The sequence below is a fragment of the Streptomyces sp. NPDC001920 genome (assembly GCF_053594495.1).
Map to the genome: position 1 here is coordinate 56,660 of NZ_JBSFEP010000016.1, position 57,671 is coordinate 114,330.

The 57,671-nt window shown below is 71.0% G+C and carries 48 protein-coding genes, 1 tRNA gene and 1 riboswitch (2 of these 50 running past the window's edge); of the genes, 30 read left to right on the forward strand and 19 right to left on the reverse strand.

From position 1 onward, the window contains the following. On the forward strand, positions 1-150 hold the 3' portion of the coding sequence (locus ACWCPI_RS26635; protein WP_451040508.1) for a cellulose-binding protein. Its footprint begins 735 nt before the window's first position; the window shows 150 of its 885 coding nt (coding positions 736-885); its start codon lies beyond the left edge, outside the window; its stop codon occupies positions 148-150. 115 nt (positions 151-265) lie between these two features. Here the strand turns inward: ACWCPI_RS26635 and ACWCPI_RS26640 are convergent, their stop codons facing one another. Together ACWCPI_RS26640 and ACWCPI_RS26645 are read right to left on the reverse strand one after the other, a co-directional pair. Then, positions 266-1,876, reverse strand: coding sequence for a sodium/solute symporter (locus tag ACWCPI_RS26640; RefSeq protein ID WP_451040509.1), 1,611 nt, complete (start codon positions 1,874-1,876; stop codon positions 266-268). Beyond that, entirely contained in the window at positions 1,873-2,337 is a 465-nt protein-coding gene (locus tag ACWCPI_RS26645) for a DUF485 domain-containing protein (protein ID WP_451040510.1), read from the reverse strand. The genes ACWCPI_RS26640 and ACWCPI_RS26645 overlap by 4 nt, the downstream gene beginning before the upstream one ends. A gap of 491 nt (positions 2,338-2,828) precedes the next feature. On the opposite strand from ACWCPI_RS26645, the gene ACWCPI_RS26650 reads away from it, so the two are divergent. The 4 genes from ACWCPI_RS26650 to ACWCPI_RS26665 are packed head-to-tail and all read left to right on the forward strand — an operon-like array spanning position 2,829 to position 10,187. Then, positions 2,829-3,761 (forward strand): SEFIR domain-containing protein, encoded by a 933-nt coding sequence (locus tag ACWCPI_RS26650; RefSeq protein WP_451040511.1) that lies wholly within the window; start codon positions 2,829-2,831, stop codon positions 3,759-3,761. Continuing rightward, complete coding sequence (locus ACWCPI_RS26655) at positions 3,762-5,396, forward strand: VMAP-C domain-containing protein (protein WP_451040512.1); 1,635 nt, start codon at positions 3,762-3,764, stop codon at positions 5,394-5,396. Then, positions 5,393-6,448 carry an AAA family ATPase gene (locus ACWCPI_RS26660; RefSeq protein WP_451040513.1) on the forward strand — a complete coding sequence of 352 codons (1,056 nt, stop codon included), beginning with the start codon at positions 5,393-5,395 and terminating at the stop codon, positions 6,446-6,448. The genes ACWCPI_RS26655 and ACWCPI_RS26660 overlap by 4 nt, the downstream gene beginning before the upstream one ends. A 28-nt stretch (positions 6,449-6,476) precedes the next feature. Further along, positions 6,477-10,187: a TIR-like protein FxsC gene (locus tag ACWCPI_RS26665; RefSeq protein ID WP_451040514.1), complete on the forward strand. Its 3,711-nt coding sequence runs from the start codon at positions 6,477-6,479 to the stop codon at positions 10,185-10,187. Here the strand turns inward: ACWCPI_RS26665 and ACWCPI_RS26670 are convergent. The 3 genes from ACWCPI_RS26670 to ACWCPI_RS26680 form a co-directional block, all read right to left on the reverse strand. Continuing rightward, entirely contained in the window at positions 10,184-10,399 is a 216-nt protein-coding gene (locus tag ACWCPI_RS26670; RefSeq protein WP_451040515.1) for a DUF397 domain-containing protein, read from the reverse strand. The genes ACWCPI_RS26665 and ACWCPI_RS26670 overlap by 4 nt on opposite strands. After that, entirely contained in the window at positions 10,371-11,276 is a 906-nt protein-coding gene (locus ACWCPI_RS26675) for a helix-turn-helix domain-containing protein (RefSeq protein ID WP_451040516.1), read from the reverse strand. Before ACWCPI_RS26675 ends, ACWCPI_RS26670 begins: the two co-directional genes overlap by 29 nt. Positions 11,277-11,487: 211 nt before the next feature. Further along, positions 11,488-11,976: a GNAT family N-acetyltransferase gene (locus tag ACWCPI_RS26680; protein WP_451040517.1), complete on the reverse strand. Its 489-nt coding sequence runs from the start codon at positions 11,974-11,976 to the stop codon at positions 11,488-11,490. Between the two features lie 80 nt (positions 11,977-12,056). Here ACWCPI_RS26680 and ACWCPI_RS26685 point away from each other — a divergent pair, with 80 nt between their 5' ends. Next, complete coding sequence (locus ACWCPI_RS26685) at positions 12,057-12,992, forward strand: endonuclease/exonuclease/phosphatase family protein (RefSeq protein ID WP_451040602.1); 936 nt, start codon at positions 12,057-12,059, stop codon at positions 12,990-12,992. Here the strand turns inward: ACWCPI_RS26685 and ACWCPI_RS26690 are convergent. Next, positions 12,976-14,493, reverse strand: coding sequence for an MFS transporter (locus tag ACWCPI_RS26690; RefSeq protein ID WP_451040518.1), 1,518 nt, complete (start codon positions 14,491-14,493; stop codon positions 12,976-12,978). The genes ACWCPI_RS26685 and ACWCPI_RS26690 overlap by 17 nt on opposite strands. A 396-nt stretch (positions 14,494-14,889) precedes the next feature. On the opposite strand from ACWCPI_RS26690, the gene ACWCPI_RS26695 reads away from it, so the two are divergent. Together ACWCPI_RS26695 and ACWCPI_RS26700 are read left to right on the forward strand one after the other, a co-directional pair. Further along, positions 14,890-15,678 (forward strand): ABC transporter ATP-binding protein, encoded by a 789-nt coding sequence (locus tag ACWCPI_RS26695; RefSeq protein WP_451040519.1) that lies wholly within the window; start codon positions 14,890-14,892, stop codon positions 15,676-15,678. Continuing rightward, positions 15,675-18,245, forward strand: coding sequence for an ABC transporter permease (locus ACWCPI_RS26700; RefSeq protein ID WP_451040520.1), 2,571 nt, complete (start codon positions 15,675-15,677; stop codon positions 18,243-18,245). The genes ACWCPI_RS26695 and ACWCPI_RS26700 overlap by 4 nt, the downstream gene beginning before the upstream one ends. Before the next feature lie 121 nt (positions 18,246-18,366). On the opposite strand, the gene ACWCPI_RS26705 is transcribed toward ACWCPI_RS26700, so the two are convergent. Further along, positions 18,367-19,815, reverse strand: coding sequence for a DUF2079 domain-containing protein (locus tag ACWCPI_RS26705; RefSeq protein WP_451040521.1), 1,449 nt, complete (start codon positions 19,813-19,815; stop codon positions 18,367-18,369). Between the two features lie 474 nt (positions 19,816-20,289). Here ACWCPI_RS26705 and mfd point away from each other — a divergent pair, with 474 nt between their 5' ends. Further along, positions 20,290-23,820, forward strand: coding sequence for a transcription-repair coupling factor (gene mfd / locus ACWCPI_RS26710; RefSeq protein ID WP_451040522.1), 3,531 nt, complete (start codon positions 20,290-20,292; stop codon positions 23,818-23,820). 141 nt (positions 23,821-23,961) lie between these two features. On the opposite strand, the gene ACWCPI_RS26715 is transcribed toward mfd, so the two are convergent. The 3 genes from ACWCPI_RS26715 to ACWCPI_RS26725 form a co-directional block, all read right to left on the reverse strand. Further along, the gene (locus tag ACWCPI_RS26715; RefSeq protein ID WP_451040523.1) at positions 23,962-24,321 is read right to left on the reverse strand and encodes a MerR family transcriptional regulator; all 360 of its coding nucleotides are present in this window, start codon (positions 24,319-24,321) and stop codon (positions 23,962-23,964) included. 87 nt (positions 24,322-24,408) lie between these two features. After that, complete coding sequence (locus tag ACWCPI_RS26720; RefSeq protein ID WP_451040524.1) at positions 24,409-24,828, reverse strand: SgcJ/EcaC family oxidoreductase; 420 nt, start codon at positions 24,826-24,828, stop codon at positions 24,409-24,411. 70 nt (positions 24,829-24,898) lie between these two features. Next, positions 24,899-25,570 (reverse strand): TetR/AcrR family transcriptional regulator, encoded by a 672-nt coding sequence (locus ACWCPI_RS26725; protein ID WP_451040525.1) that lies wholly within the window; start codon positions 25,568-25,570, stop codon positions 24,899-24,901. A 120-nt stretch (positions 25,571-25,690) separates the two neighbouring features. Here ACWCPI_RS26725 and ACWCPI_RS26730 point away from each other — a divergent pair, with 120 nt between their 5' ends. Then, positions 25,691-26,572 carry an SCO6745 family protein gene (locus ACWCPI_RS26730; protein WP_451040526.1) on the forward strand — a complete coding sequence of 294 codons (882 nt, stop codon included), beginning with the start codon at positions 25,691-25,693 and terminating at the stop codon, positions 26,570-26,572. Between the two features lie 84 nt (positions 26,573-26,656). Here ACWCPI_RS26730 and ACWCPI_RS26735 read toward each other — a convergent pair whose 3' ends face one another. Then, positions 26,657-26,839 carry an Rv0909 family putative TA system antitoxin gene (locus ACWCPI_RS26735; protein ID WP_451040527.1) on the reverse strand — a complete coding sequence of 61 codons (183 nt, stop codon included), beginning with the start codon at positions 26,837-26,839 and terminating at the stop codon, positions 26,657-26,659. A 191-nt stretch (positions 26,840-27,030) separates the two neighbouring features. Here ACWCPI_RS26735 and ACWCPI_RS26740 point away from each other — a divergent pair, with 191 nt between their 5' ends. The 13 genes from ACWCPI_RS26740 to ACWCPI_RS26800 all read left to right on the forward strand — a co-directional run bounded on the left by ACWCPI_RS26740 (position 27,031) and on the right by ACWCPI_RS26800 (position 40,891). After that, entirely contained in the window at positions 27,031-27,798 is a 768-nt protein-coding gene (locus ACWCPI_RS26740; protein ID WP_451040603.1) for an HNH endonuclease family protein, read from the forward strand. Positions 27,799-27,880: 82 nt separating this feature from the next. Further along, positions 27,881-28,624 (forward strand): N-acetyltransferase, encoded by a 744-nt coding sequence (locus tag ACWCPI_RS26745; protein WP_451040528.1) that lies wholly within the window; start codon positions 27,881-27,883, stop codon positions 28,622-28,624. 191 nt (positions 28,625-28,815) lie between these two features. Continuing rightward, entirely contained in the window at positions 28,816-29,478 is a 663-nt protein-coding gene (locus ACWCPI_RS26750; RefSeq protein ID WP_451040529.1) for a hypothetical protein, read from the forward strand. A 38-nt stretch (positions 29,479-29,516) separates the two neighbouring features. Next, complete coding sequence (locus tag ACWCPI_RS26755) at positions 29,517-31,013, forward strand: protein kinase domain-containing protein (protein ID WP_451040604.1); 1,497 nt, start codon at positions 29,517-29,519, stop codon at positions 31,011-31,013. Positions 31,014-31,191: 178 nt separating this feature from the next. Continuing rightward, entirely contained in the window at positions 31,192-31,836 is a 645-nt protein-coding gene (locus ACWCPI_RS26760; RefSeq protein ID WP_388807851.1) for a SurA N-terminal domain-containing protein, read from the forward strand. Positions 31,837-32,002: 166 nt separating this feature from the next. Then, positions 32,003-32,983 carry a nucleoside triphosphate pyrophosphohydrolase gene (locus ACWCPI_RS26765; RefSeq protein ID WP_451040530.1) on the forward strand — a complete coding sequence of 327 codons (981 nt, stop codon included), beginning with the start codon at positions 32,003-32,005 and terminating at the stop codon, positions 32,981-32,983. A 453-nt stretch (positions 32,984-33,436) separates the two neighbouring features. Beyond that, positions 33,437-34,717, forward strand: coding sequence for a cytochrome P450 family protein (locus tag ACWCPI_RS26770; RefSeq protein ID WP_451040531.1), 1,281 nt, complete (start codon positions 33,437-33,439; stop codon positions 34,715-34,717). Positions 34,718-34,884: 167 nt separating this feature from the next. After that, positions 34,885-35,934, forward strand: a complete 1,050-nt coding sequence (locus tag ACWCPI_RS26775; protein WP_451040532.1) for a transglycosylase family protein — start codon at positions 34,885-34,887, stop codon at positions 35,932-35,934. A gap of 209 nt (positions 35,935-36,143) precedes the next feature. Next, a riboswitch (cyclic di-AMP (ydaO/yuaA leader) is annotated at positions 36,144-36,343 on the forward strand. Between the two features lie 4 nt (positions 36,344-36,347). Continuing rightward, the gene (locus ACWCPI_RS26780; protein ID WP_451040533.1) at positions 36,348-37,034 is read left to right on the forward strand and encodes a transglycosylase family protein; all 687 of its coding nucleotides are present in this window, start codon (positions 36,348-36,350) and stop codon (positions 37,032-37,034) included. Positions 37,035-37,417: 383 nt separating this feature from the next. Beyond that, the gene (gene eno / locus ACWCPI_RS26785) at positions 37,418-38,698 is read left to right on the forward strand and encodes a phosphopyruvate hydratase (RefSeq protein WP_388807858.1); all 1,281 of its coding nucleotides are present in this window, start codon (positions 37,418-37,420) and stop codon (positions 38,696-38,698) included. Between the two features lie 97 nt (positions 38,699-38,795). After that, positions 38,796-39,272 carry an FtsB family cell division protein gene (locus tag ACWCPI_RS26790; protein ID WP_451040534.1) on the forward strand — a complete coding sequence of 159 codons (477 nt, stop codon included), beginning with the start codon at positions 38,796-38,798 and terminating at the stop codon, positions 39,270-39,272. Positions 39,273-39,383: 111 nt separating this feature from the next. Further along, positions 39,384-39,923 carry a DUF501 domain-containing protein gene (locus ACWCPI_RS26795; protein ID WP_451040535.1) on the forward strand — a complete coding sequence of 180 codons (540 nt, stop codon included), beginning with the start codon at positions 39,384-39,386 and terminating at the stop codon, positions 39,921-39,923. Next, on the forward strand, positions 39,920-40,891 hold the full coding sequence (locus ACWCPI_RS26800; protein WP_451040536.1) for a Ppx/GppA phosphatase family protein: 972 nt from the start codon (positions 39,920-39,922) through the stop codon (positions 40,889-40,891). The genes ACWCPI_RS26795 and ACWCPI_RS26800 overlap by 4 nt, the downstream gene beginning before the upstream one ends. Before the next feature lie 84 nt (positions 40,892-40,975). On the opposite strand, the gene ACWCPI_RS26805 is transcribed toward ACWCPI_RS26800, so the two are convergent. After that, positions 40,976-41,218 (reverse strand): hypothetical protein, encoded by a 243-nt coding sequence (locus tag ACWCPI_RS26805; protein ID WP_451040537.1) that lies wholly within the window; start codon positions 41,216-41,218, stop codon positions 40,976-40,978. Between the two features lie 552 nt (positions 41,219-41,770). Here ACWCPI_RS26805 and ACWCPI_RS26810 point away from each other — a divergent pair. Beyond that, positions 41,771-43,162: an NAD(P)/FAD-dependent oxidoreductase gene (locus ACWCPI_RS26810; protein ID WP_388807868.1), complete on the forward strand. Its 1,392-nt coding sequence runs from the start codon at positions 41,771-41,773 to the stop codon at positions 43,160-43,162. Between the two features lie 182 nt (positions 43,163-43,344). After that, on the forward strand, positions 43,345-44,658 hold the full coding sequence (locus tag ACWCPI_RS26815) for a class I SAM-dependent methyltransferase (protein ID WP_451040538.1): 1,314 nt from the start codon (positions 43,345-43,347) through the stop codon (positions 44,656-44,658). 72 nt (positions 44,659-44,730) lie between these two features. Here ACWCPI_RS26815 and ACWCPI_RS26820 read toward each other — a convergent pair whose 3' ends face one another. Together ACWCPI_RS26820 and ACWCPI_RS26825 are read right to left on the reverse strand one after the other, a co-directional pair. Then, entirely contained in the window at positions 44,731-47,265 is a 2,535-nt protein-coding gene (locus ACWCPI_RS26820; RefSeq protein WP_451040539.1) for an ABC transporter permease, read from the reverse strand. Then, positions 47,265-48,035 carry an ABC transporter ATP-binding protein gene (locus tag ACWCPI_RS26825; protein ID WP_388807874.1) on the reverse strand — a complete coding sequence of 257 codons (771 nt, stop codon included), beginning with the start codon at positions 48,033-48,035 and terminating at the stop codon, positions 47,265-47,267. The genes ACWCPI_RS26820 and ACWCPI_RS26825 overlap by 1 nt, the downstream gene beginning before the upstream one ends. A 413-nt stretch (positions 48,036-48,448) precedes the next feature. Here ACWCPI_RS26825 and ACWCPI_RS26830 point away from each other — a divergent pair. The 3 genes from ACWCPI_RS26830 (at position 48,449) to ACWCPI_RS26840 (ending at position 50,998) form a co-directional block, all read left to right on the forward strand. Further along, a tRNA-Leu gene (locus ACWCPI_RS26830) sits at positions 48,449-48,532 on the forward strand. 179 nt (positions 48,533-48,711) lie between these two features. Then, positions 48,712-49,887, forward strand: a complete 1,176-nt coding sequence (locus ACWCPI_RS26835; RefSeq protein WP_451040540.1) for a 4-hydroxybenzoate 3-monooxygenase — start codon at positions 48,712-48,714, stop codon at positions 49,885-49,887. A gap of 214 nt (positions 49,888-50,101) precedes the next feature. Beyond that, positions 50,102-50,998 carry a Bax inhibitor-1/YccA family protein gene (locus ACWCPI_RS26840; protein ID WP_451040541.1) on the forward strand — a complete coding sequence of 299 codons (897 nt, stop codon included), beginning with the start codon at positions 50,102-50,104 and terminating at the stop codon, positions 50,996-50,998. A gap of 81 nt (positions 50,999-51,079) precedes the next feature. Here the strand turns inward: ACWCPI_RS26840 and ACWCPI_RS26845 are convergent, their stop codons facing one another. Then, positions 51,080-51,310 (reverse strand): DUF4287 domain-containing protein, encoded by a 231-nt coding sequence (locus ACWCPI_RS26845; protein ID WP_030049879.1) that lies wholly within the window; start codon positions 51,308-51,310, stop codon positions 51,080-51,082. A gap of 94 nt (positions 51,311-51,404) precedes the next feature. On the opposite strand from ACWCPI_RS26845, the gene ACWCPI_RS26850 reads away from it, so the two are divergent. After that, positions 51,405-51,716, forward strand: a complete 312-nt coding sequence (locus ACWCPI_RS26850; RefSeq protein ID WP_451040542.1) for a hypothetical protein — start codon at positions 51,405-51,407, stop codon at positions 51,714-51,716. Positions 51,717-51,802: 86 nt separating this feature from the next. On the opposite strand, the gene ACWCPI_RS26855 is transcribed toward ACWCPI_RS26850, so the two are convergent. From ACWCPI_RS26855 to ACWCPI_RS26865, 3 genes are all read right to left on the reverse strand, one after another. Further along, the gene (locus ACWCPI_RS26855) at positions 51,803-52,624 is read right to left on the reverse strand and encodes a hypothetical protein (protein WP_451040543.1); all 822 of its coding nucleotides are present in this window, start codon (positions 52,622-52,624) and stop codon (positions 51,803-51,805) included. Between the two features lie 284 nt (positions 52,625-52,908). Then, the gene (locus ACWCPI_RS26860; protein ID WP_451040544.1) at positions 52,909-54,129 is read right to left on the reverse strand and encodes an acetyl-CoA C-acetyltransferase; all 1,221 of its coding nucleotides are present in this window, start codon (positions 54,127-54,129) and stop codon (positions 52,909-52,911) included. 212 nt (positions 54,130-54,341) lie between these two features. Beyond that, the gene (locus ACWCPI_RS26865; protein ID WP_451040545.1) at positions 54,342-55,394 is read right to left on the reverse strand and encodes an SGNH/GDSL hydrolase family protein; all 1,053 of its coding nucleotides are present in this window, start codon (positions 55,392-55,394) and stop codon (positions 54,342-54,344) included. A gap of 159 nt (positions 55,395-55,553) precedes the next feature. On the opposite strand from ACWCPI_RS26865, the gene ACWCPI_RS26870 reads away from it, so the two are divergent. Next, the gene (locus ACWCPI_RS26870) at positions 55,554-56,942 is read left to right on the forward strand and encodes a cystathionine beta-synthase (protein WP_388807885.1); all 1,389 of its coding nucleotides are present in this window, start codon (positions 55,554-55,556) and stop codon (positions 56,940-56,942) included. Positions 56,943-57,403: 461 nt separating this feature from the next. Here the strand turns inward: ACWCPI_RS26870 and ACWCPI_RS26875 are convergent, their stop codons facing one another. Further along, a protein-coding gene (locus ACWCPI_RS26875) for a hypothetical protein (protein ID WP_451040546.1) crosses the window boundary here: on the reverse strand, positions 57,404-57,671 show its 3' portion. It continues 173 nt past the right edge of the window; only the last 268 of its 441 coding nucleotides appear in the window; the start codon falls outside the window, past its right edge; it ends in the stop codon at positions 57,404-57,406.

Here is a 57,671-nt window from a genome sequence, read left to right on the forward strand (position 1 = left end):
CTCGCCGAGGCCCGGCAGCAGGCGGACCAGATCGCCCGGGAGACGGAGCAGGTGCTGCGCGAGCACCAGACGATGTGGGACGAGGTGCGGGCGCACATCGGGCAGATGCGCAACAGCCTGACGGCGCTGACGGGGCAGGTCCGGGAGTGACCACCGCCAGCGAACGCCGCCCCGCGGGCCGGGGGCCGCAGTCTTCGGTCGCCGTTGCCCGTCGCCCCGCGGGGCGGGTGCCGTAGTCGCCGTCGCCGGCCCCCTCTCCAGGCCGTCAGCTGCTCCTGCGCACCGCCCCCGCCAGGATCCACCCCTCCACTGCCTCGTACTCCCGCCGCTGCTCCTCCGTCTTCTGCCGGCCGGAGAGGACCGTGCCCAGCCACCCGAGGGCGAATCCGGCCGGAATCGACACCAGCCCCGGTGTCGTGAACGGGAACCAGTTGAAGTCGGCGTGGGGGAAGGCCGAGATCGGGGACCCGGAGACCAGGTTGGTCCCCGGCATCAGCGCCAGCACCACCACCGAGCCGCCGATCAGCGTCCACAGCAGCCCGGTCCGGGTGTACCGGCGCCAGAAGAGGCTGTAGACGAGGGCCGGGGCGATGGCGGAGGCGCCCAGGGTGAAGGACAGGGTCACCAGGGGCTGGAGGCTGCGGTGCTGGACCATCGTCGCCAGGATGATCGCCGGGACGCCCACCGCCAGCGCCGACAGCCGTGCCAGCGTCATCTCACGGCGCCCGGACAGCTCCCGCAGCCGGGGGGCGAACACGTCGTGGGCGAGCGAGTTCGCGCAGGCCAGGATCATGCCCGCGACCGAGGCGAGCACGGTCAGGAAGATGGCCGTGGTGACCGCCGTGAACAGGAGGGTCTCCGCGGTCGAGACCTCGGCGCCGAACGCGGCCCTGGAGCCCAGCAGATAGGCCGTGTTGCCCTGCGGGTCCGCCCCGGCGATCACCTGACGGCCGATCAGCGCGGTCGCGCCGAAGCCGACCACCGTGATCATCAGCACGAACACCGCCACGCTCGACACCGCCCACGACATCGAACGCCGTACCTGACGCGCACCGCTCGCGGTGTACATGCGCATCGTGATGTGCGGCAGGCAGGCACCGCCGAGCACGACCGCGAGCTGGGAGCTGATCATGTCGAGGCGGGGGTACGGGCCGCCCGCGAACTGCAGTCCCGACTCCAGGAACGCCGAGCCGACGCCGCTCTGCCGCGCCGCCGCGTCGAACAGCGCGGTCGGGTCCCAGTCGAAGCGGTCCAGCACCAGGACGGCGACCACGGCGCCCGAGCCGAGCAGCATCACGATCTTCAGGATCTGGATGAGGGCCGTGCCCTTCATCCCGCCGATCGCCGCGTAGCTGATCATCAGCACGCCCAGGCCGATGATGCAGCCGGTCTGGAAGGACTCGCCCGTGAAGCCCAGGATGAACGCCAGCAGCTGCCCGGTGCCGGCCAGCTGCACCAGCATCAGCGGCACCAGCGCGGCCAGGGTCACCGCGCATGCCGCGATGCGCACGCCCCGGCCGGGCATACGGCGTGCCAGCGCGTCGCCCATCGTGAACCGGCCCGCGTTGCGCAGGGGCTCGGCCAGCAGGAACATCAGCAGCATCAGCGACAGGGCGGTGCTCAGCGCGAGCACGATGCCGTCGTAGCCGCACAGCGCGATCACGCCGGTCGTGCCCAGGACGGTGGCCGCGCTGATGTAGTCGCCCGCGATCGCCAGGCCGTTGCGCATGGGCGACAGGGAGCTGTAGCCGGTGTAGAACTCGTCGAGGTCGTCCCGGTCGGGGCCCGTCATCACGCACAGCAGCAAGGTGATCGTGGCCACGGCGCAGAACGCGACCAGTGACATCGCCTGCGCGTCTCCGGTGAAGTTCGTCATCGCCGCGTCCCCCTCGTGCCGGCCTCGCGCTTGGCTTCCAGCGCGGCCTCCTTGCGGATGCGGTCCGCGAGCGGGTCGACGTGACGGCGGGCGGTGTGCTCGTACAGCCAGATCGCCAGCCAGGTCACCGGCAGTTGGATCAGCGCGAGCAGCAGCCCGACGGGCAGTCCGTCGGTGATCGTGCTCGACATGAACCCGGGCGCGGCGGCGGACAGGATCAGGAACAGCGTGAAGTAGCCGAGCGCGGTGAGCGTCGCCACGCGCCGCTGCCACCGGTAGGCGGTGCGCAGGATCCTCAGGTCGCTGTGGTGGCCCAGGCGCGGGTGGTCGGGGGTCCGGTGCCGTGGGGGTGAGGGGGGCTCCGGCGGGACGGGGGGCTGCCAGGGGTAGGTGGGGTACGTCGGTGCGGGGTCACCCGGCCCGAAGGGGTGCGGTGGTGACGGGTCGTAGGACGGGGACATCCCGTGCTCCTTGCGTGGTGCGGGTCCGGTGCGGCGGACCGCAGGGAGGTGGGGGGAGGGCGAGCCACGCACGTTACTTCGGGGTAAACGAAAAGGCGAGGGTTTCATCGAACTGAGTGGTCGGTATGCGCTTTCTCCATCAAGTTGTGTCTGACCTGCAGTGTTACCCCCGTTAACTTCGACTTTTGCACTGCGCGGGACGGTCACGGGAGGCGATCGGTGCGCTACGTCCGGTGACCTGCCGTGGGTGGACCAGAGGCGTCCGGCCCCGCCGCCATCGCGATACGCCTGTCGAGGTCCATGACCGCGGCAGACGCCCGGGGACGGTCCCGGGGCGCGCTGCCGGAGGCGGGCTCGGCCCCTGGAGTCGTATGAGGGAGGGCCCTGGGTGACGGCGTGCGGCCACCTCCTCGAACGCGCCCCCCTGCAGCTCCTGGTGAGTCATCATGGACCCACTCGTCGTGGTGCGCGAGAGGCAAGGGGGAGGCCACATGAGTGACGGGCCGGCAGCGGGGCGGGTGTTCATCTCGTACGCCCATGACGACGACAAGCACATCGAACACGTCCGGGACTTCTACCACTTCCTGCGTGGCTGCGGGATCGACGCCGACCTCGACCTCCCCGCAGGGGAGCGCCGTCAGGACTGGGCGCTGTGGATGCTGCGCGGCATCAGGGACAGCCGGCACGTGATCGTCGTCGCCTCACCCGAGTACAAGAGGCGCGCGGAGGGCGACGCCGGGGCCGGTGAGGGCGCCGGGGTGCAGTGGGAGGCGCGGCTGCTGCGGAACCTGGTGTACGAGGACCCCGACGCCGCGCTGGACAAGATCGTCCCCGTCGTCCTGCCCGGCGGGTCCCCCGCCGACCTGCCGGCGTGGCTGGGCGGCAGCACCCACACCCGCTACGCCGTGGACGAGCTGACGGTCCCGGGCACGGAGGCGCTGCTGCGGCTGCTGACGAACCAGCCGTACGAGACGGTGCCCGAGCTGGGACCGGTGCCCCGGCTCCCCCCGCGTGAACCGGCCAATACCGCCCCGCCGCTGCGGCTGCCCGCGCCGGTCGTCGCACCCGCGCCGGTGCCGGCCACCCAGCCACCGCCCGCGACCTTCGTGCTCCCCGAGCGGAGGGACCTGGTCGACGCCCTCCTGGGGTGCCCCGCGCTGCACCGGCTCGACAACCGGTACGAACTCCTGGAGATCATGGGCGAGTCCCTGGGACTCGAAGGCCCCTTCGCCGTCCCCGAGTCCGCGGACCCCCGCACACACCTGCGCGCACTGGAACGCCGTATCCGACGGACCACCCTGACCGCCGACGCCGCCCTGAAGGCCATGTACGTCGCCCTGGAGGAGATCGCGCCGGACGACATCGGCACCCAGCGGGTACGGGACCTGCTCGTCGCGTCCGGACTGGCGCTCGGGGGGTCGTGAGTGCGCCCCTGGCGCCGGCGGTTCACCGGTCTCGGCGGGGCGTACCGGGTCCGCCGCTCGAACGCAGACCGGCAGCTGGTGGAGATCCTGCTCGCCACCGACGGACTGCACCAGCTCGGCGTACGGCAGGAACTGCTGCTCATCACGGGTGGACACATGGGCCTCGATCACGCCATGCCCGTGCCCGAGTCCTCGGAGCCCCGCACACACGTGCGCGCCATCGTGCGTGCCGCCCGTCGTACCGGGAAGCTGAGGGAGTTGCGGGACGCGTTGCTGGAGCTGCGGCCGGACGACATCGGCGCCGCCTGGTTCAACCTCGCCGCCACCGCGCTGATCCGGCCGGACGGACCCGTGCCCGGCGACCTCATGCTGCGTCTCGTCGAGGAACTGCGCGCCCACGCGTACGACTTCGGGCAGGCCGCGGCGATCCGGTACGTCGGCGCCCGGCGGACAGCCGGGCGTCCGCTGGACTGCGGCCCGGCCCTCCCGCAGGTGCTGTTCCGGCTCTACGACGCGCGCGAGCCGGTCTCCGCCTCCGTCCCCGACCCGCGGCGTGCGGATCTTCTCGGATTCCTGCGCCTGCTCGACGCCGAGCCGGGCCGCAGCGACCGACTCGGCGCACTGATCGCCGCAGCCCCGCGCGGCGGTCACGACGACCACTGCCCGCCGGGCGACGGCCTGCGGTCGACGGGCGAGCGGCAGGTCGTCATCCAGATACGGGTCGAGGAGGAGGACGCCCCGAGCGACCTGCCGTACACCCAGCGCCGGTACTCGCTGCGCGGCTTCCACTACGAGGGCGTCACGGGAGACAAACCGGCCTTCCACTGCTCATGGCCCTCGCCCGGCCCCTTCACCGGTGACGAGCTCCAGGCGCACGGGCACGCGTTCCTGGCCGCCTGGCGTGCTCAGGAGCAGGCCGACTGGGACGTGAACCGGCGCGTGGAGTTCCTGCTGCCGGACTCGTTGCTCGGCCATCCGGTGGAGCTGTGGCCGAGTGGCTCGTCCGGCCGGCCCCTCAGCCGCAGGTGCCAGGTCGTCGTCCGCTCCCTCAGGCGCTACAAGGACGACTTCCTGCACGAGGAGTGGCGCCGCCGCTGGGCGGCCCTGGACCGCGACTGCCCGCCCGGTGACGCTCTGGAACGCATCGGCTGGATGAGCCCCGACGCCACCGGGACGCAGGCGTGCGGTGACGGGGACTGCCCCGACGTGACCTGGGACTGCCCCGACAGCAAGTACCAGCCGCTGCGCCTGACCGACCCTTCCGACGTCGAGGACTGGCTGCGGCTCCACACGGACCTCGCCTGCCTCGGGCTGGGCTCCCCGTACGACCCCGAGGACCCGCTCATCCGGGACGCCGTGCTCGACGCACTCCTGGAGGACGGCATCCCCGTCATGGTCTGGCGGCGCGACGCGGGCGACCCCGCCGCCCTCCTGGACGAGCTGCGCGACGGCCGGCCTCCCACCCAGCTGGCCGAACTGCCGGACAGCGTCCTGGAGGTGCGCAAGCGCAAGCGCCACGATCCGGCAAGCGTGGGCAAGCAGATCACCCTGCTGTGGGACGACCCGACGTGCGTCTTCAGCAGACAGGACAGCCCGATGTCCGGCACCCGCGGCGCCGGCGAAGGAGCAGCATGACGCAGACGCAGGACTGGTGGGTCTACCAGGGGACCGGCACCCCGCACGACGGCTTCGACGACCTGCCGAAGGCGCCCCCGTGGCGGGCCTTCCGGCACGGGGGCGCCGAGCCCGCAGACCCACCGCAGGTCCCGGCCGACGACGCCCAACGCCGTCACCTCGGCCGCCGGGGCCAGGGCGAGGCCTACCAGGTCGGCCTGCGCGAGAAACACCTCGTCAACCTGGCCCTGCACCTGCGCCGGCCGCTGCTGCTGACCGGCAAGCCCGGCACTGGCAAGTCCACCCTCGCCTACGCCGTCGCCCACGAGCTGAAGCTCGGGCCCGTGCTGCGGTGGCCGATCACCAGCCGGTCGACCCTCAAGGACGGGCTGTACGAGTACGACGCCGTGGGCCGCCTCTACGACGCCGGGCTGAGCAACGCCGGTGCCCTGCGAAGCCCCGGCGGCGGGACGCCCGAGCCGCCGGACATCGGCAAGTACCTGTGGCTCGGGCCGCTGGGCACGGCGCTGCTGCCCTGGACGCGGCCCAGGGTCCTGCTCATCGACGAGATCGACAAGAGCGACATGGACTTCCCCAACGACCTGCTGAACGTCTTCGAGGAGGGCGAGTTCGTCATCCCCGAACTCGCCCGGCTGGGCAGGGGCAGGCAGACGGTGATGACCGCCGACCGCACGACGGCGGACGTCCACGGCGGCGAAGTGGCCTGTGCGGAGTTCCCGTTCGTGGTGCTGACCAGCAACGAGGAGCGCGAGTTCCCGATGGCGTTCCTGCGCCGCTGCGTCCGGCTGGAGATCGGACCGGCGGACAAGGGCCAGCTCACCGGCATGGTCGCGGCACACCTCGGCGAGCCGGGAGTCGGCGACAACAGGGGATCCGCCGAGGTACGGGCCGAAATCATCGCCCAGTTCCTGACCAAGCAGCGGGAAGAGGGCACGCTGGCCAACGACCAACTGCTCAACGCACTGCTCATGGCGGAACGGGGCCTGTGGCACACCGAAGAGGGGCGGTCCCTGCTCGGGGACGACCTGCTGCGGCCGCTGGACCGGGGCTAGGCCGGGCGTGCCGGGGGACGAGGAGACCGTGTCCGGGGACGAGGGAGCGGGGTCGGGCGCAGAGTCCGCCGCGCAGGCCGACGTGCTGCGTGAGGAACTCGCCCGGCTTCTCGACGCCGGAGGCGCGCCCGACGCCGGTGACGCCCTCGACGTGCTGTGGATCGCCCGGCTCAGCGGACTCGGCCCCGTCGACTGGTCGCTCCTCGGCAACGGCACCGATCCCACGGCGCCCCCTCCCGCCGCCCCACCCCCCTCCCCGCCCGCGCCGGACGTCCCGCCCGCCGCCGACCCCGCCCCCGAACCGCCCTCGGCCCGCCTCCACCTGCCCGGCGGTTCCGGCGGCACCGGCTCCGTCCGCCCCGGCGGCGCCCACGCCATCCGGGTCGCCCAGCCGCAGGCCCTCACCGACGCGCTGGCCCTGACCCGGGCACTGCGCCCACTGCGCCAGACGGTGCCCTCCACCCGTACCCGCACCCTCGACGTGGCCGCCACCGCCGCGGCCTCCGGCGACACCGGCCTGCTCCTGCCGATCCTGCGCCCCGCCACCGAACGCCGCTTCTCCGTCGACCTGCTGGTCGACACGGGCGCCACGATGACGGTGTGGCACCGCCTCGCCGACGAACTGCGCACCCTGCTCGCCCGGCACGGGGCCTTCGCCGACGTACGCGCCTGGGCACTGAACACCGACGGGACGGAGCCGACACTGGCTCCGTTCCGGCGAGGCGCCCAGGCGGCATCGCCCACCCGGCACTGGAAGCAGTCCCTGGCGGATCCGGCCGGGCGACGCGCGGTGCTGGTCCTGACGGACGGCGTGGGCCCGGCCTGGTACGGCGGCGAACTGACCGACACCCTCGCCGACTGGTCCGTACGGCGTCCCGTCGCCGCGCTCCAGGTGCTGCCCAGCCGGCTGTGGCACCGCACGGCGCTGCGTGCCGTACCCGTACGGGCGCGGGGCACGGACACCGGGCGGGCCGTGATCGAGGTCCGGTCGTCGGGGCCGCTGCCGGGCATCGCGCGCGGCCGGGCGGGCGAGGCGGACCGGGCCCGGATCCGGTGGCTGCCGGCCCTGGAGGTCGCCGGGGACTGGCTTGCTCCTTGGGCGCGGCTGGTGTCCGGCCGTACGACGGACCCCGTGCCGCTGCGGGCCGTACCGCTGACGGTCGTGGAACGCCCGGCCCCCGCCGACGCGGAGGACGAGCCGAACACACCGGCGCAGCGGATCGAGCGGTTCGAGGAGGGCTACTCACCGGAGGCGTTCGCGCTGGTACGGCTGCTGGCCGCCGCCCCCTTGAGTCTGCCGGTGATGCGGCTGGTCCAGCGCACCATGCTCCCGGCCTCCACACCGATGCACCTCGCCGAGATCTTCCTCTCCGGTCTCCTGGTGCGCCGCACGCCCGCCGAGCCCGGCGAGGACCCCGACTGCGTGCTGTACGACTTCCGCGACGGGGTACGCGAGGCGCTCCTGGACCGGCTGACCCGCACGGAGTCGCTGCGCGTGCTGGAGCGGGTCGTCGAGGGCGTGAGCGAGCGGGTCGCGGCGACGTTCGGCGGGGTCACGGACTTCGGGGCGCTGGTGGCCGCCGTGGAGGAGAACGGCGGACTGGACGGCCTCGAACTGCCCGAGGGCAGCCGCGCGTTCGCGGAGGTCGCGATGGCGGTCATCGGCGGGGTCGGCGGGGACTACGGGGAGGTGGCGGCGCGGCTGACGCGGGGGCGTGCGGCGGGGCTCGGGGAAGCCCGGCGGGACGCCGAGGAGGTCACGCGGCCACGGGAGCGGCGGCGCCGCGGGTTCTCGTGGCTGCGCCGGAGGTGGGAAGGCGAGCGGACGGACCTTGCTGAGCCGCTGCGCCTGTCGGTTCGGGGGGACGGGCAGGTGGTGCCGCGGCGGGAGAGGGCGGTGGTGCCGAGCCTGGTGCCGGAGCAGCCGCAGTTCTTCATGCTCCGGCGAGAGAGCGCAGCGGTCGCGCGGGCACTCCTGAACTCAGAGGATCCTCCGACACCGGCCAGGAGGACGTGCGTGGTCGAGGGCGCCGCGGGTGTGGGGAAGACGGCACTGGCCGCCAACTGTGCCGAACGGCTGGGCAGAGCCTTCACGCTGGTCAGGTGGATCCGCGCGCACAGCCGTGAGGCTCTGCTGGAAGACCTCACGGCACTCGCCGACGACCTCGGTGTCCCTGGTACGGGGGAAGGGCGGCACTCCTTCCCCGCCCGGCGACTGGTCGACCTGCGGGAACATCTGACGCGCCACCCCGACTGGTTGCTGGTCTATGACGGAGTCACCTCAGCGACGTTCCGGTCCGCCCCCGGTGATCCGATCGGGTGGGAGAAGCTGTGCCTCCCGCCGGAGGGGTTCGGCAGCCTCCTGGTGACCTGTGACGAGGGGGCACGGTGGCCGGGAGACGTGCACCTGCGGATGACTCTGCTGGCACCCTCCCAGGAGAAGGCAGTGACCTACCTGGCGGACCTGTTCGTCGGCGACCGGAGCAACTGGCCTGCGGACCGAGCGGTATTGGCCGCCCTGGTAGATCTCGTGGGGACGAGCCCGGCGGCACTGGCGCACGCCGCTTCGACGCTCACGAAGGGCGACACGTCGGCTCGGGAGTTCGCTGTCGAGACGCTGATGGACCGCAAAGGTGCCCGTCGACTTATGGGCTCCCTCGTGTGGATCACCATGGGCGGCGAATTCGTCGGTACCGGTGTCGCGGTGGGCCCGAACACCGTGCTCACCACTGGCATCGGCACGGGCTCCCGCCCTCTCCGAGTCCACCTGAGGGATGGCCAGACCCTTACGGCGCACCCCTGGACCACGCACCGTGCGGCCCCCGGCTTGCTCGTGCTGGTACTGAGCAGGGCCGTTCTCCAAGTGGCGGAAGTCTCTCCCCTCACCGAGCACGCGATGGGCAGACTGTCGTACAACCCTCGTCACTCGGGGCAGCCGATGCTCGTCGCGGACCTCGCCTTCTCGGGGCTGCACGAAGCCGTTCCCGGAGAGGTGCTGTTCGACAGTGACGGGCGGCTGCACTCCATCGTCGTGTCGCGCGGCGACACCACAGCGAGGCAGCGTGTGACACCCGAACTCATCGAGAGGGTGGCGGAAACGCCCCCACCGCAAGGAGCGGCACTGCGTGACCGTGCACGGCCACGACCACTTTTCTATCTCAGTTATGCCCGCCATCCCGAAGCTCCTGCCGGACGCCGCAGCCGGGAGCACCGCTTCTTCACGGACCTGACCAAGCATCTCGCCGCCCTTACCGACATCCCGAAGGAGGACCTCGGCTTCTTCGACATGACGCTCTCCCTGGGCGTCGACTGGCAAGCGGAGATGAAGCGAGCGCTTGCCAGGGCCCAGGTCTTCGTCCCGCTCTACTCGCCCCGATACTTCAGGAGTGCCTGGTGCGGCATGGAGTGGGACGCCTTCCGCCGGCGTGAACAGCGGGAGGGCCGTACCGGGCACTACGAGCACTCGGCAATCGTGCCGGTGTTGTGGACACCTACCGCCCCCAGACACATGCCGGCACCCACCTTCGGACTCTCACCCCTTCATGGTGAAGAGGGCCAGATGGATGGTGAGCAGGGCATGTTGGAGCTGATGGCGTCCGAGCGGCGCGATGTCTACGAACGCGCGGTTCACCAGATCGCCAGGGCGATCCTCGAAACCGCCCGGAGGACCCGCCTGCGTCATTGCGACCCATCGTTGTTCGAAGACCTGCGCAACGCCTTCGCGTCGGAGGAGGACTAGCCGACCTGGGCCACGAACGCCGCCCACGCCGACGCCGAGAAGACGATCGCCGGGCCGGTGGGGTGCTTGCTGTCGCGGACGGGGACGTGGGTGGTGGGGAGCGGCGTGTCGTGGACTTCGAGGCAGTTGCCGCTGCTGCCCCCGCTGTAGCTGGACTTGCGCCAGCCCCGCAGTTCCGAGGCGTCAGGAAGGGTCGGCTCGCTGCTCTTCATGCTCGTAATCCTCCGCGACGGACCGAAGCAAGTCCAGGGACTTTCGATGCGACAGTGCGTCGCCCAAGGCTTGTTCGTAGAGTTCCTGGCACGTCCGTACCTCAGACGGAAGCTCCAGGATACGGCCGCTCTTGATGCCCTCTGCGTAGGCGATAGGCGGGAGATCATCGAACCACATGAGTGAGACGAAGCCCTCCTGAAGAGCGTGGGCGCCCACGGAGTACGGGAGTACGTGGACCCGAACGCGGCGGCTCGCACCCAGTTCTGCGATGTGCCTTAGCTGTTCGCACATTACGGCGGGGCCGCCCACCACCCGCCGCAGGACAGTTTCGTCGAGGAGGAAACACACCTCGGGTGAGTGGAACGTGTTCAGGATCCGAGCCCGTTCCATCCGGGTGGACACCAGCTTGTCGCATTCGTCGTCGCTCGGGCGCGGATATCCGGTGCCGAGGACCTCGTACGCGTACGCCTTTGTCTGCAGCAGGCCCGGCACCAGATTGGGGGCGTACTCCTTGATGGCAATAGCCCGCCCCTCGAACTCCAGCGCCTCCGCGAAGTGCTCCGCCACCTTCTTCCCGTCCAACGCAGGCAGGAAGTTCACAAAGAACCCACCCGCCCCCAACACCTGATCCAACCGCAGCGCGTCCTCCGGATCCGGCCTCCGCCGGCCCCCCTCGATATGCGCGATGTGCGTCCGCGACATCACCGCACGCTGGCTCAGCTGCTCCTGGGTGAGGCCCGCCGCCTCCCGTCGCCGCTTCAGTTCCGCCCCGTACTGCTCCCGCGAACGCGGGTTGTCCTCGATCGCCACCCGTGCAACTCCCCTCCGTGCCGACGCCGTTGTCACGCTGAGCCACCTTCCGAGCGTACCGATCATGACGTCACTGTGTGCATGCAACAGCACGGAAAGTGAAAGGCGTCGGTATGGAGCAGGTGGACCAGCAGAAAGACACGCACGGCGATCTCCCCGGCCCGGCTCTCACGCTCCGCGTCTCACGCGACAGCGGCCGGACATGGGGACCCACAGTGACGTACCAGCCCTCCCGGAAGGACACGCCCTTCGACCTCGCGGGCCGCTTCCCGCCCTGTCAGTGCCCGAGATGCGCACGCCGGTAGCGGATGCCGGGCCGGGCGTCCACGACGAGGTCCGCCTCGACGGTGAAGGCGTTGCGTTCCAGGACGGTCCGGGAGGCGAGGTTGTCCAGGGTGGTGACGGCGACGAGGGACGTCAGCCCGTACGTCGTACCGGCCACCCGGCACACCTGCGCGACCGCGGCCGTGGCGACGCCCCTGCCCGCGGCGCGTCGGCCGACGCGGTAGCCGAGTTCGGCACAACGGTCCTCGACGTCGATCAGGTTGATCCGTCCGACCAGGCGTCCCTCGTCGTCCAGGACGACATGGAAGTGGCAGATCCCGGCGTCCTGCTCGGCCAGCAACGCGCCGTGCCGGGAGGGGAAGTCGGCGAAGTAGGCGTCCCCGCGGTCCGGGATCGACCGGGCGAAGTACTCCCGGTTCTCCCGCTCGAAGGCCAGGAGCGCGTCGGCGTGATCGGCGCGCAGCCGCTCCAGCTTCACCATGGCCGCAGGATAGGAGGGCCGAGGGCCCCGGCCGAAACTGATTTACCCCGCTGATCGTCTTGGGAGGTGTGACCTCGACGATGTGGGCGCCGGCGGCGCGCGGGCGGGTCCTCGCCGGGCTCGCCGTGCTGACGGCCGGGCTGGTGGGGTTCCACCGGGCGGTGCCCAACTCCGCGGGGCGCGTGGGAAGTCTGCTGGAGACCTTCCTGCCCTGGCTCGGCGCGGTGGTCGTGGTGCTGTTCGGGCTGGCCCTGCTGCGTCGGTCGGCGCTCGCGCTGGTGGTCCTGCTGCTGCCGGTGGCGGTGTGGACGTACCACTTCGGCGGGCTGCTGCTGCCCGAGCCGGAGCCGGGCGGGCGCGACCTGGTCGTGGTGCAGCACAACGTCAGCGACGAGAACGGCGATCCGGCGGGCACGGCCCGCGCCCTGGCCGACGCCGAGCCCGACCTCATCGCGCTGGAGGAGCTGGTGCCCCGGGCGCTGCCGGTCTACGAGAGGGCGCTCGCCCGGGACTTCCCGTACCACGCGGTGCGGGGGACCGTCGGACTCTGGTCGAGGTATCCGCTCAGTGGTGAGCGGTTGGTGGACATCAGGCCCCGGGGGGTGACGGAGTCCTGGAACCGGGGGCTGCGGGCCGTCGTCCACACGCCGCACGGTGACCTCGCCGCCTATGTCGCGCACCTGCCCTCGGTCCGGGTCCGGGCGAGCGGCCTCGCGTCCGCCCGGCGTGACGAGAGCGCCGCGCTGCTCGGGGAGGTCATCGCCGCGGAGAGGGCGCGGACGGTGATTCTGCTGGGGGACCTCAACGGCACGGTCGACGACCGTGGACTGGCCCCGCTGACCTCGCGGTTGAACGCGGCCGAGCGGGGTTTCGCCCTCAGTTTCCCCGCGGCACTGCCGCTGGCCCGGATCGACCAGGTCATGGCCCGCTCCGCGAGGGTGGTCCACATCCGCGCCCTGCCCGCGACGGGCAGCGACCATCTGCCGGTCGCCGCCCGTGTCACGCCGGGTCCTTGAGCACAGGGAACCGCCTCGGCGCCAGCAGCAACAGCACCAGGAAGGCCAGCGCCGCCGCGCAGGACGCCCCCAGGTACACGGCGTGCACCGCGTCGGCGACGGCCCGCCTGGTGGCGTCCGGTGCCGTGCCGCCGGAGTTCAGCGCCCGTGTCACCGAGTCCAGGTCGCCCGCGCCGCCCAGCCGTGCGGCCAGCACGCCATTGGCCACCGCGCCGAAGAGCGCCGCGCCCACCGTCTGGCCCGTCTGCCGGCAGAACAGCACCGAGCCCGTCGCGGTGCCCCGCTCCGACCAGCCGACCGTCGACTGCACGCCCACGATCAGCGGCAGTTGGAACAGCCCCAGCGCCGCCCCCAGCAGCAGCATCAGCAGCGTCGGCTGCCACGGCTGACCCGGATACGGCAGGAACGGGAACGCCAGCAGGATCAGCGACGCCGAACCGATCCCCAGCATCGCCGTGTTGCGGAAGCCGATCCTGCGGTACACGTGCTGGCTGAACGCCGCCGACAGCGGCCAGCTCAACGTCCAGACGGACAGCACGAACCCGGCGGCCACCGGGCCCAGTCCGAGGACCGACTGGGCGTACGTCGGCAGGAACACCGTCGGAGCGACCATCAGCAGCCCGAGCGCGCCGAGGGCCAGGTTCACCGCCGCGATCGTCCGGCGGCGCCACACCCAGCCCGGGATGACCGGCTCGGCCGCCCGGCGTTCCACGAACACCACGACCGCAGCCAGCGCCAGGCCCGTACCGAACAGGGCGATCGACGGCACCGACAGCCACGGCCAGGCCACCCCGCCCTGCACCAGCGCCGTCAGCAGCACGCCCCCGCACGCGAACACCGCGAGCGCACCCGCCCAGTCCACCCGCACGCGCCTGGGCGCCGCGTCCGCAGCCGGGTCCCGCCGGGGTTCGTGCAGGTGCCGCGCGATCAGCCACAGCGCCACCGCCCCGATCGGCAGGTTGACCAGGAAGATCCAGCGCCAGTCCGCGTAGGCCGCCAGCACCCCGCCCAGCCCCGGCCCGGCCACCGCCGACACCGCCCACACCGTGGACAACCTGGCCTGGATCTTGGGGCGTTCCTGAAGCGGGTACAGGTCGGCGGCGAGCGTCTGCACCGTTCCCTGAAGGGCACCGCCGCCCAGTCCCTGGAGGATGCGGAACGCGATCAGCGCCCCCATGTTCCAGGCCACCGCGCACAGCAGCGAACCCAGCAGGAACACCGCCGCGCCCGCGATCAGCACCGGCTTGCGGCCGAAGGTGTCGGAGAGCTTGCCGTACACCGGCAGGGTCACGGTCACGGCCAGCAGATAGCCGGAGAACAGCCAGGAGAAGACCGAGAAGCCTCCGAGGTCGCCGACGATCTGCGGTACGGCCGTGGAGACGACGGTGGAGTCGAGTGCCGCCAGCGCCATCGTGAGCATCAGGGCGGCGACCACGGCCGCCCGCTTGTCGGTTCCGGTGCGCTGTGCGGTGTCGCGTACCGCGGGTCCCGTACTGCCCACCGGGTGTCCCTTCCCTGTTTTGCTTTCCCCTTGCACCTATATGCCGCCCATCAGCTTCCCACTTGACCCTCACGTCGCGGGAGGGTGGAGCCTGGATGAGCCCGAGGGCCGAGGCGACCCCGACACGCGCTCCGCCGGAGGGTGGACGGCCCCTAGGGGGACCTCCGTACTACGTCTCGGGGAGGGTTGGTACCGCCGGAGGACGAGAGGGCAGGGGGGCCGTTCGTAATCTGGCTTCACGCCGCTGGGGGGCGGCTGACCGAACCCGCGGGGGTGGGGTTTTCCCCCGCACAAGAGGGGGCTGCGCACCAGCGCGCCGCACCCTCTCCCACCACGAGACTGACGGTCGTAACCAGTTCTCGTGATGCACCTGCTGACCGACTTAGGAGACATACCGTGACATCGGCTGTGACCATTCCCAGGCACGGGGGTACTGGAGGGCGTACGGCCGTTGCCGCGCGGGCGCGGCAGGTCGTCAAGGCGTACGGGTCGGGGGAGACCCGGGTCGTCGCCCTCGACCATGTCGACGTGGACATCGCGCGTGGCCAGTTCACCGCGATCATGGGCCCCTCGGGGTCCGGCAAGTCCACCTTGATGCACTGCCTCGCCGGGCTCGACACCGTGACCAGTGGTCAGATCTACCTCGACGAGACCGAGATCACCGGGCTGAAGGACAAAAAGCTCACCCAGCTGCGCCGGGACCGGATCGGCTTCATCTTCCAGGCGTTCAACCTGCTGCCGACCCTCAACGCCCTGGAGAACATCACGCTGCCGATGGACATCGCGGGCCGCAAGCCGGACCGGGCGTGGCTGGGCCGGGTCGTCGACACCGTGGGCCTGTCCGACCGGCTCAGGCACCGGCCGACCCAGCTCTCCGGCGGTCAGCAGCAGCGCGTGGCCGTCGCCCGGGCCCTGGCCGCGCGGCCGGAGATCATCTTCGGGGACGAGCCCACCGGGAACCTCGACTCCCGCGCCGGCGCCGAAGTCCTCGGCTTCCTGCGCAGGTCCGTCGACGAGCTCGGGCAGACCATCGTGATGGTCACGCACGACCCGGTGGCCGCCTCGTACGCGGACCGGGTGCTGTACCTCGCCGACGGACGCATCGTCGACGAGATGTACAAGCCGACCGCCGAGGCCGTGCTGGACCGCATGAAGGACTTCGACGCCCGGGGGCGTACGTCATGACCGTCATGAAGACCTCCCTGCGCAACTTCTTCGCGCACAAGGGGCGCATGGCCCTGTCGGCCGTGGCCGTGCTCCTGTCGGTCGCCTTCGTGTGCGGGACGCTCGTGTTCACCGACACGATGAACACCACGTTCGACAAGCTCTTCGCGGTCACCTCGTCCGACGTCACCGTCAGCCCCAAGACGGCCAAGGACGAGGAGGACGGCGCCGGCACCGGCCGGCCCGCCTCGCTGCCCGCCTCGGCCGTCGAGCGGGTCGCCGCCGTCGACGGAGTGCAGAAGGCGGAGGGCGCGGTCGCCTCGATGAGCGTGACCGTCGTCAACTCCGAGAACGAGAACATGGGTTCCACCACCGGCGCGCCCACCATCGCCGGCAACTGGACCCGGAACGACCTGAAGTCCATGGAGATCACCTCCGGGCACGCCCCGCGCGGGCCCACCGAGGTCATGGTCGACGCGGACACCGCCGACAAGCACGACCTGAAGCTCGGCGACGAGCTGCGCACCATCGCCGCCACCGGCGACATCCGCGCGCGGATCGCCGGCATCGCCTCCTGGAAGGTGACCAACCCCGGCGCGGCCGTCGTCTACTTCGACACCGAGACCGCCCAGCGCACCCTGCTCGGCGCCACCGGCCGCTTCACCCAGGTCTCCGTCACCGCGGCGGCCGGCGTGAGCGACGCGCAGCTCAAGCAGGAGATCGCCCGGTCCCTGGACGGCACGTACAAGATCCAGACGGCCAAGGAGAACGCCGACGAGAACCGCAAGGACGTCGGCGAGTTCATGAACATCATCAAGTACGCGATGCTCGGCTTCGCCGGAATCGCGTTCCTGGTGGGCATCTTCCTGATCATCAACACCTTCTCCATGCTGGTCGCCCAGCGCACCCGCGAGATCGGCCTCATGCGGGCGATCGGCTCCTCACGCCGGCAGGTCAACCGGTCGGTGCTGGTCGAGGCGCTGCTGCTCGGCTTCGTCGGATCCGTCCTCGGTGTCGGCGCCGGTGTCGGCATCGCCGTCGGCCTGATGCAGCTGATGTCGATGGCCGGCATGAACCTCTCCACCGACGACCTCACCGTGAAGGCGACGACCCCCGTGGTCGGCCTGATCCTCGGTGTCGTGGTGACGGTGCTCGCCGCCTATCTGCCGGCCCGCCGCGCCGGCAAGGTCTCCCCGATGGCCGCCCTGCGCGACGCCGGTACGCCGGCCGACGGCAAGGCGGGCCGGGTGCGCGGCCTGATCGGTCTGGTGCTGACCGGCGCCGGTGCCTTCGCCCTCTACGCGGCGGCCACCGCCGACAAGGCGAGTGACGGCTCGCTGATGCTGGGCGGCGGTGTGGTGCTGTCCCTGATCGGCTTCGTGGTCATCGGACCGCTCCTCGCGGGCGGCGTGGTCCGGGTGATCAGCGCGGTGCTGCTGCGGGCGTTCGGGCCGGTGGGCCGCCTCGCGGAGCGCAACGCGCTGCGCAACCCGCGCCGGACCGGCGCCACGGGCGCCGCCCTGATGATCGGCCTCGCGCTGGTGGCCTGCCTGTCGGTGGTCGGCTCCTCGATGGTCGCCTCGGCGACGAGCGAGCTCGACAAGTCGGTGGGCGCGGACTTCATCGTCATGGCCCAGCAGCAGCGGATCGTGCCGCACGCCGAGAAGGCGATGCAGCAGACACCGGGCCTGGAGCACGTCTCCCGCTCCAAGCAGGTCGACGCCACCCTGACCTCGCCCGACGGCACGACCGACGACGAGGGGATCACGGCCGCCGACCCGACGTACGCCGAGGACCTGCGCCGCGCGACCACGGAGGGCACCCTGTCCGCCGCGTACGGCAAGGACGCCATGTCGGTCGGGTCCGACTACGCCAAGAAGCACGGCGTGCACGTCGGCGACACCATCCAGGTCGCCTTCAAGGGCGGTGAGACGGCGAAGCTCAAGGTCGCGGCCGTCACCGACGACGACGCCGCCTTCGACCAGGGCGCCCGCTACATCAGCATCGCCACCCTGGAGCGGTACCTGCCCGCCGACCGGATCCCGCAGAGCGACATGCTGCTCGCCAAGGCGAAGGACGGCCAGGAGGAGGCCGCGTACGCGGCGCTGAAGAAGTCCCTGCACGAGTACCCGCAGTACGCGGTCCGCGACCAGACCGACTACAAGGAGGAACTCAAGGACCAGATGGGCCAGCTCCTGAACATGATCTACGGCCTGCTGGCCCTGGCGATCATCGTGGCCGTCCTGGGCGTGGTGAACACCCTGGCCCTGTCGGTGGTGGAACGCACCCGCGAGATCGGCCTGCTGCGCGCCATCGGTCTCTCCCGACGCCAGCTGCGCCGCATGATCCGCATGGAGTCCGTGGTGATCGCCCTGTTCGGCGCCCTGCTGGGCCTCGGGCTCGGGATGGGCTGGGGCGCGACCGCCCAGCGGCTGCTTGCGCTGGAGGGCCTGAACGTCCTGGACATCCCGTGGCCGACGATCACCGGTGTCTTCATCGGGTCGGCCTTCGTGGGCCTGTTCGCGGCCCTGGTGCCGGCGTTCAGGGCGGGCCGGATGAACGTACTGAACGCGATCGCGACCGATTAGCCACCGCACACGGGGGTTGCGGGGGGCGGGCCCGGGCCGGAGTCTTCACACTCCGGTCCGGGCCCGCGACCGTTGCCCGCTCCGCACCCGCCCCGCCCCGCTCCGTTCCGTTCCCGCCCGGTCAGGTCCGCCGTTCGAGCAGTACGACCCCGTAGGCGGTGCCCTTGACGCCGTAGCGGGCGTCGGGGTGCAGGGTCCGGGCGTAGCCCTCGACGTCCTGGTAGCGCTTGCGGGAGTTGTCCAGGGCGATGAAGTCCGGTTCGACACCACGCGTGTTGCTGACCCAGAAGACCCGGCAGCGCGAGGTGAGCCGGCTGATCGGCGCGATGTTCGCCTCGACCGAGGCCCCGTCCGGAACCTGGGCCAGCAGCCTCTCGACGGCGCTCGTGCGCGCGGGCTTGCGGTAGATCTCGCTCTCGGTCACCGCGGCCAGCGGCAGCGAGGTCGTCAACGCGACGGAGGCGGCGGCGACGGCGGCCGGCAGATGGTTCACGTACGACCGCAGCCAGGCACGCGGGCTGTGCCGGGAGAGGTCGAGGGCGTCGACGAGGGCGAGGACGACGACGGGCATCAGCACGGCGCTGTAGTGCCAGTCCGTCCCCCAGTACTGCGAGTACGACGAGACGAACCGCCACGCGAGGGTGGGCAGGGCGACGAGCAGCAGGGGGGACCGCAGGGCGAGCAGTCCGCTGGTGGGGATGAGCAGCCAGCCGAGGGTGCGCAGCTTGGTGTCGAGGCCGTCGAGGGGTCCGCCGCCGCCCGACTCGTTCACCTTGTTCCAGTAGTCGTAGGTTCCGGCGTTGTTGAAGCTCGGTATGACCAGCAGGAGGGTGACCGCGACGGCCACCACACCGAGGACGGCCACGCCGATCGCGTACCGGGCCGCCCGCGGAGCGTCATGCCGGGCCCGCAGCGCGACCACGACGGCGATGGCCGCGACGGTCATCCCCAGGTCCTCCTTCACGAAGAGGAGGGGAAGCGCCCACAGCAGGGCGGCACGCCAGCGCCGGGCGAGCAGCGCCTCCAGGCTGAAGGCGATGACCGGGACGGCGAAGCAGATCTCGTGGAAGTCGAAGTCGACGGCCTGCTGCAGTCCCCACGACAGCCCGTACGCCACACCGATCGCGAGCCCACGCGCCCGGCCGAGCAGCCGGACCGCGGCACGGGTGACGGGGACGGCGGAGAGGGCGAAGAGCGCCGCCTGTGCCACGAGCAGGGTGACCGGCGAGGGGAACACCCGGTACAGCGGTGCGAGGAGCGCGGTCACAGGGCTGAAGTGGTCCCCCAGGATGTGGAAGCCGGGGCCCTTGAGGTCGGCGACCGGCGCCTGGAGATGCGCGTAGGAGCGGATGACCTGCTCGAAGATCCCGAGGTCCCAGGACCGCTGGCCCAGATGCCGGTAACGCCCGACGGACACGATCGCGTAGCCGACGAAGAGGACCCCGGAGAGCAGCCAGGGGTCCCACCGGCCGCGATCGGGCCGCTCCTGCCCCGAGGAGCCCGCGTCGGGCACCGGTATGGAGGGCTCGGAGGACGTGTTCGGCGTCGTGGAGGGAGCGGGGGAGGGCATGCAGGGACCTTACGCGGTGTACATGCGTGGCCTTACTTGGCGGGGTGATTTGTCCGGATCTTGGGTGGGGTGAGGCTGGAGGGTGAGGGCTGGGGGCGGGCGGCGGGGCAGCGAGGGCCGGGGGCGAGCGGCGGGGGTGGCGAGCTCCGCGGGGGCGAGCCCTTGCGGGAGCGGGAGCGGGAGCGGGAGCGGGAGCGGGAGCGGGCGCGGGAGTGGCGGGCGCGGGAGCGGTGGGTACCGCAGCGGCAGGGGCCGGGGGACGGACGCCGGGGGACGGACACCGGCGAGCACACGGACGCTGGAGGACGGACGCCGGAGGACAGACGTAGGAGGACGGCCGTCGGCGAGCACAGGAGAACGGACGTTATCCACAGCGCCCGCACCGGCCCGCGCAGCGACGTACGCTGGAATCCCCCGGCTCGTCACACGCGTCGGGCCCTTCGTGTTGCCCACCCCGGACGGAAGCGCCCCCGAATGAGTCTGCACGGTCTGCTCGACGCCGTAGTCAAGGACACCGCCCTCGCGGAAGCGACCAGGGCGGCCGCGGACGGCAACCGCATGCACGTCGACCTGGTCGGCCCTCCGGCGGCCCGCCCGTTCGCGCTCGCCGCGCTGGCCCGCGAGACCGGTCGCCCGGTCCTCGCGGTGACGGCGACGGGGCGCGAGGCCGAGGACCTGGCGGCGGCCCTGCGCTCCCTCCTCCCGCCGGAGGGTGTCGTGGAGTACCCGTCCTGGGAGACCCTGCCGCACGAGCGCCTCAGCCCGCGCAGCGACACCGTCGGCCGCCGCCTCGCAGTCCTGCGCCGGCTCGCCCACCCCAGCTCCGACGACCCCGAGACCGGCCCGGTCTCCGTCGTCGTGGCGCCGGTCCGCTCGGTCCTCCAGCCCCAGGTCAAGGGCCTCGGTGAGCTGGAACCGGTGGCCTTGAGGACGGGTGGCACGGCCGACCTCGGCGCCGTCGTGGAAGCCCTCGCCGCCGCCGCGTACGCGCGTGTGGAGCTCGTCGAGAAGCGCGGCGAGTTCGCCGTACGAGGCGGCATCCTGGACGTCTTCCCGCCCACCGAGGAACACCCCCTGCGCGTGGAGTTCTGGGGCGACGAGGTGGAGGAGATCCGCTACTTCAAGGTCGCCGACCAGCGCTCCCTCGAAGTCGCCGAGCACGGCCTGTGGGCCCCGCCCTGCCGCGAGCTCCTCCTCACCGACGACGTACGCGCACGCGCGCGTTCCCTCGCCGAACAGCACCCGGAACTCGGCGAACTGCTCGGCAAGATCGCCGAGGGCATCGCGGTCGAGGGCATGGAGTCCCTCGCCCCCGTCCTCGTCGACGACATGGAGCTGCTGCTCGACGTCCTGCCCAAGGGCGCCATGGCCGTCGTGTGCGACCCGGAGCGGGTGCGCACACGCGCGGCCGACCTCGTGGCCACGAGCCAGGAGTTCCTGCAGGCGTCGTGGGCCGCCACGGCCGGTGGCGGCGAGGCCCCCATCGACGTCGGCGCGGCTTCCCTGTGGTCCATCGCGGACGTCCGCGACCGCGCCCGCGAGCTGGACATGATGTGGTGGTCGGTCTCGCCGTTCGCTGCCGACGAGACGCTCGACGCGGACACCCTCAAGCTGGGCATGCACGCGCCCGAGTCCTACCGCGGCGACACCGCGAAGGCCCTCGCCGACACCAAGGGCTGGCTCGCCGACGGCTGGCGCACGGTCTTCGTGACCGAGGGCCACGGCCCGGCGGCCCGCACGGTCGAGGTGCTCGGCGGCGAGGGCGTCGCGGCGCGCCTGGAGGCGGACCTGGGGGAGATCTCCCCGTCGATCGTCCACGTCGCCTGCGGCTCGATCGAGTACGGCTTCGTCGACCCGGCGCTGAAGCTGGCCGTCCTGACCGAGACCGACCTGACCGGGCAGAAGGCGGCCGGCAAGGACGGCGCCCGGATGCCGGTGCGGCGCCGCAAGACCATCGACCCGCTGACCCTGGAGGCGGGCGACTACATCGTCCACGAGCAGCACGGCGTGGGCCGCTACATCGAGATGGTGCAGCGCACCGTCCAGGGCGCCACACGCGAGTACCTCGTCGTCGAGTACGCCCCCGCCAAGCGCGGCCAGCCGGGCGACCGCCTGTACATCCCCACCGACCAGCTGGAGCAGATCACCAAGTACGTCGGCGGCGAGGCGCCCACCCTGCACCGCCTCGGCGGCGCGGACTGGACGAAGACCAAGGCCCGCGCGAAGAAGGCCGTCAAGGAGATCGCCGCCGACCTGATCAAGCTGTACAGCGCCCGCATGGCGGCGCCCGGGCACTCCTTCGGCCCGGACACCCCCTGGCAGCGCGAGCTGGAGGACGCCTTCCCGTACGCCGAGACCCCCGACCAGCTGACCACCATCGCCGAGGTCAAGGAGGACATGGAGAAGTCGGTCCCGATGGACCGCCTGATCTGCGGCGACGTGGGGTACGGCAAGACGGAGATCGCGGTACGGGCCGCCTTCAAGGCCGTGCAGGACGGCAAGCAGGTGGCCGTCCTGGTCCCCACCACGCTCCTGGTCCAGCAGCACTTCGGCACGTTCTCCGAGCGCTACTCGCAGTTCCCGGTGAACGTGCGCGCCCTGTCCCGCTTCCAGACCGACACCGAGGCCAAGGCGGTGCTGGAGGGCCTGCGCGACGGAGCGGTGGACATCGTCATCGGCACCCACCGCCTGTTCTCCTCGGAGACCAAGTTCAAGGACCTGGGCCTGGTCATCGTCGACGAGGAGCAGCGCTTCGGCGTCGAGCACAAGGAGCAGCTGAAGAAGCTGCGCGCCAACGTCGACGTCCTGACGATGTCCGCGACCCCGATTCCCAGAACCCTGGAGATGGCGGTCACCGGCATCCGGGAGATGTCGACGATCACGACGCCGCCCGAGGAGCGCCACCCGGTCCTGACTTTCGTCGGGCCGTACGAGGAGAAGCAGATCGGCGCGGCCATCCGCCGCGAACTGCTGCGCGAGGGCCAGGTCTTCTACATCCACAACCGGGTCGAGTCGATCGACCGGGCGGCCGCCCGCCTGCGCGAGATCGTCCCCGAGGCGCGGATCGCCACCGCCCACGGCCAGATGTCGGAGCAGGCGCTGGAGCAGGTCGTCGTCGACTTCTGGGAGAAGAAGTTCGACGTCCTGGTCTCCACGACGATCGTCGAGTCCGGCATCGACATCTCCAACGCCAACACCCTGATCGTGGAGCGCGGCGACAACTTCGGCCTCTCCCAGCTGCACCAGCTGCGCGGCCGGGTCGGACGCGGCAGGGAGCGCGGCTACGCCTACTTCCTGTATCCCCCGGAGAAGCCGCTGACGGAGACGGCCCACGAGCGCCTGGCGACCATCGCCCAGCACACGGAGATGGGCGCGGGCATGTACGTCGCCATGAAGGACCTGGAGATCCGGGGCGCGGGCAACCTGCTGGGCGGTGAGCAGTCCGGCCACATCGCGGGCGTCGGCTTCGACCTCTACGTCCGTATGGTCGGCGAGGCGGTCGCGGACTACCGGGCGTCGCTGGAGGGCGGTGTCGAGGAGGAACCGCCGCTGGAGGTCAAGATCGAGCTGCCCGTCGACGCGCACGTCCCGCACGACTACGCGCCGGGCGAGCGGCTCCGCCTCCAGGCCTACCGCTCGATCGCCTCCGCCAACACGGAGGAGGACATCAAGGCCGTACGGGAGGAACTCGTCGACCGTTACGGCAAGTTGCCGGAGCCGGTCGAGAACCTCCTCCTGGTGGCCGGCCTGCGCATGCTGGCACGCGCGTGCGGCGTCGGCGAGATCGTCCTGCAGGGCAACAACATCCGCTTCGCACCGGTGGAGTTGCGCGAGTCCCAGGAACTCCGGCTCAAGCGGCTCTACCCCGGGACCGTCATCAAGCCGGCCGCACACCAGGTGCTGGTGCCGCGCCCGAAGACGGCGAAGGTGGGGGGAAAGCCGCTGGTCGGGCGGGATCTGCTGGGCTGGGTCGGGGAGTTCCTCACGTCGGTTCTGGGGTCGTAGCGCGAGTCTGGGCTCGGGCTCGGGCTTGGGCTCGGGCTCGGGCGGTGGGGCCAGGGCTGGGGCTCGGGCTGTGGGGCCAGGGCTGGGGCTCGGGCTGTGGGGCCAGGGTTGGGGCTGTGGGGCCAGGGCTTGGGATCGGGTTCAGGCCACCGGCTGCACGCGACCGCCCGTCGCCTCGGCCAGGGCCGTTGCCGGCCGTTGCCGTACGGCGAGCTGCGCCGCGATGCGCTCCTCCATCGCGGCGAAGCGGTCGAGGGCGACCCGCAGGGCCGCGTCGGACGCCGGCCCCTCGGCCACGTCGCCGTCCAGGCACGGCAGGAACACGCGAACGTCGTCCAGGGCCAGGCCCACGTCCAGGAGACGACGGACGTTGCGGACACGGGCGGCGACGGCGGCGTCGTAGAACCGGTAGCCGTTCGCCGCCCGCTCCGAGGTGATCAGCCCCGCCTGCTCGTAGTGCCGCAGGGCGCCGACGCGAAGAGGGTCCCCCGCTCGTGCCAAGTCGAGAATGGGGAGTCGGCAACCGACGACAACGTGGCAGATGCGCGTGCCAGGCCCCGCGACGCCGGCATGATCCAACCGACAGGCCTAACTCTCGTCGACCCGCACCGCGGTGTTCTGGCAGGCGTGCAGCAGCCACCGGCCGTCGTCCTGACGGGTCATGACGTACAGCGGGGCGCCCTCCGTGTCACCGTCCGGTGCATGGTAGACCTGCCGGACCTTGACGGCCGCCACGTCAGGCCGCAGGAACTGCGTGTGCGCCACCTCGTAGGTGACCTCGCCGTCCCATGTCGCGTTCGGCAGCACGGCCCGGGTGAACTCGGCGATCGCGTCGAAGCCTATGAGGACCTTGCCATGCGCGGTGGTCCACAGGGCGTCGGGGTGGAAGAGGGCGAGGAAGCCCTCGGGGTCCTTGGCCCGCTGTGTGCGTTGGACGGTGGCGACGACTTCGGCGATCGCCTGGAGGTCCGCCTCCGCGGCGGCTGTGTGCGCGGTTGTGGTGGTCATGCGGATCACTCTGGGGCCTCAAGTGGACTTGAGGTCAAGTGATTTTCCGGGGGCTGCAGCGTCTGCTCGGTCACCTGGGGTTCTGTTCCGGGCTCTCGGTCCCCCGGGTTGGGGTCGCCGCAAGCTCGGTCGTCGGGGCGGCGGGCTCCTGGGGTGCGCCGGTGCGGAACAGCGTCGCCGCCAGGGTCCGGAACACCTCCTCCGGATCCCTGTCGCCCACCGGGCCGTCCAGGTTGTGGCCGAGGAGCAGCGTGGCGAAGCCGTGCGCGAGGGACCAGGCGGCCACGCCCGCGAGGCGGGAGTCGATGCCGAAACTCTCGGGCCGCACTCCGGAGACGGCGCCGCGCAGCGCGTCGCCGGCGAGGGTGCGGGCCGTGGTCAGTTCCAGGTCGTCGGCGCGCAGCAGTTCGGGCGTGAACATCACCTGGAAGTGCGCGGGGTGCTCGCGCGCGAAGCGGACATAGCGCACGCCCGCGTCCTTGAGGTCGTCGGCCTCGGTGAGCGCGCTCGCCAGCAGCCCGAACCCCTCGGCGGCGATCGCCGTGAGCAGGCCCGTGCGGTCCTTGAAGTGATGGGCCGGCGCCGCGTGCGAGACACCGGCGCGGCGGGCGAGGTCGCGCAGGCTCAGCGCGGACGGGCCGTCGGCGCCGATGACGTCCAGGGCCGCCGCGAGGATGGCGCGGCGCAGGTCGCCGTGGTGGTAGGGGCGGCGGGGGGAGGTGGGCTTCTGCGTGGGGGCCATGGGCAGCAGCGTACGCGCAATCTAGGCATTGACAAGTTCTGCCCTCGTCGGGCAATCTTGTCAGTGTCAAGTTGCGGGGCTTCGGGAGCCCCGCGTCATCGAGTCAGGGGGAGTCGCGTCATGGTGAACCACGAAGGCGGTCCGGAGCAGGGCCGGGTGCGTCAGCTCTGGCACCTGCTGGAGCCGCTGCACGCGGTGCTGTACTACGCGCCGGAGGTCTTCGACGAGGCCGCCGCGCTCGGGTATCCCGTCGAGGAGCGCTGGCCGGGCTACTTCCCGTTCCGGGCCGCACCGCTGGGTCCGGTCGGTGCGGAGAGCGTCTCGTCCGCCTTCTACAGCTTCAGCCCCCGCATGGTGGCCGAACACATCGACCACGCATGGAAGATCGCCGACCCCGAAGCCCTGCTCCAGGCGAGAGTGAGGGGCATCGACCGGGCCTACCGCGCGTTGTTCGGCGACCGTACGGACAGCGCGGAGCTGGCGGAGGGTGCCGCCCTCGCCCGCCGCGTCGCCGAGGCGGCGAACACCGCGGGCCGCCCGCTCGCCGCGGCCAACGCCGCCCTGGACTGGCCGGAAGCTCCCCACCTCCAGCTCTGGCACGCGGCGACACTCCTGCGGGAACACCGCGGTGACGGCCATATAGCCGCCCTGCTGGTCGCCGGGCTCGACCCCGTCGAATCACTCGTGTCCTTCGCGGCGATCGGCGCCGCGTCCGTCGAGCGATTCGAAAGCCGGGGCTGGACCTCCGGGGAATGGGCCGACGCCCGTGCCCGGCTGGCGGACCGAGGGCTGGTCGACGCCGACGGCACGGCCACGGAAGCGGGCCGTGAGTTGCGCCGCACGGTGGAGGAGCACACCGACCGGCTCGCCGCCGCGCCCTGGCGGGTGCTGAGCGGTGCCGAGACCGACCGCCTGGTGGAACTGCTCGGCGAGTTCTGGGTGGCGGTGCTGTCCTCGGGTCTGCTGCCGTCGGAGACGACGCTGGGCATCGGGAAGGTGTGAGAGCGCGCGAAGCCGCCCGCGGGGGCTGGTCCCGCGGACGGCTTTAGTGCGCACGGTGATGGAGAAGACCTCGCGTCCTCGGCTCTACGGCTGCTCGGGCCTGTCACGTTCCATGCCGAACTCGCGCTCCATCCGCTGCTGCGCGTCGTCGACCTGGCTCTCGTACTTGTTGCCCGTCTTCTCGTTGGACTTCCGCTCCGCGGCGTCGGACATGTCCCTGGCCTTGTCCTGCCCGTGGCGGTTCTTGAACCTGTCGAAGATGCCCATGCAGAGCTCCTTCCAGAGGTGATTCATCACCGACGATACGCCCGGGTTGTGAGGTATGCGCGGTCGGCTCCGTCGTGGTCTGGACCTCGTGGACGCCGCGGCGCTTCGGATCGCTACCGTGTGTACGACGGCGTACCAGGGAAGACCGCCTGTGCGGGCGGAACGGTCGGCAAGGGGAGGGGCGCGTCGTGATGCGTCTGAGGGGCGGGGCGGCCGGCGCCGCGGCGATGCTCGGCTTGGTGCTGACCGTGGCGGGATGTGAGAGCGTCGACCTGCCGGTGGACGGCACGCCCTCCGGCGCCGGCCCGGCCGAGGGTTCCGGCCGCGCGGCGAGCCCGCTGGACAACCCGGACGGCACGAAACCGGGGCTCGCACCGCTCACCTCGGGCGCCGAACGCGCCGAGGCGCGGGCCCTCATCGAGAAGGTGGCCACCAAGGGCCGCGGCCCCAGGACGGGTTACGACCGCGACGAGTTCGGCTACGCGTGGATGGACTCGGCGCCGGGCGGCATCCCGTTCGCGCGCAACGGCTGCGACACCCGCAACGACCTGCTGAAACGCGACGGTGAGGACCTCCGCTTCCGCTCCGGATCGGACTGCGTCGTGATGGCCATGACGCTGCACGACCCGTACACGGGCCGGACGATCGAGTGGACCAAGTCCCGAGCCACGGCCGTACAGATCGACCACGTCATGCCACTGTCGTACGACTGGCAGATGGGCGCATCCCGCTGGCCCGAGGGCAAACGCCAGGACATCGCCAACGACCCCCTCAACCTCATACCGGTCGACGGCCGCACGAACGGTTCCAAGGGCGACTCGGGCCCCGCGTCCTGGCTGCCTCCGAACAAGCGGATCCGCTGCTCGTACGCGGTGCGCTTCGCCCAGGTCTCACTGAAGTACGAACTGCCGGTGACGACCGCCGACAAGGAGATGATGCTGCGCCAGTGCACGGGATGAGGCGAGCCGTACGCGGTGAAGTGCCTCTGGACGGGGCGAAATCGGCTGGTCGGCGCGGTTGCCCGGCCCTACGGTGACGGGCATGGAGCTGAAGATGTCGAGCCTGGCCGACCGTCCCGAGATGCTCGACCGAGTCATCGAAATGACGGACAGCTGGCCCGAGTTCATGGGCCAGGACCTGGTGGGAAACGCCCACTACGGCAGGATCCCCCGTGAACTCCCGCAGTACGTGCTGTTCGCCGAGGACGAGCGCGGCGAGGTCGTCGCCCACGCCTACAGCGTGCCCTTCGCCCTGGCCGCCGAGGGCCGCGGCCGACTGCCCGCCCGCGGCTGGGACGAGGTGCTGGTGTGGGCGTTCGCCGACCTGCGCACCGGTACCCGGCCCGACACGGTCAGCGCCATCTCCGTCGTCATCGCCCCGCACGCCCAGGGCAGCGGCCTGTCCGCGCGCATGCTCTCCGCGATGCGTGACAACGCCCGGGCCCAGGGCTTTCGCGAGGTCGTCGCCCCGGTCCGCCCCAACGCCAAGCACCTCGAACCGCGCACCCCCATCGAGGAGTACGCCCGCCGTGTGCGCCCCGACGGACTGCCCCACGACCCGTGGCTGCGCGTCCACGCCCGCGCCGGCGCCACCATCGACCGCGTCGCACCCGCCTCCATGACCATCGCCGGCTCGCTGGAGCAATGGCGCGGCTGGACCGGCCTGCCCTTCGACACCGCGGGTGACATCGAGGTACCCGGGGCGCTGGTGCCGGTGCGATGCGAGCCGGAGCGGGACCACGCGGTGTACGTCGAGCCCAACGTGTGGATGCGGCACCCCCTCTGACCCCGGAAGCCCGGCCTCGGCGAGCTGCGCCGCCGTACGGAGTGATCGGCATGACAACGGTTCGGTACAACCGGTGACCGTATGTCGGTGTCGGCCTATACGCTCGAAGCGACAATCGCACGATCGAGGTTGTCCCAGACCGGGCCAGGGGGTCGCCCCCGCACGCCCACTTCAGCGCAACAGGAGCAGCCATGCAGGGCCACGGCTACACGCAGCCGGTGAAGCAGCCGCCGCCGACGGGGTGGCTGGTCTTCCTGCGCGTGGTCCTCGTCGTGATCTCGGTGATGAGCTGCGGCATGCTGCTGTGGGTGATGATGCTGCGTCTGGTCATCGTCACTCGCAGAGCGCGCGACTGGGCTCTGTTCGCGGCGTCGATCGGCGTGGAGTTCTTCGGCCTCTACCTGCTGGGGTCCGAGCCCGGCGACGAGATCCACAGCCCGCGCGGCTGGACGGGCCTGGTCGTCGTCCTGGGCGGCATGGTCGCCGCGATCGCGTACTACCTCGCCGCGGACATACGTCACTTCCAGCAGCTCCGCCTCTCCAGTCACGGCACACAGGCGCCCCAGGCACCCGCCTACGGCTATCCGCAGCCCCAGTCGCCGTACACCGCCACGACCGTGCCGCAGTCACCGCCGCTGTCCGGGACCCCGCTGCCCCAGACTCCGATACCCCAGACTCCGCTTCCCCAGACTCCGATACCCCAGCCGCCGACCTCCGGGACGCCGGTGCCGCCGCCCCCGCAGCGTCCCGCGCCCGCGCGCATCGACCAGGTGCGTGCCGAACTCGACGAGCTCAGTGACTACCTGCGCCAGCACGACGGCCGGCAGGACCGCGACCACGAGGGCGGAAGGTGACCGTGGCGGCAGGACGTGTCGTCGCCGGCCGCTATGAACTGTCCACGCTCATCGGACAGGGCGGCATGGGACAGGTCTGGACGGCGTACGACCGTCGGCTCGACCGGCGCGTCGCCGTGAAGTTGCTGCGCCCGGACAAGGTGGCCGGGCACGAGGCGGACGAACTGCGCCGCCGCTTCGAGCGCGAGTGCCGGGTGACCGCACAGGTCGACCACCCAGGGCTGGTCACGGTCCATGACGCGGGCACCGAGGGCGAGGAACTGTTCCTCGTCATGCAGTACGTCGACGGCGTCGACCTCTCCGCCCACCTCGCCGAGCGCAACCCGTACCCATGGCAGTCGGCGGTGGCGGTCGCCGCGCAGCTGTGCGCCGTACTCAGTGCCGTGCACGCGGTGCCGATCGTCCACCGCGACCTCAAGCCGCGCAACGTCATGGTGAAGCAGGACGGCACGGTCACCGTGCTCGACCTCGGTGTCGCCTCCGTCATGGACGCCGACACCACCCGCCTCACCCACACCGGCACGCCCATCGGCTCGCCCGCCTACATGGCCCCCGAGCAGGCGATGGGCGGCGCGGTCGGCCCGTACACCGACCTGTACGCGCTCGGCGTGGTGCTGCACGAACTCCTCAGCGGCGACGTGCCGTTCTCCGGCTCGACGGCGCTCGGCGTGCTGCACCGGCACCTGTACGAACCGCCGCTGCCCGTGCGCCGTATCCGCGCCGAGGTCCCCGAAGCGCTCGAAACACTGGTCCTGCGCCTGCTCGCGAAGGACCCCCAGCACCGCCCCGCCTCCGCCCAGGAGGTGTACGAAGCCCTGGCGCCGCTCCTGCCCGCCCGTGGAACGCCCACCGGGGCACCCCTCGATCCCACGCGCCCCTTCCTGCGCCCGCACGCCCCCTGGCCGGACCGGGCGCGCACTCCCGCCCCCCAGCCCGCCCCCGCCACCCCCGTCACGCCGGCCGACGAGAAACCGGACGTCGCGCGCGCCGTCGACGAGGTCAAGCGCCTCCTCGGCGAGGGCCGCATCACCCAGGCCGTCGACATCCTGGGCGCGATCCTGCCCGCCGCCGCCGAACAGCACGGCGAGCACTCCCCGGTCGTGCGCACCCTGCGCAAGCAGTACGCGGCCACCCTCATGGACGACGGCCAGTACCGGCGCGCGCTGCCCGAACTGCGCCGCCTCGCCGACGAACGCGCCGCCGAGGCTGGCCAGGCCGATCCGCAGTCCCTGCGCTTCCGCTACGACGCCGCCCAGTGCCTGGAGCAGCTCGGGGAGCCCGCGGCCGCGCTCGCCGAGTACCGCGCGCTGCTTCCGTACTACGAGAACCAGTACGTCTCCGGCAACGACCACGAACTCGCCCACGACGTCCGCCGCCGCATCGGCCACCTCCTGCTCGCCCTCGGTGACCGCCCCGCCGCCCACGACACCCTGGCCCGCCTGCTGCTCGACGTGGAACGCCGGCACGGCCCGGTCCACCCGCTCGCCACCGAGGTGCGCCGGACGCTGCAGTGGCTGGGTCAGGTGCGCGGCTGATTGCTGACCGGCGGCGACGGCGACCGCTCGCGCTGAGGGCCGTGCGGGTGGCGCTGCGGTGCCGGAAGTCCTGATGAATCGTTGGTCGAATGGGTTGGCCAGAGCTTGCCCACTGCCTACCATCGATCACCGCAAGACTTTGTGCACTGCCGCACAAGCTCTTCCTCGGGAGGTCTCCTTGCACCGCCGCCGTCGCACCGCGCTCCTCCTCTCCGCCGCGATCGCCGCTGCGCCCCTGCTCACCGCCTGCGGGAACGATGCGCACCCCGGCGCGGCAGCCGTCGTCGGCGGCCAGCGGATCACCGTCGCGCAGCTGGAGAACAGGGTGGGCGAGGTCCGTGCGGCCCAGCGCGCAGCCGTCCCGGACGACGCCCAGTACGCGCAGGTCATCGCCAAGTCCGGCACCCTCCCGCGGGACGTCCTGCACACCATGGTCCTCGACCGGGTGCTGCACCGCGCCGCGCAGGACGCGGGCGTGACCGTGACCCGCAAGGAGCTGCAGGGCATGCGCGGCGACCTGGAGCGGGAGGTCGGTGGCGCCAAGGCGCTGGAAGCGGCCTGGCTCCAGCAGTACGGCATCCCGCCGCAGCGCCTCGACGAGAACCTGCGCCTTCAGCTGGAGGCCCAGAAACTCGCCGCGAAGCTCGGCACCGACACCGGCAAGCCCGCTTTCTGGAACGCCCTGGCCGAGGCCTCCAAGCGGCTCGACATCGACCTCAACCCGCGTTACGGCACCTGGGACGTCCAGAAGAGCAGCCGGGCCGACACCAAGACGCCGTGGGTGCGCGAGGTGACGGCGACCGGGGGCGGGCAGACGGCGTAGCCGCACGGCGCGACGGCCCACCGCGGGATCAGGGGCGCAACGGCCCTCCCGTGGCCCCGGCGCACCCGCCCACGGGACCCCGGCGCACATCCGCCTGTGGACAACGCGGGCCGTGAGCCTGTGGACGACCGGAGGGGCCGTCGGCGTCGTGGGTTACGTTCGGATGGTGAACGCAACCAGCCCCGAAGCCGTCGCTCCCGGCCGCATCGTCCTGCTCACCACCAGCCACCGCGTCGCGCCCGGCCTGCTGTCCTGGCCCGCCTGGCAGGCACTGCACGGCGCCGACCGTGTGCTGTGCGCGGACGGCACGCACCCGCAGCTGCCGTATCTGCGCGAGGCCGGGGTCACGGTCGACGAGGCCGCCCCGACCGCAGAGGAACTGATCGACGCCTGCGCCGGCGGGCGCACCGTCGTCGTCGTGGCCACCGGCGAGGGCGAGCCGGCGCTCACCGACGGTCTGGCCCGCCTCGCCGGTTCCGGACGCGTCAGCATGCCCGACCTGGAGCTGCTCCCCGCCTCCTACGACCTGCCCGGCGCCCGCCTCCTCGACCTCGTCCAGGTCATGGACCGCATCCGCGCCGAGTGCCCGTGGTCCTCCCAGCAGACACACAAGGGTCTGGCGAAGTACGGCATCGAGGAGGCGTACGAACTCGTCGAGGCGATCGAGGAAGGCGACCGCGACGAACTCCGCGAGGAACTCGGGGACGTCCTCCTGCAGGTCGTCTTCCACTCCCGCATAGCCGAGGAGGACCCGGAGGCGCCCTTCTCCATCGATGACGTGGCAGGCGGCATCGTCACCAAGCTGATCCACCGCCACCCGCACGTCTTCGGCGACGAGACGGCGACGACCCCCGAGGAGGTCAAGGAGCACTGGCTGCGCACGAAGGCCGTCGAGAAGCGGCGCGAGTCGGTGACGGAGGGCATCCCTCTGGGCCAGCCGGGCCTCGCCCTCGCGGCGAAGCTGGCGTCGCGGGTGCGGACGGCGGAGCTGGAGGTGGACCTGCCGACCGGCGAAGGAGTCGGCTACGAACTGCTCGCACTGGCGGTCCGCGCCGAGGCGGCCGGAGTGGATCCCGAGGCAGCGCTGAGAGTAGCGGCCCGGGCCTACCGGGATGCCGTACGGGCTGCCGAGGGCTTGTCCGCGTAGGTGTGGCTCGGGTCCGCCCCGGCCACGCCCCCGGACCGCTGAGGGGCCGTCTGCCCAGACCCCATGCCGCCCAGGCCCCCAGACCCGCCTCCGCCGCGGCAGGCCCAGAGCGCCGACACGTGTGGACCCGCCGGGCGCACGACAGTGCCCGGCACAGGGCCCGCGTCCGAGTCGTCCGGCCTTCACGCCCGTGCCCGATGGCCCGCGGCCGAGTCTGCCGGCCTCCGCGCCTGTGCCCGCCGGTGCCCGAGTCGCCTGACCCTCACGCCCGTGTCCGACGGACCCGCGCCCGAGTCGCCCGGCCCCCCGCCTGTACCCAACGGGCCCGCGCCCGAGTCGCCCGGCCCCACGCCAGTGCCTGACGGCCCCCACGCCCCCGCCCCACAAGCCCACGCCCGAGTCCTTCAACCCCCACGGCCGTACCCCCACCGCCCCTCCGGATACGGTCGAGGAGTGACCGACCAGCCCGCCCCCGCCGACGCCGCGCCCGAACCCCCGGAGCTCTTCACCTGGGAGTTCGCCACCGACCCCTACCCCGCCTACGCCTGGCTGCGGGACCACGCGCCCGTGCACAGGACGCGCCTTCCCAGCGGCGTGGAGGCCTGGCTGGTCACCCGTTACGCCGACGCCAAGCAGACGCTCGCAGACAACCGGCTCTCCAAGAACCCGGCCCATCACGACGAACCGGCCCACGCCAAGGGCAAGACCGGTATCCCCGGTGAGCGCAAGGCCGAGCTCATGACGCACCTGCTCAACATCGACCCGCCGGACCACACCAGGCTGCGCCGTCTGGTCAGCAAGGCGTTCACCCCGCGCCGGGTCGCCGAGTTCGCCCCCCGCGTGCAGGAGCTCACCGACAGCCTCATCGACGGGTTCGCGGACAAGGGGGAGGCCGACCTCATCCACGAGTTCGCCTTCCCGCTCCCCATCTACGCCATCTGCGACCTGCTCGGCGTTCCCCGAGAGGATCAGGACGACTTCCGGGACTGGGCGGGCATGATGATCCGTCACCAGGGCGGCCCGAGGGGCGGTGTCGCGCGATCGGTGAAGAAGATGCGCGGCTATCTCGCCGACCTCATCCACCGCAAGCGCGAGGCACTCCCGGACACCCCCGCACCCGGCGAGGACCTCATCTCCGGCCTCATCCGCGCCTCCGACCACGGCGAGCACCTCACCGAGAACGAGGCCGCCGCCATGGCCTTCATCCTGCTGTTCGCCGGTTTCGAGACCACCGTCAATCTCATCGGCAACGGCACCTACGCCCTGCTGACGCACCCCGAGCAGCGCGCCCGCCTCCAGCGTTCCCTGGCCGCCCAGGAAACGGCCCTCCTCGAAACAGGAGTGGAGGAACTCCTGCGCTACGACGGCCCCGTCGAGCTCGCCACGTGGCGGTTCGCCATGGAGCCGCTCACCATCGGCGGGCAGCGGATCGCATCCGGCGACCCCGTCCTGGTCGTCCTGGCCGCCGCCGACCGGGACCCGGAGCGGTTCGCCGACCCCGACGTCCTCGACCTCGGCCGCCGCGACAACCAGCACCTCGGGTACGGCCATGGCATCCACTACTGCCTCGGCGCACCGCTGGCCCGCCTGGAGGGCCAGACCGCCCTCGCGACCCTGCTGACCCGGCTCCCGGACCTGCAACTCGCGGTGGACCCGGCCGAGTTGCGGTGGCGCGGCGGCCTCATCATGCGGGGGCTGCGAACACTTCCGGTGCGATTCACCCCAGTTGGGTGAGTGTGTCCACCTCCGCAAACGTGACACGCACTCACCTCTGTGATCTTCACGTGATCTGTGCGGCATTAACTTGTGACAAGTGATCGTCTGCCTATACGTTCACGGATCAACGACGGCGCCCACGCTTCACGCGCCGCGGTCACTGCTGCCTCGCGAAAGGTCCCCGCATGCTCTCCGGGAACGGTCGTCACCGTCGCCCCCGTCAGGCGCCGGCACTTCTGGTCGCGGCCGGAGTGACCGGCTCCGCCATCGCCATCCCGCTCCTCGGTGCCACGGGGGCGAGCGCGGCCGACGGTACGGTCTGGGACAAGGTGGCCGACTGCGAGAGCGGTGGGTCCTGGAGCGCGGACACCGGCAACGGGCAGTACGGCGGCCTGCAGTTGACCCAGGACGAGTGGGACGAGTACGGCGGTCTCGACTACGCGGCGAGCCCCGATCTGGCGAGCCGTTCCCAGCAGATCGCCGTGGCGCAGGAGATCCTCGCGGACCGGGGAACCAGCCCCTGGGGCACCTGTGCGGTCCTCAACGGCCTCACCAAGCAGTCGGGGTCGGTCGACCTCGACACCGGTGTGGAGGAGGACTCGCCGTCCGAGGTTTCCGGGTCATCCGGATTGCTCGACTCGCCAGGCCGGTCGGATTCGTCCGGATCGTCCAGTTCGTCCGGTTCATCGAACTCATCCGGTTCTTCCGGTTCTTCGAACTCTTCCGGCGCCTCGACTCCGTCGGGTGACTCGAACTCGCCGAGCGGCTCTTCTGATGAATCGTCCGAATCGCCCGATAGCTCCTCTTCGTCTCCCTCGTCACCCCCAAGGGCCGAGAAGTCCGAGAAGGCGGACACGTCGCCCGACTCCCGGGTCGCGCAGTCGCCGGACAGCTCTCCCGTAGAGGCCCCCAAGGGGGACAATCGGGACGACTTGGGGCAGGCGGCGGGCTCCTGGAGCCTGGTCGACACCGGGTCGATCGAGGACGCGACCACCGGCTCCGGGCGTCATCGCGGAGCCAGTGCCGACGAGAGCGAGGCCGTCGACGGCGCCGCCAAGCCCTCCGGCCGCCACGCCTCGTACAGCGTCCGCCCGGGGGACACCCTGGCCTCCATCGCCGACTCCCTTGAGCTCGACGGCGGGTGGCGTGCGCTGTACGACGCGAACAAGGACGCCATCGGCGCCGACGCCAACGACATCTTCCCCGGTCAGACCCTGGACGTCCCGACCGAATAGGTGCCGAACAGGGCGAAAAACTGCGGGAGTTCGCGTCACGTTTCGCTCCTGAATGTCCGTTTTAAATGTAGTGAGAGATAGATCTCAGAAGCCCTGATCGTCTTTGAAATTCCGCGAATCGCGTGTCTACGGTCGTGACCGCTCGCCACCAGTGCGGGCCCCGATGGCCGTCACGCCGAATCCTGCCGGCGGCCGTACGGGAACAGTCGTCGCGTCAAGCGCCGTAGGCAGGAGCGGGGGACCCAAGGTTTGCGCCGGGTCCGGCAGTTGAGGCCCTTCGGGGCCGCACGGCCGGAGCCGGCTCGGGGTGAAGCCGCGCAACAGCAGCCGAGAGGCGAGCGTGCGCGGCCGGGCAACTCAACCGGCCCGAACCCGACAGCTCACCTCGTAGGCGTCGGTGAGGGGATCTCTCCATGCTGTTTTCCAGCAAGGGCAAGCACCGTCGTCCGTCCAAGGCCGCCCGTGCCATCGCCGTCGTCGGCGTCACCGGCGCCGCCGCCGTCGCCGCCCCGCTGATGGCCGCGGGCAGCGCCTCGGCCGCCACCGCCTCCGAGTGGGACGCCGTCGCCCAGTGCGAGTCCGGCGGCAACTGGTCGATCAACACCGGCAACGGCTACTACGGCGGTCTGCAGTTCTCCGCCTCGACCTGGGCCGCGTACGGCGGCACCCAGTACGCCTCCACCGCCGACCAGGCCACCAAGGCCCAGCAGATCGAGATAGCCGAGAAGGTCCTCGCCGGCCAGGGCAAGGGCGCCTGGCCGCACTGCGGCACCGGCCTGTCGAACGCCGCCTACTCCGGCGCCTCGTCGAGCGACTCCTCGCAGAGCTCCGAGACCACCACCCGCTCCACCGAGCAGCAGTCGGCCTCCCGCTCCGCCGAGCGCCCGGCCGCCGAGAAGGACAAGACCGTCACCACCCCGACCGGCAAGAAGGTCAAGAAGGGCGACGGCGAGTACAAGGTCGCCAAGGGTGACAGCCTCAGCTCGATCGCCCAGGAGCGCGACGTCAAGGGCGGCTGGGAGAAGCTCTTCCAGCTGAACAAGGACATCGTCCAGGACGCCAACCTGATCTACCCGGGTCAGCAGCTGCACCTGAAGTAATTCGGGCCGACAGCTGAACCCCGGCGCCCTCACATCCGTGGACCTCGAAGCCAGGACCCCGTGAGGGCCACCCCCCCCGTCCTCACGGACTCCCCGCTCCGGTGCGTGTTCCCCCGTACGCGCCGGGGCGGGGCTTTTCTCTGTCCGCGCCCGGTCACCCGACGGCGCGGGCGGATCCTTCCATCGGTCTTCGCTCCGGATTCGTTTCCCGTCCGTCATCCGGAAGCCTCTTTGTTCCGCCTGGGAACAATGTGTACCGTCAGTCTGTCCACGGGACGGTCGCTCGCCGACCGATGTCCCGGGGGCGGTTAGGCTCTAGGCGCGAGGCCACGTGCCCGCACCACCAGCGACACATCGCGTCACATCCCAAGAAGGAGATGCTCGTGCCGTCCATCGACGTCGTCGTAGCCCGGGAAATCCTGGACTCCCGAGGCAATCCCACGGTCGAGGTCGAGGTCGGCCTCGACGACGGCAGCACGGGTCGTGCCGCCGTCCCGTCCGGCGCCTCCACCGGCGCCTTCGAGGCCATCGAGCTCCGCGACGGTGACCCCAACCGCTACCTCGGCAAGGGCGTCGAGAAGGCCGTCCTCGCCGTCATCGAGCAGATCGGCCCGGAGCTGGTCGGCTACGACGCCACCGAGCAGCGCCTGATCGACCAGGCCATGTTCGACCTGGACGCCACCGACAACAAGGGCTCCCTCGGCGCCAACGCCATCCTCGGCGTCTCGCTCGCCGTCGCCCACGCCGCCTCCGAGGCCAGCGACCTCCCGCTCTTCCGCTACCTGGGCGGCCCCAACGCGCACCTGCTGCCGGTGCCGATGATGAACATCCTGAACGGCGGCTCGCACGCCGACACCAACGTGGACATCCAGGAGTTCATGATCGCCCCGATCGGCGCGGAGACCTTCTCCGAGGCGCTGCGCTGGGGCGCCGAGGTCTACCACACCCTCAAGAAGGTGCTGAAGCGCAAGGGCCTGAACACCGGCCTCGGCGACGAGGGCGGCTTCGCCCCGAACCTGGACTCCAACCGCGCCGCCCTCGACCTCATCCTGGAGGCCGTCAAGGAGGCCGGCTACACCCCCGGCGAGCAGATCGCCCTGGCGCTCGACGTCGCCGCCTCCGAGTTCTACAAGGACGGCGTCTACGTCTTCGAGGGCAAGGAGCGCTCCGCCGCCGAGATGACGGACTACTACGCGGAGCTCGTCGACGCGTACCCGCTCGTCTCCATCGAGGACCCGCTGTTCGAGGACGACTGGGACGGCTGGAAGACCATCACCGAGCGCCTCGGCGACAAGGTCCAGCTCGTCGGCGACGACCTGTTCGTCACCAACCCCGAGCGCCTGGCCCGCGGCATCGAGGAGGGCGCCGCCAACGCCCTGCTGGTCAAGGTCAACCAGATCGGTTCGCTCACCGAGACCCTGGACGCCGTCGAGCTGGCCCAGCGCAACGGCTTCAAGTGCATGATGTCCCACCGCTCCGGCGAGACCGAGGACGTCACCATCGCCGACCTCGCCGTCGCCGTGAACTGCGGCCAGATCAAGACCGGCGCCCCCGCCCGCTCGGACCGCGTCGCCAAGTACAACCAGCTGCTGCGCATCGAGGAGATCCTCGACGACGCCGCGGTGTACGCCGGCCGCAGCGCCTTCCCGCGCTTCAAGGGCTGAGCCGTAAAGGGTCAATCCTTAGCCAGTCGTACGTACGTCCCCGTACCGGTCCCGTACCGTGTGCGGGGACGTACGCGTGTGAAACGGGAGGCGGGACATGGCCGTCAAGGACCGGGACCGGTTCTCCACCGCGACCAGGATCCGGTTGCTCGGCGAGCAGACGGCTGCCCGTGTCTACCGCTCCCAGACCAAGCGGCAGGCCCGGCGCTCCAGGCTCACCGGACGCGCCGCCCTGCTCGCGCTGGTCGTCTGCTCCATGGTGGTGGCGCTGGCCTACCCCATAAGGCAGTACGTCTCCCAGCGAGCCGAGATCGCCGACCTGAAGCGCCAGAAGCAGGAGGCCGCCGAGCGGGTCGAGCAACTGCGCGACACCAAGGCACGCTGGCAGGACGACGCCTATGCCGAGCAGCGGATCCGGGAGCGGTTGCACTATGTGATGCCCGGCGAGACCGGGTTCGTCGTGATCGACCCGGACGCCGCCAGGCAGTCGCGGACCGACCAGGGCGCGGCCGACCGCCCCTGGTACACCAACATCTGGGACGGGGTCGACAAGGCCGACGCCGCCGACCACTGAGACCAGCGAGACCGAGAAACCGGCGAGAGCAGCGAGGCCGGCCGGTCCGGGTGAACCGATCGCCCGGAGCGGCCGACCCGTCGCCGGCGAGAAACCGATAGAAAGACAGGCATGGAAACGCCCCCGCCGCCCACCCCGCGCACCGAGCCCACCGACACGGACGTCGAGGCATTCAAGCAGCAGCTCGGGCGTCCGCCGCGCGGGCTGCGCGCGATCGCGCACCGGTGCCCGTGCGGACAGCCGGACGTCGTCGAGACGGCCCCGCGCCTGCCCGACGGCACGCCCTTCCCGACGCTGTACTACCTGACGTGCCCCAAGGCGTCGTCGGCGATCGGCACGCTGGAGGCGAACGGCGTGATGAAGGAGATGACGGCGCGGCTGGAGACCGACCCGGAGCTGGCCGCCGCGTACCGTGCCGCGCACGAGGACTACATCCGGCGCCGGGACGAGATCGAGGAGCTGAAGGGCTTCCCCAGCGCCGGTGGCATGCCGGACCGGGTGAAGTGCCTGCATGTGCTCGTGGCGCACTCCCTGGCCGCGGGCCCCGGAGTCAACCCGCTCGGGGACGAGGCCCTCGCGATGCTGCCCGAGTGGTGGCGCAAGGGAGCCTGCGTGACGCTCCCGGAGGCGTCCGAGGGGGACGCTCAGTGAGCCGTGTCGCCGCCATCGACTGCGGCACCAACTCCATCCGGCTCCTCGTCGCCGACGCCGACCCGCTGACCGGGCAACTCGTCGACCTGGACCGCCGTATGACGATCGTTCGCCTCGGCCAGGGCGTGGACCGCACGGGCCGGCTCGCTCCCGAGGCTCTGGAGCGGACCTTCGCGGCCTGTCGCGAGTACGCGGCGATCATCAAGGAGCACGGCGCGGAGCGGCTGCGCTTCGTGGCGACCTCCGCCTCGCGGGACGCCGAGAACCGCGACGAGTTCGTGCGCGGGGTCCTGGACATCCTGGGCGTCGAGCCCGAGGTGATCACCGGGGACCAGGAGGCGGAGTTCTCCTTCACGGGGGCGACGAAGGAGCTGGCGGGCCGGGAGGACCTGCACCGGCCCTATCTCGTCGTGGACATCGGCGGCGGCTCCACCGAGTTCGTCGTCGGCGAGGAGCACGTCCGGGCGGCACGGTCCGTGGACGTCGGCTGTGTGCGGATGACCGAACGTCACCTGGTCCGGGACGGCGTCGTCTCCGACCCGCCCTCCGCGGAGCAGATCGCGGCGATGCGGGCGGACATCGAGGCGGCCCTCGACCTCGCCGAGGAGACGGTGCCGCTGCGCGAGGCGCGCACGCTGGTGGGGCTCGCCGGGTCGGTCACCACGGTGTCGGCGATCGCCCAGGACCTGCCCGAGTACGACTCGACCCGCATCCACCACTCGCGGATCACCCGCGACCGGGTCCGGGAGATCACCGACTGGCTCCTGCACTCCACCCACGCCGAGCGCGCGGCCGTACCGTCCATGCACCCGGGGCGGGTCGACGTCATCGCGGCGGGTGCCCTGGTGCTGCTCGCCATCATGGAGCGGATCGGCGCGGAGGAGGTCGTGGTCAGCGAGCACGACATCCTCGACGGCATCGCCTTCAAAGTGGCGGAGGACGCCGAGGGCGGCCGGCCCGGCGGCTGACCGTCCACCCGCGAACGGCACGGAACGGCCCCGGCACCTCCCAGAGGTGACGGGGCCGTCGTCTATGCCCACGGGGGCTGTCCGTCAGTTGCAGAGAAGGACGATGAGGCCGCTGCACCCCCCGTCGTCGCCGTGGTGGTGACCGTGGTGGTGGCCGTGGTGGTGACCATGGCCACCGGCCGCGGCCTTGGTGGCGACGGGGTGGACGGGTGCGGCCGCGGCGGAGGCGGCCGACGCTGCCCCCAACGCCAGGGCAATGCCCAGGGCAGCGCCGACAGAGACTATTCGCGAGGTGGCCCGCTTGAGGGCTCGGTGTGTGGTGATCATGACTGAACGTTATGCACCGTTGTGTCCACTTGGCGCGCCGAGTGCGGCCGACGGGTGAACGGCGCCTGCGGCCGCCCCCGCGAGAGGTGCGCGAGGGGCCGTTCCCGACTGGTCAGCGGGCTGCGCGGGTGAGCGCGCCGACCGGCGTACGAGCGCCTCCGAGGGGGCCTCGCGGGCCCCGTTTCGGCCTCGCGGGAGCGCCCGCCCGGGAAAGTTCGTGAAGTTCTTCACAAGGAATTCGGCCCTCCCGAAGCATGGACAGGGGCCGGTTGACCCTTCCGAGGGGTGAACAGGCCCTTGAACATGTTCAGATGGCCGGTGTATGAGGGGCTGGGGAGGTCGCCCTCGGAGGGTGTTTCCGGCCGCTCACAGGGGGTCCGACGAGGCAGAGAGGCAGCTCACGCGGCATTGACAACGGGTCACGGGGTGGGCCGGTTCCCGATCGTGACCATGACCTGCGTCACGCGGGCCGGGGAGTGTAGCACAGGGCATGGAAGAGCTTGTGAAGGGGCGCACGAGCGACCCCCCTGGAGCGGGTGGATACTCGATGGCATGAGCACCACGGAGCGTCCCAGGATCCTCGTAGTAGGCGGTGGGTACGTAGGCCTGTACGCAGCTCGGCGCATCCTCAAGAAGATGCGCTACGGCGAGGCGACCGTCACGGTCGTCGACCCCCGGTCGTACATGACCTACCAGCCCTTCCTCCCCGAAACCGCCGCCGGCAACATCTCCCCGCGCCATGTCGTCGTCCCGCTGCGACGCGTGCTGCCGAAGGCGGAGGTGCTCACCGGCCGGGTCACCACCATCGACCAGGACCGCAAGGTCGCCACGATCGCCCCGCTGGTCGGCGAGGCGTACGAGCTGCCCTTCGACTACCTGGTGATCGCGCTCGGCGCGGTCTCCCGCACCTTCCCGATCCCCGGCCTCGCCGAGCAGGGCATCGGTATGAAGGGCATCGAAGAGGCCATCGGCCTGCGCAACCACGTGCTGGAGCAGCTGGACAAGGCCGACTCCACGACCGACGAGGAGATCCGCCGCAAGGCGCTCACCTTCGTCTTCATCGGCGGCGGCTTCGCGGGCGCGGAGACCATCGGCGAGGTCGAGGACATGGCCCGTGACGCGGCGAAGTACTACACCAACGTGTCCCGTGAGGACATGCGGTTCATCCTCGTCGACGCCGCCGACAAGATCCTCCCCGAGGTCGGTCCCAAGCTCGGCCAGTACGGCAAGGCGCACCTGGAGGCCCGCGGGGTCGAGGTCTACCTCTCCACCTCGATGGACTCCTGCGTCGACGGCCACGTCGTGCTGAAGAACGGCCTGGAGGTCGACTCCAACACCATCGTGTGGACGGCCGGCGTCAAGCCGAACCCGGCCCTGGCCCGCTTCGGTCTGCCGCTCGGCCCCCGCGGCCACGTCGACTGCGAGACGACCCTCCAGGTCAAGGGCACCGACTACATCTGGGCCGCGGGCGACAACGCCCAGGTCCCGGACCTCGTCGGCCGCAAGGCGGGCAACGAGAACGCCTGGTGCCCGCCGAACGCCCAGCACGCGCTGCGTCAGGCCCGCGTCCTCGGCGACAACGTGATCTCCGGTATGCGGGGCTTCCCGCAGAAGGACTACGAGCACGCCAACAAGGGTGCGGTCGCCGGTCTCGGCCTGCACAAGGGCGTCGCGATGATCGTCATGGGCAAGATGAAGATCAAGCTCAAGGGCCGTCTCGCCTGGTACATGCACCGTGGCTACCACGGCCTGGCGATGCCGACCTGGAACCGCAAGATCCGCGTCTTCGCCGACTGGACCCTCGGCATGTTCCTCAAGCGTGAGGTCGTGGCGCTCGGCGCGCTGGAGTCCCCGCGCGAGGAGTTCTACGAGGCTGCCAAGCCGGCGCCGGTGCCCGCTGCGGCCAAGCCGGAGAAGACCGAGGAGAAGGCCAAGGCCTCCTGACCTCGTCCGGTCGCTGAACGAACCGAGGGACCTCCCGCCATCCGTGGTGCGGGAGGTCCTTCGGCTTTTCCGGCCGCCGTCCCGGTGTTTGCCCAGTCGTAACGCGCGTGGGGGACTGCGCCCGGCCCCTGCGGGTGTTTTCGTGGTGTTGGACATTCCGACTCCCATCGGAGGTGTGCGCCATGGCTGACGCCGCGCAGCGGCTGCAGGGCCTTCTCGAACAACTGCTGGGAACACCCCTCCCGGTGCGCATCCGCGCCTGGGACGGTTCGCAGGCGGGGCCGCCGGGCGCGCCGACCCTCGTCGTCCGCAACCGCCGTGCCGTGCGCCGGCTGCTGTGGAAGCCGGGCGAACTGGGCCTGGCCCGCGCCTGGGTGGCCGGAGACCTCGGCATCGAGGGCGATGTGTACGCCGCCCTCGACCTGCTCTCGGGGCTGGTGTGGGAGCGCGGGGAGGACGCCCGCGGTCTCGCGGAGACCCTGCGCGATCCCGAGACGCGCGCCGCCGTCCGCGGCCTGATCCGGATGGGCGGGGTGCCGCTGCCCCCCGCACCGCCGCCGGAGGAGGTCCGCCGGCAGCGCGGCCATCTGCACACCAAGCGCACCGACAAGCGGGCCATCAGCCACCACTACGACGTCGGCAACGACTTCTACGAGATCGTCCTCGGCCCGTCCATGGTGTACTCCTGCGCCTACTGGCCCGCCCCGCCTCCGCGGGGCACCCTGGAAGCCGCCCAGCGCGACAAACTCGATCTCGTCTGCCGCAAACTCGCCCTCAGACCCGGCCTGCGCCTGCTCGACGTCGGCTGCGGCTGGGGCTCCATGGCCGCGCACGCGGCGCGTGAGTACGGCGTGAGCGTCGTCGGCATCACCATCTCCCAGGAGCAGGCGGTCTACGCCCGTAAGCGCGTCGCCGACGAGGGACTCACCGACAAGGTGGAGATCCGAGTCCAGGACTACCGGGACGTCGCCGACGGGCCGTACGACGCGATCTCCTCCATCGGCATGGCCGAACACGTCGGCGCCGAACGGTACCTGGAGTACGCCGATGTGCTGCACCGGCTGCTGAAGCCCGGTGGGCGGCTGCTGAACCACCAGATCGGCCGCCGTCCGCAGCGGGACGAATCCTCCTACCGCGTCGACGAGTTCATCGACGCCTACGTCTTCCCCGACGGCGAGCTCCAGCCGATCGGCACCACCGTCACCCAGCTGGAGCGGGCGGGTTTCGAGGTGCGGGACGTGGAGTCGATCCGCGAGCACTACGCCCTGACCCTGCGCCGCTGGGTCGCCAATCTGGAGGCCGGCTGGGACCGGGCCGTCGCGCTCAGCGGCCCTGGCCGCGCCCGCGTCTGGCGGCTGTACATGGCCGCCTCGGCGCTGGCCTTCGAGCGCAATCGCATCGGCGTCAACCAGGTCCTGGCCGTCCGGGCGCCCGACTCCGGTGACTCCGGGATGCCGCTGCGCGCCCGCAGGTGGACCGAGGGCGAGCGCGGTTGACCCGGATGCAAGCGGAAGGGCCGGGCTCCCCCGTGACGGGGAGGCCCGGCCCTTCGGTGGGGTGGGAGGTGGTCACTCGGCCTTGATCGCGTTCAGCACGTTCAGCCGTGCGGCGTTGCGGGCCGGCCACAGCGCCGCCAGGACGCCCACCAGACCGGCCAGCGCCAGGAAGATCCCGATCCGGTCCCAGGGCAGCACCAGCGCGTAACCCGGGACCTGGTCCGCGAAGGTCTCACCGATCGCCCAGCCGAGGAACGAGCCGAGACCGATGCCGACCACCGCGCCGAACACCGAGATGACCACGGCCTCCAGCCGGACCATCCGCTTCACCCGGCGCCGGTCGAGACCGATGGCCCGCAGCATGCCGATCTCCTGCTGCCGTTCGAAGACCGACATCGCCAGGGTGTTGACGACACCCAGCACGGCGATGATGAGGGCCATCGCCAGAAGGCCGTACATGATGTTCAGCAGGGTGTTGATGGCACCGCCGAACTCGTTGCGGATGTCCTGCCGGTCCATGACCTTGATCGCGGGACTGTCGCCCAGCGCGTCGACGAGAACCTTCTCGTTGGCCGCGGACTGGCCGCCGTCCACCTTCACGAAGATCTGCTGGATGGACGGCTGCACCTCGTGCGGGTTCACGACCTTCGTGTCGACGAGGACAGGGGAGAGGAACTCGCTGTCCTTGAAGACGGCCCCGACCGTGAGCGTGTCCTTCTTCTCGTCGCCGAAGGTCACGGAAACGTTCTCGCCGGGCTTCCAGCCCTTGCTCTTGGCCGTCTTCTCGGCGACCGCGATCTCGCCCCGGGCGAGCGAGCCGATGTCGCCGCTCACGACGTCGACGTTCAGGACCCGCTCGATGTCGCCCGGTGTGACCGCCGAAGCGGACACGTAGTCCTCGTCACCGACCTGGAAGTAGACGCTCTGCTGCGGTGATACCGCGGAGACGCCCTTGGCCTTCTCCAGCGCCTTCAGCGCGGACTCGTCGAGGGACCCGCCGTTCGCCATCGAGACCATGTAGTCGGCCTTGATGTTGTCCGTGGTCATCTTGTCGATGGCCGTGCCGACCGTGGCACCGAGCACCGAGAGGCCGGTCACCAGGGTCAGTCCGATCGCCAGCGCCGAGGCGGTGGCGCCGGTACGGCGCGGATTGCGGACCGCGTTCAGGCCGGCCAGCTTGCCCGCCACCCCGAAGGGGCCGACGAGCAGCGGGCGGACGAGCGCGATCACGGGCCGGGACAGCAGCGGGATCAGGATGATCACACCGACCAGCGCGAAGAACGCGCCCGCCGCGATGTACATCCGGCCGCTGTCGCCGCCGGACGAGGCACCCGCCATGATCCCGACCGCGCCGAGAGCGGTGACGGCCGCGCCGATGGAGTTGCGGACCACCAGCGACTTGGTGGTCGCCGCCGCGTGGACGCTGCTCATGGCCGCCACCGGCGGGATCTTCGCTGCCCGGCGGCCGGGCAGCCAGGCGGCGAGCATGGTGATCAGCACACCGACGCTGATCGCGGCGAGCACCGGCGTTGCGGACAGGATCAGCGGGCCGTCCGGGATCTTCATGCCGAACGCGGCCATTCCGGACCGCAGCCCGACCGCGAGACCGATGCCGAGGACGAAGCCGATCACCGACGCGACCAGGCCCACCACCGCGGCCTCGGCCAGCACCGAACGGGTGACCTGCCGGCGCGAGGCGCCGACGGCCCGCATCAGCGCGATCTCCTTGGTGCGCTGGGCGACCAGCATCGTGAAGGTGTTGGAGATCAGGAAGATCCCGACGAAGAGCGCGATGCCCGCGAAACCGAGCAGCACCTGCTTGAGCGAGCCCATGCCCTGTTCGATCTGCTCGGCCTGCTCGTCCGCGAGCGCCTGGCCGGTCTTGGCCTCGGCGCTGTCCGGCAGCAGCGGCTTGACCTGGTCCAGGATCTTCGTGTCGGAGGCGCCGGGGGCGGCGGTGACGATGGCGCTCGCGAAGTAGCCCGGCTTGAGGTACTGCTTCTGGGCGACCGCGGTGTCGAAGAGGACGAGGCTGCCGCCGGCGTTCACGGCGCCGTCCTCGGTGGTGAACACGCCGCTGAGGGTGTACTCCTTCACGGGCCCGTTGGTGGCGACCCGCACCCGGTCGCCGACCTGGTACTCGCCCTTGGCCGCGGACTCCTCGTCCAGCGCGATCTGATCGTCCTTCACCGGGCCCGAGCCGTCGGTGAAGGTGTAGGCGGGGTCCTTGCCGTCCTTGCCGGGGGCGAAGTTGGAGCCCTTGTTGGACCAGCCGACGCCGATCAGCTTCCCGTCGGGGTCGGCGACCCCGGCGAAGCCGTCGACGCGGCCGTAGGCAGCGGCGACGCCGTCCACCGAGGAGATCTTGTCGAGGGTCTCGCGGGAGAGGCCGGGCTCTTCCTTGGCGTTGTCGGGGTCGGCGTAGGAGGTGACGGCGACGGCGACGTCGTCGTAGCTCTTGGCCGACTGGTTGCGGAAGGCGTTGGAGAGGGTGTCGGCGAAGACCAGGGTGCCGGAGACGAACGCGACGCCGAGCATCACGGCGAGCACGGTCATCAACAGCCGGGCCTTGTGCGCGAGTACGTTGCGCAGGGCGGTGCGGAACATCAGCTGGTGCGGCCCTTCGCGTCGAACTGCTTCATGAAGTCGAGGACGTTGTCCGCGGTGGGCTTGTACATCTCGTCGACGATCCGGCCGTCCGCGAGGAACACCACCCGGTCCGCGTACGCCGCGGCCACCGGGTCGTGCGTCACCATCACCACCGTCTGCCCCAGCTCCCGAACGGAGTTGCGCAGGAAGCCGAGCACCTCGGCGCCGGAGCGCGAGTCGAGGTTTCCGGTCGGCTCGTCACCGAAGATGATCTCGGGCTTGGAGGCCAGGGCGCGGGCGACGGCGACGCGCTGCTGCTGGCCGCCGGAGAGCTGCGCGGGACGGTGGCTGAGGCGATCGGCCAGGCCGACCATCCGGATGACCGAGTCCACCCACTGCTTGTCCGCCTTGCGGCCCGCGATGTCCATCGGAAGGGTGATGTTCTCCAGGGCGGTCAGCGTGGGCAGCAGGTTGAACGCCTGGAAGATGAAGCCGATCTTGTCGCGGCGCAACTTGGTGAGCTGCTTGTCCTTCAGGGAGCCCAGCTCGGTGTCGCCGATGCGCACGGAGCCGGAGGAGAAGGTGTCCAGCCCGGCCACGCAGTGCATCAGCGTGGACTTGCCGGAGCCGGACGGGCCCATGATCGCGGTGAACTCGGCCTGCCGGAACTCGACGGAGACCCGGTCCAGGGCGACCACCTGGGTCTCGCCCTGTCCGTAGATCTTCGACAGATCCGTGGCACGCGCGGCCACGGCGGTGGTCCGGCCGGCGATGGATGAGGTGGTCACGAGTGAAACGCTCCTGAGGGACGACGATGTGTTCGAAGGACTCATCCATCGTCCCGGTCGTGAGCCGCCGTGTAGTCAGTCGCTGTTCCGGTTCCGAAGACAGACTGCGGATGGACCGGACGGCGTCGCGTCATACCTGAGGATGACGAGGACCCCTGATGAGCCGACAGGCCGCCGGCTGCCCGCCCTCGCGTCGGAACAGGTGGAGCGTCCTGCTTTGGACGGTGAAATTCCGTCATTCCGCATGCGTCACGCACCGTCACACGCAAGGCTATTGGCAAGTGCGGATGGCGTGTTCCTGGGGCTGATGCACCCTCAGACGTCAATAAAATAAGACAACATCGGTCCGCCCGTCCGCTGTTCGGGGGATGCATCCCGATAGGCTCGGGACCTCGATGCGGAGCCCATGGCCTGCCCAGATGGTGGAATGCAGACACGGCGAGCTTAAACCTCGCTGCCCCTTCGCGGGCGTGCCGGTTCAAGTCCGGCTCTGGGCACTTCCGATCACCACTTCCTCCCCGCCGGGCTCCCCTTCGTGGGGGCGTCGCCCGTTCAAGAGTTCGCGTAAGACCGTTGACAGCAGACGTGTGCGGTCGGAGACTCACGTCAGAAGGTGGTGAATGAAATTTCACCACACGAACGCACGGGCAGCGGTCCACGGAAGAAGGGACGACCGATGCGCACCACCGTCGGCATCATCGGAGCAGGCCCCGCCGGGCTCCTCCTCGCCCGGCTGCTCCACAACGCCGGCATCGACTCGGTCGTCCTGGAGAGCCGCGACCGCGCCTACGTCGAGAACCGCCAGCGGGCCGGGATCCTGGAGCAGGGCACGGCGGACGTGCTGCGCGCGGCCGGCGCCGGGGAGCGCATGGACCGCGAGGGGCTCAGGCACGACGGAATAGAGCTGCGCTTCGCCAGGCGGCGCCACCGCGTCGACTTCCCCGCCCTCACCGGCGGCCGGTCCGTGACGGTCTACGCCCAGACCGAGGTCTGCAAGGACCTCATCGCCCTCCAGCTCAAGGAGGGCGGCCCGCTGCTGTTCGGGGCGGAGGCGCTGGCCGTGGAAGGCGCCGACACCGGGAACCCGCGGGTGCGCTTCCGCCACCAGGGCGTCGAGGACGTCCTCGTCTGCGACTACGTCGTGGGCTGCGACGGCTTCTGGGGCGTCTGCCGAGGAGCGATCCCCGCCGAGCTGACCCAGGTCTTCGAGCGGACGTACCCCTTCGGCTGGCTCGGCATCCTCGCCGATGTCGCCCCCTCGCACGACGAGCTGGTCTACGCCCGCCACGACCGCGGCTTCGCCCTTCTCTCCATGCGCTCCCCGTCCGTCTCCCGCCTCTACCTCCAGGTCCCCGAGGGCACGGACGCGCGGAGCTGGGCCGACACGGAGATCTGGGACGAACTGGAGCGCCGGTTCGAGACCGCCGACGACTGGCGCCTGGAGCGCGGCCCCATCACCCAGAAGTCGGTCACACCCATGCGCTCGTACGTCCACGAGCCCATGCGGTACGGCCGCCTCTTCCTGGCCGGCGACGCGGCGCACATCGTGCCGCCGACGGGTGCCAAGGGGCTCAATCTCGCCGTCGGGGACGTCGTCACCTTCGCGCGGGCGCTGACGCACGAGAAGGAGACGGGTTCGGCCGAGCTCCTCGACGCCTACTCCGAGACCTGTCTGCGCAGGGTCTGGCAGGCCGAGCGGTTCTCGTACGACATGACCACGCTGCTGCACCGCGCCCCCGGCGCCACACCCTTCGAGGACCGGCTCCAGCTGGCGCGACTGGAGCGGCTCACGGGATCGCGGGCGGCCGAGACGGACCTCGCCGAGGGGTACACGGGGTTTCCGTTCGGGTGAGCGCACGCGGGGTCCGGGCGAGTGATCTCCGATCGGTTCCGGCCACGTCGCAGCTTGGTCATGAATGATCCCCTCCGTGGCTGGGAATCACCGAGCCGCGTAGCGTGTTGCGCAGCACGACGAGGGAAAGATCCTCCCCAAGCACTAGGGTCAATCCTTTGCCTACCTATTACTCTTGAGCCAAGGCCACGCACGGTGGCCATGGAGGAGTGAAATGAGGAGCAGCAACCCGGTCTTCTCGCGACGGGGGTTCAGCCGCGACAACGGCTACGCGGGCTTCAACACCGCGCCGCAGGCCGGGGGCGCCGCTGTCGGCACGCAGGGCAACCCGTACGCCCAGCCGCAGGCGGGCAACCCGTACGCGCAGAACCCTTACGCCCAGCAGGACCTTCAGTACGGCGCGCCGCCGCAGGCACCGGCCACCACCGGCAGGATGACGATCGACGACGTCATCCTGCGCACCGGCACCACGCTCGGCACGCTCATCGTCACGGCCGCGCTCGCCTGGGCGCTGCTGCCGGTCGACGCCGCGAACATCAACCGGTCCTACGGCATCGCCATCGGTGCCGGTCTGATCGGCATGGTGCTGGCGCTCGTGCAGTCCTTCAAGCGCAAGGCCTCGCCGGCACTCATCCTGGCGTACGCCGCGCTGGAGGGTGTCTTCCTCGGCGTCGTCTCCAGCATCGTCGACACCCACATCGCCAGTGGCGCGGCCATGCAGGCGGTGCTCGGCACGATGGCGGTCTTCGCCTCGGTGCTGGTGGCGTACAAGGCGGGCTGGATCCGCGTCAACCGCCGCTTCGTCGGTTTCGTGATGGCGGCAGCCCTCGGCTTCATCCTGCTGATGGCGGTCAACCTGCTGTTCGCCGTCTTCGGCGGCGGTGACGGCCTCGGCTTCCGCAGCGGCCCGCTCGGCATCGTCTTCGGCATCGTCGGCATCCTGCTCGGCGCCTGCTTCCTCGCCCTGGACTTCAAGCAGGTGGAGGACGGCATCGCCTACGGCGCGCCGCGCGAGGAGGCCTGGCTCGCGGCCTTCGGTCTCACGATGACGCTGGTGTGGATCTACATGGAGTTCCTGAGGCTCATCTCGATCCTCAACAGCAGCGACTGACTCTCGACGCCGTAGCGCGACGACGGTCGTAGGCGAAAGGGCCCCGGGTTCGTCCCGGGGCCCTTCGTCGTCTGTGCGCGCCTAGAGGAATTTGCGCGCCGCCCTCCTCAGGTCGTACTCGTGGACGATCGCCTTCGCGTGGCCGTACGCGAGGTCGTACTCGTGGCGAAGCCAGCTGACCTTCTCCTCGAAGCGAACGAGGGCCGGTCCTTCTTCTACGGTGCGGAGCCAGTCGGAGACTTCACGACCGGTGCAGTGGGGGATGCGGGCGAGCATGTTGCGGTGGGTCTCCTCGGAGAGGACGTGGGACATCGGCGCCTCCGGACGCAAAGGGGATGTAAGCCGGTCCTTCAGGTCACCGTGCCTGAGCGTTCGCCCGTTGGCAACAGTCGCGTACGCTCACGGCGTGGTTGATACGACGCCTCTGACTAGTGCCGTTGATCATTTCGCTGATCGTCTGCGGGCCGCGCCGCAGAGCCGGCTGCAACGAAGTGCGGCTTCGGAGGCGCTGGGACTGGCCAGAGAGCTGGCCCGCAGGGCTCAGCTCCTGGAGACGCCAGGAGTGGAGCCCCGGGTCATGCCGGACGCCGGGATGTTTGCGGCGGCGGACCAGATCACCGTCGCCGTGCACGACTTGGCGACGGTGATCGAGACGGAGGCCGAAGTCCTGGAAGCGGTGCGGCTGGTGGAGGAGGCGCAGAAGCGGGCGGGGGTGTGATCCGCGGCCCCCGGCCCAGGGCCCGCCGTTCGGATCATGCCGGCGTCGCGGTCCCTGGAGGGACGGGCCCCTGGAAGGACGGGTCCCTAGAGGGACGCTATGACCCGGTCCGCCAGGATGTAGACGTTCTCCCCGCCGCACGCGAAGGTCAGCGTGTAGGCGCCGGAGACTCCCGACCCGCCCAGCAGCACCGGCGTCTCGCCCGCACGCAGGGCCGCCGCCAGCCGCTCCGCCGTCTCGCGGTGGCCCGGCGTCATGCACAGGGTGGTCCCGTCGGCGAAGACGTAGACGTCGAGGGTGCCCAGCGGGCCCGGCCGGACATCGGTCAGTTCGACGGCGGACTCGGCCAGTTCCTCAAGGGCGGCCACGGTGCGCTCGTGGTCGTTCACGGCCGGTGAGGAGACGGGGACGAAGTCCGGGTGGGAGGGGTGGCGGCGGCGCGCCGCGGCCAGTTCGGGTGACTCGCTGGGGGTGGCGCCCTGGACGAAGTCCTTGGCGGCCACCTCGTCGGCGTCCGCGCTCGGCTCCGTCACCGGCTCCAAGTGCTCCAGGCCCGCGAAATCGGCCTGCCGGGGCAGGAACAGCTCGCTGTCGGACAGGCCCAGCAGCGTGGGCGCGTCCGCGGCGTCGCGGGACTCCTGGGCGGCCCAGAAGGCACGGGCCTCGGCCAGTTCCCGCTCGCGCTCCTCGGCGAGTGCCTCGGCCACGGCCGCGCGTATCTCATCGGCGTCCGCGGAGATGCGGGCGGGCGGGACGAGACCGCGGGCCGCGGTCGCGTTGCTCTGTGCCAGCTCGGTGTGCAGGGCCGCGACCTGTCGACGCAGCACCATGAGGGTGCGCAGGACGGCGACGCCCACGGCGCCGGTGGCGGCCGTGGTGAGCAGCAGGGCGATGGGCATGGCGCTCACTGACGTACTCCCGGTTCAAAGTCGACCCCCGACTTCCTACATCAGCTTGAAGGGCGGACTATCCAGCTGTCAGTGCGTAACGTCACGAAACGGACAGGTCTTTGGGCCTGGGGTTTGGTGGTGCAACGGCTCTGAGCTGCACGGATCCCTCCATGGAGGGAGATAGGTCACATCCTGGGGGAGATTGGATCACAAAACGGCCCAGAACCAAGGGGTTTCCCGGGTTCTGGGCCGAAGCCTCACGCTGGGTCGTTACTTGACTACGCGGAGGGTTTCCCGGTGCCTCAGCTCAGGCGCTCGATGACCATCGCCATGCCCTGGCCCCCGCCGACGCACATCGTCTCCAGGCCGAACTGCTTGTCGTGGAACTGGAGCGAGTTGATGAGCGTGCCCGTGATGCGGGCACCGGTCATGCCGAAGGGGTGACCGACGGCGATGGCGCCGCCGTTGACGTTCAGCTTGTCGAGGTCGATGCCCAGGTCGCGGTAGGAGGGGATCACCTGGGCGGCGAACGCCTCGTTGATCTCGACCAGGTCGATGTCGTCGATCGTCAGGCCGGCCCGGCGCAGGGCCTGCTGGGACGCCTCGACCGGACCGAGGCCCATGATCTCGGGCGACAGGCCCGAGACGCCGGTGGAGACGATGCGGGCGAGCGGGGTCAGGCCGAGCTCACGGGCCTTGGTGTCGGACATGATCACGACCGCTGCGGCGCCGTCGTTGAGCGGGCAGCAGTTGCCGGCGGTGACCAGGCCGTCGGGGCGGAAGACCGGCTTCAGGCCGCCGACCGCCTCCACGGTGACGCCGGCGCGGGGGCCGTCGTCCTTGCTGACGACGGTGCCGTCGGGGAGCGTCACCGGGGTGATCTCGCGCTCCCAGAAGCCGTTCTTGATGGCTTCCTCGGCGAGGTTCTGGGAGCGGACGCCGAACTCGTCCATGTCCTGACGGGTGACGCCCTTCCAGCGGGCCAGGTTCTCGGCGGTCTGGCCCATCGCGATGTAGGCGTCCGGCACCAGGCCGTCCTCACGCGGGTCGTGCCAGGTGGTGCCCTCCTGCTCGGCGACCGCGGCGGTGCGGGCCTCGGCCTCCGCGAAGAACGGGTTGTGCGTGTCCGGGAGGCTGTCGGAGTTGCCCTTGGTGAAGCGGGAGACCATCTCGACGCCGGCCGAGATGAAGACATCGCCCTCGCCGGCCTTGATGGCGTGCAGCGCCATGCGGCTCGTCTGCAGCGACGAGGAGCAGTACCGGGTGATCGTGCAGCCCGGCAGGTGGTCCATCCCCATCTGCACGGCGACGATACGGCCGAGGTTGTTGCCCTGCTCGCCGCCGGGGAGGCCGCAGCCGAGCATCAGGTCGTCGATGTCGCGCGGGTCCAGCTCGGGGACCTTGGCGAGGGCGGCCTGGATGATCGTGGCGGTGAGGTCGTCCGGACGCAGGTCTTTCAGGGATCCCTTGAAGGCGCGGCCGATGGGGGAGCGGGCGGTCGAGACGATCACGGCTTCGGGCATCACGGCTCCAGTCGAGAGGTGCGGGCGCGCAGCGCCTCGTTCAGGGGTGGTGGTCGGGCGGCGGTGGGCATACCGGAGGGTCGGACAGGGCTGTGAGGGAAGTTACCTGCACGTAGCGCAGGGGTCACGGGCGTGGCGGTGTGACCCTTGCCGCAATTTTCTAAGCGCTTGCTTGGCTCGGGTGGGCGGTCTCCCGGAACGGGGCCTCGTCCTCAGGGTCCCTCGGCGGCGGAACCCCCGTACAGACTGGACGGCGTGGACGCCGGCTCCACCTCCTGCACCCGGCGCCGACGGCGCCTCTTGAGCAGGGCCCACGGGCCCTTCGGGCCGGTCGGCATCGCCGCCGTGACCTCCGTGCCCGCCTCCGACGCGGCCTCCGCGGCCGCGCGGGCGACCGGCAGGAAGCCCTCGCGACGGGTGACGTCGGGGCGCTCCTCCTCCGCCGGCCACAGGCCCAGCGCCGCGCACACCGTCGGCAGGACCGCCATGGCCGCGGTGGCGTAGCCCTCCGCCGAGGGGTGGTAGTTGTCGGGGCCGAAGAGCTCACGCGGGTTCGCCGCGAACTCCGGGCCCAGCAGATCGCCCAGCGACACCGTGCGCCCGCCCTGCTCGACGACGCCGATCGTCTGGGCGGCCGCCAGCTGCCGGGACGCCCGGCGGGCCAGCCAGCGCAGCGGCTGCTGGACGGGCTCGATCGTGCCCAGGTCGGGACAGGTGCCGACCACGACCTCCGCGCCGGCCGTGCGCAGCCGCCGTACCGCCGCGGAGAGGTGCCTGACCGAGCGCGTCGGCGGCATCCGGTTCGTGACGTCGTTCGCGCCGATCATGATCACGCAGATGTCGGGCGTCAGGGCCGGGTCGGCGAGCACCAGGGCCACCTGGCGGTCCAGGTCGTCCGAACGTGCGCCCGGCAGCGCCACGTTGCGCAGCAGTACCGGCCGTTCCGCCACCGCCGCCAGCCCCGACGCCAGCAGCGCCCCCGGCGTCTGCCCCGCCCGGTGGACGCCCTGCCCGGCGGCGGTCGAGTCACCCAGCATCGTCAGCCGCAGCGGCGCCGCGCCGACGGTGCCGTACAGACGGCCGTACCGGCCGTCGGCGTTCGGCACGTGGTTGTCGGTGCCGTTGCCCACATGGCGCCTGGCCAGCCGCACCTCGGCGAGGAGCAGACCCACGCCCGCCGCACCGACCAGCCCGATCCCGCCGCCGCCGTACGCGGCGCCCGCCGCGATCCGCCGGGCCACCCTCGCCCTCGACATGCTCGTCATGCGTCGCCGCCACCTCCTCGTAGCCGTACATCAACTGCTTGCCCCGCACGGACCGTGGCCCAATCCCAACGAGCAGTGAACGACCGTCATGGGCTCCGCGCAGGCCATAGGCTGGCGGAACCACTAAGACCATTTCTTTTGCAGCATCCGGAGACAACGGTGCATTTCCACGACTCGATGATCAGCCTCGTCGGCAACACCCCGCTGGTGAGGCTCAACAACGTGACCAAGGGCATCCGGGCGACCGTCCTTGCCAAGGTGGAGTACTTCAACCCGGGCGGCTCCGTGAAGGACCGCATCGCCCTGCGCATGATCGAGGCGGCGGAGGAGAGCGGCGCGCTCAAGCCCGGCGGCACGATCGTCGAGCCGACCAGCGGCAACACCGGTGTCGGGCTCGCCATCGTGGCTCAGCAGAAGGGGTACAAGTGCATCTTCGTGTGCCCCGACAAGGTCAGCACCGACAAGATCAACGTACTGCGGGCCTACGGCGCCGAGGTGGTCGTCTGCCCGACCGCCGTCGACCCCGAGCACCCGGACTCCTACTACAACGTCTCCGACCGGCTGGTCCGTGAGACGCCCGGTGCCTGGAAGCCGGACCAGTACTCCAACCCCAACAACCCGCTGTCCCACTACCACTCCACGGGCCCCGAGCTGTGGGAGCAGACCGAGGGGAAGATCACCCACTTCGTGGCGGGCGTGGGGACGGGCGGCACCATCTCCGGCACCGGCCGCTATCTGAAGGAGGCCAGCGACGGCAAGGTGCAGGTCATCGGCGCCGACCCGGAGGGCTCCGTGTACTCCGGCGGCTCCGGGCGGCCGTATCTCGTCGAGGGCGTCGGCGAGGACTTCTGGCCCACCGCCTACGACCGGACCGTCGCCGACGAGATCGTCGCCGTGTCGGACAAGGACTCCTTCCAGATGACCCGGCGGCTGGCCCGCGAGGAGGGTCTGCTGGTCGGCGGTTCCTGCGGCATGGCGGTCGTGGCCGCGCTGGAGGTCGCCGAGCGGCTCGGCCCGGACGACGTCGTGGTGGTCCTGCTCCCGGACAGCGGCCGCGGCTACCTCTCCAAGATCTTCAACGACGAGTGGATGGCCGACTACGGCTTCCTGGAGGACGAGGGCCCGAGCGCGCGCGTCGCCGACGTCCTCAACGACAAGGAGCACGGCGCCATCCCGTCCCTCGTCCACATGCACCCGGACGAGACGGTCGGTCAGGCCATCGAGGTGCTGCGCGAGTACGGCGTCTCCCAGATGCCGATCGTGAAGCCGGGCGCCGGTCACCCGGACGTCATGGCGGCGGAGGTCGTCGGGTCGGTCGTCGAACGTGAGCTGCTGGACGCGCTGTTCACCAAGCGGGCCTCGCTCGACGACCCGCTGGAGAAGCACATGTCGGCCCCGCTCCCGCAGGTCGGCTCCGGTGAGCCGGTCGCGGATCTGATGTCCGTGCTGGGCGCGGCCGACGCGGCGATCGTCCTCGTCGAGGGCAAGCCGACCGGTGTGGTGAGCCGTCAGGACCTGCTGGCCTTCCTCGCCAAGGGCGGGAAGTAGCGGCGAACGTGCGGTGGACGGGCGCGTCCGGAGCGAACCCACGATGACCGGGGCTGCTCGCAACGTCGCGGAACTGGTACGAGCGCGTCACGTTCACGCAGCACCCGCTTAACACGGGTCCGGCAGATTAGGGGATGTCGGCAGGGCGGCGGCACCGCCCGGGTGTTGAGCACTCGGGGAGGCTTCCCGCCCGGTCGGCGCCGAACGGCGCCAAGGACCTCCGGAGCGGCTCCCGGACCTCCATGGACGCCACGGACGCGCAAGCCCGGCCCTGACCCGGCCCGCGTCCTTCGCGGGGACCGCCGTCGTCCCGCCCCCCGGCAACGGGGGAGCGGCGGTCCCCGCGCAACCTCCTTTGCGGCTGAGCCGCCGCCGCTCTCGCGGACGTGGTTGCCCGCCGTCGGGGTTCCTCAAGCGATGGTTGCGGCAGTCGTCGTCTTCTTCCGGCGACTTGGGGCCGGTCAGTCCTCCCAGCGGTCCCCGTCCTTCGCCGGCCTGCGCCGCCAGCCGCGGAAGAGGCCGGGGTTGGTACGGGCGGCCTGGACGACGTTGATGCCGACGATGCCGATCCAGGCGACGAGCAGACCGCGCAGGCCGGCGACACCGCCGCCGATGCCGGACAGCGGGATCGCCATGACCAGCGAGATGATGCCGAATCCGAAGCGCTCCCCGAAGGAGTCCGTCGTCTCCGGGGACCGGGCTCCCCGGGCCGCCGCCATCTGCTGCTCG

Coding starts and splice junctions, on each gene's coding strand:
- ACWCPI_RS26640 (WP_451040509.1), bottom strand. CDS start 1,876: ATGACGAACTTCACCGGAGACGCGCAGGCGATGTCACTGGTCGCGTTC.
- ACWCPI_RS26645 (WP_451040510.1), bottom strand. CDS start 2,337: ATGTCCCCGTCCTACGACCCGTCACCACCGCACCCCTTCGGGCCGGGT.
- ACWCPI_RS26650 (WP_451040511.1), top strand. CDS start 2,829: ATGAGTGACGGGCCGGCAGCGGGGCGGGTGTTCATCTCGTACGCCCAT.
- ACWCPI_RS26660 (WP_451040513.1), top strand. CDS start 5,393: ATGACGCAGACGCAGGACTGGTGGGTCTACCAGGGGACCGGCACCCCG.
- ACWCPI_RS26670 (WP_451040515.1), bottom strand. CDS start 10,399: ATGAAGAGCAGCGAGCCGACCCTTCCTGACGCCTCGGAACTGCGGGGC.
- ACWCPI_RS26675 (WP_451040516.1), bottom strand. CDS start 11,276: ATGATCGGTACGCTCGGAAGGTGGCTCAGCGTGACAACGGCGTCGGCA.
- ACWCPI_RS26680 (WP_451040517.1), bottom strand. CDS start 11,976: ATGGTGAAGCTGGAGCGGCTGCGCGCCGATCACGCCGACGCGCTCCTG.
- ACWCPI_RS26685 (WP_451040602.1), top strand. CDS start 12,057: ATGTGGGCGCCGGCGGCGCGCGGGCGGGTCCTCGCCGGGCTCGCCGTG.
- ACWCPI_RS26700 (WP_451040520.1), top strand. CDS start 15,675: ATGACCGTCATGAAGACCTCCCTGCGCAACTTCTTCGCGCACAAGGGG.
- ACWCPI_RS26705 (WP_451040521.1), bottom strand. CDS start 19,815: ATGCCCTCCCCCGCTCCCTCCACGACGCCGAACACGTCCTCCGAGCCC.
- mfd (WP_451040522.1), top strand. CDS start 20,290: ATGAGTCTGCACGGTCTGCTCGACGCCGTAGTCAAGGACACCGCCCTC.
- ACWCPI_RS26720 (WP_451040524.1), bottom strand. CDS start 24,828: ATGACCACCACAACCGCGCACACAGCCGCCGCGGAGGCGGACCTCCAG.
- ACWCPI_RS26725 (WP_451040525.1), bottom strand. CDS start 25,570: ATGGCCCCCACGCAGAAGCCCACCTCCCCCCGCCGCCCCTACCACCAC.
- ACWCPI_RS26730 (WP_451040526.1), top strand. CDS start 25,691: ATGGTGAACCACGAAGGCGGTCCGGAGCAGGGCCGGGTGCGTCAGCTC.
- ACWCPI_RS26735 (WP_451040527.1), bottom strand. CDS start 26,839: ATGGGCATCTTCGACAGGTTCAAGAACCGCCACGGGCAGGACAAGGCC.
- ACWCPI_RS26740 (WP_451040603.1), top strand. CDS start 27,031: ATGCGTCTGAGGGGCGGGGCGGCCGGCGCCGCGGCGATGCTCGGCTTG.
- ACWCPI_RS26745 (WP_451040528.1), top strand. CDS start 27,881: ATGGAGCTGAAGATGTCGAGCCTGGCCGACCGTCCCGAGATGCTCGAC.
- ACWCPI_RS26750 (WP_451040529.1), top strand. CDS start 28,816: ATGCAGGGCCACGGCTACACGCAGCCGGTGAAGCAGCCGCCGCCGACG.
- ACWCPI_RS26775 (WP_451040532.1), top strand. CDS start 34,885: ATGCTCTCCGGGAACGGTCGTCACCGTCGCCCCCGTCAGGCGCCGGCA.
- ACWCPI_RS26780 (WP_451040533.1), top strand. CDS start 36,348: ATGCTGTTTTCCAGCAAGGGCAAGCACCGTCGTCCGTCCAAGGCCGCC.
- ACWCPI_RS26790 (WP_451040534.1), top strand. CDS start 38,796: ATGGCCGTCAAGGACCGGGACCGGTTCTCCACCGCGACCAGGATCCGG.
- ACWCPI_RS26795 (WP_451040535.1), top strand. CDS start 39,384: ATGGAAACGCCCCCGCCGCCCACCCCGCGCACCGAGCCCACCGACACG.
- ACWCPI_RS26805 (WP_451040537.1), bottom strand. CDS start 41,218: ATGATCACCACACACCGAGCCCTCAAGCGGGCCACCTCGCGAATAGTC.
- ACWCPI_RS26810 (WP_388807868.1), top strand. CDS start 41,771: ATGAGCACCACGGAGCGTCCCAGGATCCTCGTAGTAGGCGGTGGGTAC.
- ACWCPI_RS26815 (WP_451040538.1), top strand. CDS start 43,345: ATGGCTGACGCCGCGCAGCGGCTGCAGGGCCTTCTCGAACAACTGCTG.
- ACWCPI_RS26820 (WP_451040539.1), bottom strand. CDS start 47,265: ATGTTCCGCACCGCCCTGCGCAACGTACTCGCGCACAAGGCCCGGCTG.
- ACWCPI_RS26835 (WP_451040540.1), top strand. CDS start 48,712: ATGCGCACCACCGTCGGCATCATCGGAGCAGGCCCCGCCGGGCTCCTC.
- ACWCPI_RS26840 (WP_451040541.1), top strand. CDS start 50,102: ATGAGGAGCAGCAACCCGGTCTTCTCGCGACGGGGGTTCAGCCGCGAC.
- ACWCPI_RS26845 (WP_030049879.1), bottom strand. CDS start 51,310: ATGTCCCACGTCCTCTCCGAGGAGACCCACCGCAACATGCTCGCCCGC.
- ACWCPI_RS26860 (WP_451040544.1), bottom strand. CDS start 54,129: ATGCCCGAAGCCGTGATCGTCTCGACCGCCCGCTCCCCCATCGGCCGC.
- ACWCPI_RS26865 (WP_451040545.1), bottom strand. CDS start 55,394: ATGACGAGCATGTCGAGGGCGAGGGTGGCCCGGCGGATCGCGGCGGGC.